The organism is Herbaspirillum sp. Her3, assembly GCF_057961275.1.
The window spans coordinates 1,538,751-1,595,033 of the sequence record NZ_CM176328.1 but is presented as its reverse complement, the minus strand read 5'-3'; the positions used below and the strand labels follow the sequence as shown (position 1 = coordinate 1,595,033).

Annotated in this window: 53 protein-coding genes (2 of these 53 running past the window's edge); 29 read left to right on the top strand and 24 right to left on the bottom strand. The window is 60.5% G+C overall.

Going from position 1 to position 56,283, the window contains the following annotated elements; translation table 11 throughout:
- Positions 1-721 carry the 5' portion of a LysR family transcriptional regulator gene (locus ACVC5H_RS07260; protein WP_489621681.1) on the bottom strand. 197 nt of this gene lie to the left of the window's left edge, so 721 of the gene's 918 nt are visible here — the first part of the coding sequence; it begins with the start codon at positions 719-721; its stop codon lies off the left edge, out of view.
- 138 nt (positions 722-859) lie between these two features.
- Here ACVC5H_RS07260 and ACVC5H_RS07255 point away from each other — a divergent pair, with 138 nt between their 5' ends.
- Together ACVC5H_RS07255 and ACVC5H_RS07250 are read left to right on the top strand one after the other, a co-directional pair.
- Positions 860-2,347 (top strand): aldehyde dehydrogenase, encoded by a 1,488-nt coding sequence (locus ACVC5H_RS07255; RefSeq protein ID WP_489621680.1) that lies wholly within the window; start codon positions 860-862, stop codon positions 2,345-2,347.
- A gap of 44 nt (positions 2,348-2,391) precedes the next feature.
- The gene (locus ACVC5H_RS07250; RefSeq protein WP_489621679.1) at positions 2,392-3,867 is read left to right on the top strand and encodes a carotenoid oxygenase family protein; all 1,476 of its coding nucleotides are present in this window, start codon (positions 2,392-2,394) and stop codon (positions 3,865-3,867) included.
- Positions 3,868-4,429: 562 nt separating this feature from the next.
- Here the strand turns inward: ACVC5H_RS07250 and ACVC5H_RS07245 are convergent.
- From ACVC5H_RS07245 to ACVC5H_RS07225, 5 genes are read right to left on the bottom strand one after another with little or no spacing between them, the layout of a single operon-like run.
- Positions 4,430-5,152 carry an immunity 52 family protein gene (locus ACVC5H_RS07245; protein ID WP_489621678.1) on the bottom strand — a complete coding sequence of 241 codons (723 nt, stop codon included), beginning with the start codon at positions 5,150-5,152 and terminating at the stop codon, positions 4,430-4,432.
- A 4-nt stretch (positions 5,153-5,156) separates the two neighbouring features.
- The gene (locus tag ACVC5H_RS07240) at positions 5,157-5,744 is read right to left on the bottom strand and encodes a restriction endonuclease fold toxin 5 domain-containing protein (protein WP_489621677.1); all 588 of its coding nucleotides are present in this window, start codon (positions 5,742-5,744) and stop codon (positions 5,157-5,159) included.
- 2 nt (positions 5,745-5,746) lie between these two features.
- On the bottom strand, positions 5,747-6,106 hold the full coding sequence (locus ACVC5H_RS07235; RefSeq protein ID WP_489621676.1) for a hypothetical protein: 360 nt from the start codon (positions 6,104-6,106) through the stop codon (positions 5,747-5,749).
- Positions 6,090-6,596 carry a DUF4123 domain-containing protein gene (locus tag ACVC5H_RS07230; RefSeq protein ID WP_489621675.1) on the bottom strand — a complete coding sequence of 169 codons (507 nt, stop codon included), beginning with the start codon at positions 6,594-6,596 and terminating at the stop codon, positions 6,090-6,092. The genes ACVC5H_RS07235 and ACVC5H_RS07230 overlap by 17 nt, the downstream gene beginning before the upstream one ends.
- The gene (locus ACVC5H_RS07225; RefSeq protein ID WP_489621674.1) at positions 6,596-7,003 is read right to left on the bottom strand and encodes a PAAR domain-containing protein; all 408 of its coding nucleotides are present in this window, start codon (positions 7,001-7,003) and stop codon (positions 6,596-6,598) included. Before ACVC5H_RS07225 ends, ACVC5H_RS07230 begins: the two co-directional genes overlap by 1 nt.
- Before the next feature lie 542 nt (positions 7,004-7,545).
- On the opposite strand from ACVC5H_RS07225, the gene ACVC5H_RS07220 reads away from it, so the two are divergent.
- From ACVC5H_RS07220 to ACVC5H_RS07190, 7 genes are all read left to right on the top strand, one after another.
- The gene (locus ACVC5H_RS07220; RefSeq protein ID WP_489621673.1) at positions 7,546-8,217 is read left to right on the top strand and encodes a GntR family transcriptional regulator; all 672 of its coding nucleotides are present in this window, start codon (positions 7,546-7,548) and stop codon (positions 8,215-8,217) included.
- Positions 8,214-9,308: a threonine aldolase family protein gene (locus ACVC5H_RS07215; RefSeq protein ID WP_489621672.1), complete on the top strand. Its 1,095-nt coding sequence runs from the start codon at positions 8,214-8,216 to the stop codon at positions 9,306-9,308. Before ACVC5H_RS07220 ends, ACVC5H_RS07215 begins: the two co-directional genes overlap by 4 nt.
- A 65-nt stretch (positions 9,309-9,373) precedes the next feature.
- Positions 9,374-10,282: an amino acid ABC transporter substrate-binding protein gene (locus ACVC5H_RS07210; RefSeq protein WP_489621671.1), complete on the top strand. Its 909-nt coding sequence runs from the start codon at positions 9,374-9,376 to the stop codon at positions 10,280-10,282.
- Between the two features lie 104 nt (positions 10,283-10,386).
- The gene (locus ACVC5H_RS07205) at positions 10,387-11,154 is read left to right on the top strand and encodes an amino acid ABC transporter permease (RefSeq protein WP_489621670.1); all 768 of its coding nucleotides are present in this window, start codon (positions 10,387-10,389) and stop codon (positions 11,152-11,154) included.
- On the top strand, positions 11,151-11,840 hold the full coding sequence (locus ACVC5H_RS07200; protein ID WP_489621669.1) for an amino acid ABC transporter permease: 690 nt from the start codon (positions 11,151-11,153) through the stop codon (positions 11,838-11,840). The genes ACVC5H_RS07205 and ACVC5H_RS07200 overlap by 4 nt, the downstream gene beginning before the upstream one ends.
- Positions 11,841-11,866: 26 nt before the next feature.
- Positions 11,867-12,634 carry an amino acid ABC transporter ATP-binding protein gene (locus tag ACVC5H_RS07195; protein WP_489621668.1) on the top strand — a complete coding sequence of 256 codons (768 nt, stop codon included), beginning with the start codon at positions 11,867-11,869 and terminating at the stop codon, positions 12,632-12,634.
- Positions 12,635-12,737: 103 nt separating this feature from the next.
- A complete protein-coding gene (locus ACVC5H_RS07190) occupies positions 12,738-14,126 on the top strand; it encodes an L-serine ammonia-lyase (RefSeq protein ID WP_489621667.1) in 1,389 nt (462 codons plus the stop codon).
- A 531-nt stretch (positions 14,127-14,657) separates the two neighbouring features.
- Here ACVC5H_RS07190 and ACVC5H_RS07185 read toward each other — a convergent pair.
- Positions 14,658-15,815, bottom strand: coding sequence for a serine hydrolase domain-containing protein (locus tag ACVC5H_RS07185; RefSeq protein ID WP_489621666.1), 1,158 nt, complete (start codon positions 15,813-15,815; stop codon positions 14,658-14,660).
- A gap of 547 nt (positions 15,816-16,362) precedes the next feature.
- On the opposite strand from ACVC5H_RS07185, the gene ACVC5H_RS07180 reads away from it, so the two are divergent.
- A complete protein-coding gene (locus ACVC5H_RS07180) occupies positions 16,363-16,593 on the top strand; it encodes a hypothetical protein (protein WP_489621665.1) in 231 nt (76 codons plus the stop codon).
- Between the two features lie 142 nt (positions 16,594-16,735).
- The gene (locus ACVC5H_RS07175; RefSeq protein WP_489621664.1) at positions 16,736-16,972 is read left to right on the top strand and encodes a hypothetical protein; all 237 of its coding nucleotides are present in this window, start codon (positions 16,736-16,738) and stop codon (positions 16,970-16,972) included.
- 413 nt (positions 16,973-17,385) lie between these two features.
- Here the strand turns inward: ACVC5H_RS07175 and ACVC5H_RS07170 are convergent, their stop codons facing one another.
- Complete coding sequence (locus ACVC5H_RS07170; protein WP_209585377.1) at positions 17,386-18,612, bottom strand: IS256 family transposase; 1,227 nt, start codon at positions 18,610-18,612, stop codon at positions 17,386-17,388.
- A gap of 541 nt (positions 18,613-19,153) precedes the next feature.
- Here ACVC5H_RS07170 and ACVC5H_RS07165 point away from each other — a divergent pair.
- Positions 19,154-20,767, top strand: a complete 1,614-nt coding sequence (locus tag ACVC5H_RS07165; RefSeq protein WP_489622663.1) for a methyl-accepting chemotaxis protein — start codon at positions 19,154-19,156, stop codon at positions 20,765-20,767.
- A 95-nt stretch (positions 20,768-20,862) separates the two neighbouring features.
- On the opposite strand, the gene ACVC5H_RS07160 is transcribed toward ACVC5H_RS07165, so the two are convergent.
- The gene (locus ACVC5H_RS07160; protein WP_489621663.1) at positions 20,863-21,795 is read right to left on the bottom strand and encodes a DNA/RNA non-specific endonuclease; all 933 of its coding nucleotides are present in this window, start codon (positions 21,793-21,795) and stop codon (positions 20,863-20,865) included.
- 140 nt (positions 21,796-21,935) lie between these two features.
- Complete coding sequence (locus tag ACVC5H_RS07155) at positions 21,936-23,045, bottom strand: alginate lyase family protein (protein ID WP_489621662.1); 1,110 nt, start codon at positions 23,043-23,045, stop codon at positions 21,936-21,938.
- Positions 23,046-23,279: 234 nt separating this feature from the next.
- On the opposite strand from ACVC5H_RS07155, the gene ACVC5H_RS07150 reads away from it, so the two are divergent.
- The 3 genes from ACVC5H_RS07150 (at position 23,280) to ACVC5H_RS07140 (ending at position 24,635) form a co-directional block, all read left to right on the top strand.
- Positions 23,280-23,516, top strand: coding sequence for a hypothetical protein (locus tag ACVC5H_RS07150; RefSeq protein WP_489621661.1), 237 nt, complete (start codon positions 23,280-23,282; stop codon positions 23,514-23,516).
- A 270-nt stretch (positions 23,517-23,786) separates the two neighbouring features.
- Positions 23,787-24,164 carry a response regulator gene (locus ACVC5H_RS07145; RefSeq protein ID WP_489621660.1) on the top strand — a complete coding sequence of 126 codons (378 nt, stop codon included), beginning with the start codon at positions 23,787-23,789 and terminating at the stop codon, positions 24,162-24,164.
- 168 nt (positions 24,165-24,332) lie between these two features.
- On the top strand, positions 24,333-24,635 hold the full coding sequence (locus tag ACVC5H_RS07140) for a hypothetical protein (RefSeq protein WP_489621659.1): 303 nt from the start codon (positions 24,333-24,335) through the stop codon (positions 24,633-24,635).
- A gap of 125 nt (positions 24,636-24,760) precedes the next feature.
- Here the strand turns inward: ACVC5H_RS07140 and ACVC5H_RS07135 are convergent, their stop codons facing one another.
- Positions 24,761-25,273, bottom strand: coding sequence for an OmpA family protein (locus ACVC5H_RS07135; protein ID WP_489621658.1), 513 nt, complete (start codon positions 25,271-25,273; stop codon positions 24,761-24,763).
- A 79-nt stretch (positions 25,274-25,352) separates the two neighbouring features.
- Positions 25,353-25,844: a FecR family protein gene (locus tag ACVC5H_RS07130; protein ID WP_489621657.1), complete on the bottom strand. Its 492-nt coding sequence runs from the start codon at positions 25,842-25,844 to the stop codon at positions 25,353-25,355.
- A 530-nt stretch (positions 25,845-26,374) separates the two neighbouring features.
- Between ACVC5H_RS07130 and ACVC5H_RS07125 the strand changes: the two genes are divergently transcribed.
- From ACVC5H_RS07125 to pntB, 4 genes are all read left to right on the top strand, one after another.
- On the top strand, positions 26,375-27,538 hold the full coding sequence (locus tag ACVC5H_RS07125; RefSeq protein WP_489622662.1) for an iron-containing alcohol dehydrogenase: 1,164 nt from the start codon (positions 26,375-26,377) through the stop codon (positions 27,536-27,538).
- A 29-nt stretch (positions 27,539-27,567) separates the two neighbouring features.
- Positions 27,568-29,049 carry an aldehyde dehydrogenase family protein gene (locus ACVC5H_RS07120; RefSeq protein ID WP_489621656.1) on the top strand — a complete coding sequence of 494 codons (1,482 nt, stop codon included), beginning with the start codon at positions 27,568-27,570 and terminating at the stop codon, positions 29,047-29,049.
- A gap of 87 nt (positions 29,050-29,136) precedes the next feature.
- Positions 29,137-30,723 carry a Re/Si-specific NAD(P)(+) transhydrogenase subunit alpha gene (locus ACVC5H_RS07115; RefSeq protein WP_489621655.1) on the top strand — a complete coding sequence of 529 codons (1,587 nt, stop codon included), beginning with the start codon at positions 29,137-29,139 and terminating at the stop codon, positions 30,721-30,723.
- Between the two features lie 2 nt (positions 30,724-30,725).
- Positions 30,726-32,135: a Re/Si-specific NAD(P)(+) transhydrogenase subunit beta gene (gene pntB, locus ACVC5H_RS07110; RefSeq protein WP_489621654.1), complete on the top strand. Its 1,410-nt coding sequence runs from the start codon at positions 30,726-30,728 to the stop codon at positions 32,133-32,135.
- Between the two features lie 88 nt (positions 32,136-32,223).
- Here the strand turns inward: pntB and ACVC5H_RS07105 are convergent, their stop codons facing one another.
- Together ACVC5H_RS07105 and ACVC5H_RS07100 are read right to left on the bottom strand one after the other, a co-directional pair.
- Positions 32,224-32,346, bottom strand: a complete 123-nt coding sequence (locus ACVC5H_RS07105; RefSeq protein WP_338716094.1) for a hypothetical protein — start codon at positions 32,344-32,346, stop codon at positions 32,224-32,226.
- Between the two features lie 138 nt (positions 32,347-32,484).
- Positions 32,485-33,864 (bottom strand): iron-containing redox enzyme family protein, encoded by a 1,380-nt coding sequence (locus tag ACVC5H_RS07100; protein ID WP_489621653.1) that lies wholly within the window; start codon positions 33,862-33,864, stop codon positions 32,485-32,487.
- A 168-nt stretch (positions 33,865-34,032) separates the two neighbouring features.
- Between ACVC5H_RS07100 and ACVC5H_RS07095 the strand changes: the two genes are divergently transcribed.
- Positions 34,033-34,281: a DUF3297 family protein gene (locus tag ACVC5H_RS07095; RefSeq protein ID WP_489621652.1), complete on the top strand. Its 249-nt coding sequence runs from the start codon at positions 34,033-34,035 to the stop codon at positions 34,279-34,281.
- Between the two features lie 104 nt (positions 34,282-34,385).
- On the opposite strand, the gene ACVC5H_RS07090 is transcribed toward ACVC5H_RS07095, so the two are convergent.
- Both ACVC5H_RS07090 and ACVC5H_RS07085 read right to left on the bottom strand, forming a co-directional pair.
- Entirely contained in the window at positions 34,386-36,260 is a 1,875-nt protein-coding gene (locus tag ACVC5H_RS07090) for a methyl-accepting chemotaxis protein (RefSeq protein ID WP_489621651.1), read from the bottom strand.
- Positions 36,261-36,700: 440 nt separating this feature from the next.
- On the bottom strand, positions 36,701-37,510 hold the full coding sequence (locus tag ACVC5H_RS07085) for a substrate-binding periplasmic protein (RefSeq protein ID WP_489621650.1): 810 nt from the start codon (positions 37,508-37,510) through the stop codon (positions 36,701-36,703).
- A gap of 403 nt (positions 37,511-37,913) precedes the next feature.
- On the opposite strand from ACVC5H_RS07085, the gene ACVC5H_RS07080 reads away from it, so the two are divergent.
- The 4 genes from ACVC5H_RS07080 (at position 37,914) to ACVC5H_RS07065 (ending at position 41,272) form a co-directional block, all read left to right on the top strand.
- Positions 37,914-38,135 (top strand): hypothetical protein, encoded by a 222-nt coding sequence (locus ACVC5H_RS07080; protein WP_489621649.1) that lies wholly within the window; start codon positions 37,914-37,916, stop codon positions 38,133-38,135.
- Positions 38,136-38,227: 92 nt separating this feature from the next.
- Positions 38,228-38,551, top strand: a complete 324-nt coding sequence (locus ACVC5H_RS07075) for a hypothetical protein (protein WP_489621648.1) — start codon at positions 38,228-38,230, stop codon at positions 38,549-38,551.
- Between the two features lie 136 nt (positions 38,552-38,687).
- The gene (gene rarD / locus ACVC5H_RS07070) at positions 38,688-39,593 is read left to right on the top strand and encodes an EamA family transporter RarD (RefSeq protein ID WP_489621647.1); all 906 of its coding nucleotides are present in this window, start codon (positions 38,688-38,690) and stop codon (positions 39,591-39,593) included.
- Between the two features lie 119 nt (positions 39,594-39,712).
- Positions 39,713-41,272 (top strand): sensor domain-containing diguanylate cyclase, encoded by a 1,560-nt coding sequence (locus ACVC5H_RS07065; protein WP_489621646.1) that lies wholly within the window; start codon positions 39,713-39,715, stop codon positions 41,270-41,272.
- A 112-nt stretch (positions 41,273-41,384) separates the two neighbouring features.
- Here ACVC5H_RS07065 and ACVC5H_RS07060 read toward each other — a convergent pair whose 3' ends face one another.
- A complete protein-coding gene (locus ACVC5H_RS07060) occupies positions 41,385-42,386 on the bottom strand; it encodes a class 1 fructose-bisphosphatase (RefSeq protein WP_489621645.1) in 1,002 nt (333 codons plus the stop codon).
- A 77-nt stretch (positions 42,387-42,463) separates the two neighbouring features.
- Positions 42,464-45,160, bottom strand: coding sequence for an aminopeptidase N (pepN, locus tag ACVC5H_RS07055; RefSeq protein ID WP_489621644.1), 2,697 nt, complete (start codon positions 45,158-45,160; stop codon positions 42,464-42,466).
- A gap of 345 nt (positions 45,161-45,505) precedes the next feature.
- On the opposite strand from pepN, the gene ACVC5H_RS07050 reads away from it, so the two are divergent.
- Entirely contained in the window at positions 45,506-46,150 is a 645-nt protein-coding gene (locus ACVC5H_RS07050) for a DUF4136 domain-containing protein (RefSeq protein WP_489621643.1), read from the top strand.
- Between the two features lie 29 nt (positions 46,151-46,179).
- Here the strand turns inward: ACVC5H_RS07050 and ACVC5H_RS07045 are convergent, their stop codons facing one another.
- The 6 genes from ACVC5H_RS07045 to ACVC5H_RS07020 form a co-directional block, all read right to left on the bottom strand.
- On the bottom strand, positions 46,180-47,115 hold the full coding sequence (locus ACVC5H_RS07045) for a DMT family transporter (protein WP_489621642.1): 936 nt from the start codon (positions 47,113-47,115) through the stop codon (positions 46,180-46,182).
- Between the two features lie 104 nt (positions 47,116-47,219).
- Complete coding sequence (locus tag ACVC5H_RS07040) at positions 47,220-48,380, bottom strand: ABC transporter substrate-binding protein (protein ID WP_489621641.1); 1,161 nt, start codon at positions 48,378-48,380, stop codon at positions 47,220-47,222.
- Between the two features lie 170 nt (positions 48,381-48,550).
- Positions 48,551-48,721: a hypothetical protein gene (locus ACVC5H_RS07035; RefSeq protein WP_489621640.1), complete on the bottom strand. Its 171-nt coding sequence runs from the start codon at positions 48,719-48,721 to the stop codon at positions 48,551-48,553.
- Positions 48,722-48,772: 51 nt separating this feature from the next.
- Complete coding sequence (locus tag ACVC5H_RS07030; RefSeq protein ID WP_489621639.1) at positions 48,773-49,747, bottom strand: quinone oxidoreductase family protein; 975 nt, start codon at positions 49,745-49,747, stop codon at positions 48,773-48,775.
- 69 nt (positions 49,748-49,816) lie between these two features.
- Entirely contained in the window at positions 49,817-50,737 is a 921-nt protein-coding gene (locus ACVC5H_RS07025) for a DMT family transporter (RefSeq protein ID WP_489621638.1), read from the bottom strand.
- Positions 50,738-50,806: 69 nt separating this feature from the next.
- Positions 50,807-52,453, bottom strand: coding sequence for a helicase HerA-like C-terminal domain-containing protein (locus ACVC5H_RS07020; protein ID WP_489621637.1), 1,647 nt, complete (start codon positions 52,451-52,453; stop codon positions 50,807-50,809).
- Positions 52,454-52,677: 224 nt separating this feature from the next.
- Here ACVC5H_RS07020 and ACVC5H_RS07015 point away from each other — a divergent pair, with 224 nt between their 5' ends.
- The 4 genes from ACVC5H_RS07015 to hemF form a co-directional block, all read left to right on the top strand.
- A complete protein-coding gene (locus tag ACVC5H_RS07015; RefSeq protein ID WP_489621636.1) occupies positions 52,678-53,403 on the top strand; it encodes a YebC/PmpR family DNA-binding transcriptional regulator in 726 nt (241 codons plus the stop codon).
- A 72-nt stretch (positions 53,404-53,475) separates the two neighbouring features.
- On the top strand, positions 53,476-54,744 hold the full coding sequence (purD, locus tag ACVC5H_RS07010; RefSeq protein WP_489621635.1) for a phosphoribosylamine--glycine ligase: 1,269 nt from the start codon (positions 53,476-53,478) through the stop codon (positions 54,742-54,744).
- A gap of 203 nt (positions 54,745-54,947) precedes the next feature.
- The gene (locus tag ACVC5H_RS07005; RefSeq protein ID WP_489621634.1) at positions 54,948-55,778 is read left to right on the top strand and encodes a mechanosensitive ion channel family protein; all 831 of its coding nucleotides are present in this window, start codon (positions 54,948-54,950) and stop codon (positions 55,776-55,778) included.
- Positions 55,779-55,857: 79 nt separating this feature from the next.
- On the top strand, positions 55,858-56,283 hold the 5' end (the start) of the coding sequence (gene hemF, locus ACVC5H_RS07000) for an oxygen-dependent coproporphyrinogen oxidase (protein ID WP_489621633.1). 549 nt of this gene lie beyond the right edge of the window; 426 of the gene's 975 nt are visible here — the first part of the coding sequence; it begins with the start codon at positions 55,858-55,860; the stop codon falls past the right edge of the window.

Below are 56,283 nucleotides of genomic sequence, written 5' to 3'. Positions count from 1 at the left end.
GAGTCCCCACGATCAGTAACGGCAATGTACTGAAATTGTCTACGCTACACTCTATGCGTCGCTGTTGACCATAGCGCGGCAAAAACCATTCCTCGAATGAAACGCTGCGCTCATCGCCAAAGCGAACGACCGCATGCCCCTGATCCATATACTGCTGCAAGGACAGGCTGTCCTTGATGGACGTGTGACCGGACCATACAACACACACATGATCATCTTCAAACAATGGCGATGACGGATGCGGCAGTCCTTCCACGTATTGGAGCGGCAGGACCAGCAGATCGACGCTTCCCCGCTCGAATGACTGCAGCACATCCTTCGGTGGCTGGCGAATATCGATGGCAATGTACGGGGCCAGGCTCGCAAGCCGCCGTATGACAGCGCCCAACAAGACCGTCGTTCCATAGTCCGACGCGCACACGACAAAGCGGCGCTCGGCGGTAGCCGGATCGAACTCCGCTTGCTGGGTCAGCACGGAGCGCACATGCAACAAGGCCTCATGGACAGGCTTGACCAGACTCTGCGCCAGGGGCGTCAGTACCATGCTACGGCCCACCGGTATCAACAGCTCGTCACCGAAATGCTCGCGCAAACGGCTCAATGCCGCACTGGCCCCTGACTGGCTGATGTGCAGCCGCTGGCTGGCACGCGTGACATTGCATTCATTGAGCAGGACATCCAACGCAACAAGAAGATTGAGATCGAATTTGTCGAAGCGCATGCGGCGGAACCCGGTTTGTTTGCTGGTATTGGCTGGTATTACGGGGATTGATGGAGGTCATCAACCGAAACTGTTTCTGACAGTGGAGTGTCATTTTTATTATATCGACTATTCAATCACAAAAATGGAGACACTCCGATGGCAATCTCCGTGACGCCCATCCCCCCTGATACCAGCGCACTCTGGATCGACGGCACGCGCCGACCCGCCGCAAATGGCGCCACCTTTGAACGCTGCAATCCGATTGACGGCAGCCTGGCGACCACCGCCGCAGCCGCCAGCACGGCTGACGCCATCGCCGCAGCGGACTGTGCCGCCCGGGCGTTTCCCGGCTGGTCCCGCATGGGTCCGCAGGAGCGCCGTGCTCTGCTCAGCCGCGCAGCCGTTGCGCTGGACAAGCGTGCGCATGAGATTGCCTCGGCGATGGCACGCGAGACCGGCGCCTCGGCATCATGGGCACAATTCAATGTCCACCTGGGCGCAAACATGCTGTTGGAGGCGGCTGCGCTGACCACCCAGATCAACGGCCAAGTGATTCCTTCCGATGTCCCTGGCAGCATTTCAATGGCTGTCCGGGCGCCCGCAGGAGTGGTTCTGGGAATCGCGCCGTGGAATGCTCCGATCATTCTGGGCGTAAGAGCCCTGGCCGCGCCGCTTGCCTGCGGAAATACGGTGGTCCTTAAGGGATCCGAAACCTGCCCTGCCACGCAGGAGTTGATCGTCGCGGCACTCCAGGAAGCAGGTCTGCCGCCGGGCGTGCTAAATTACGTCACGCATGCGCCGGCGGATGCGGCCGCAGTGGTGAGTGCCTTGATCGCACATCCTGCCGTGCGCAGAGTGAACTTTACCGGGTCAACCCATGTGGGCCGCGAGATCGCCATGCAATGCGCCCGGCATCTGAAACCGGCGGTACTGGAGCTGGGTGGCAAGGCGCCCTTCGTCGTCCTGGACGATGCCGATCTGTCGGCAGCAGTGGATGCGGCTGCATTTGGCGCATTTGCAAACTCGGGACAGATCTGCATGTCAACCGAACGCTTCGTGGTAGACCAACACGTCGCGGACGAATTCGTGGAGCGGCTTGCCCGCAAGGCAAACAGCTTGAGCGTAGGAGATCCGCGTCACCAGACGCTGCCCCCTCCGATGCTCGGTGCGGTTGCAGGACGCGCCACGGTGGAGCGTTGCAACGCGCTCATCGAAGACGCCCTCTCCAAAGGGGCCACACTGGTCTGCGGAGGTCCGTCGGCGGACCTGGTGATGCGGCCGACACTGCTGGACCACGTGAGGCCCGACATGCGTATCTACAGCGAGGAAAGCTTCGGCCCCGTCAAGCCGATCATCCGTGTTGAAGGCGTCGAAGCAGCCATCGATTGCGCCAACGATAACGACTTCGGACTGTCCGCCGCAGTCTTCGGGAAGGATATCGCGCGTGCCTGGAGCGTCGCGCAACGCATCGAGTCCGGGATATGCCATATCAATGGCCCCACCGTCCACGATGAACCGCAGATGCCCTTCGGTGGGGTGAAAGCGTCCGGATATGGACGTTTTGGTGGTCAGGCGGGTATCGACGTCTTCACCGAACTGCGCTGGATCACGCTCCAGACGCAGGACCGGCACTATCCCTTCTGATTTCGCGCAAGCGCTTCTATTCATTCATCATCACCAGGACAACCATGAGCACCCAAAGTATTCGCTTCCCTGATCTGCTGGTCTACCAGGGCTACTCGGCACCCTCGCGCATCGAGGGCGATGTGCACGACCTTGAAGTCATCGGTCAGATACCGCGCGAGCTTGACGGCGCGTTCTATCGCAACAGCGCCGATCCGTGCTATCCGCCCCTGCTGGGTACGGATATCTTCCTCAATGGCGATGGCATGGTCCATATGGTTCGCTTCGAGGATGGCCATGCCGATCTGAAAAGCCGCTATGTACGCACCACCAAGTTCCAGTTGGAACGCAAGGCCAGGCGCGCGCTGTTTGGCGCTTATCGCAATCCTTTCACCGACCTGCCGGAAGTGGAGGGCAAAGACAACAACACCGCCAATACTTCCGTGTTGTGGCATCACGGCAAGCTTTACGCATTGAAGGAGTCCGGACTGCCTTACGAACTCGATCCGGTAACGCTTGATACCTTGGGCGAGCGCAATCTGGGCGGGGTCCTGAGGAAGACCTTTACGGCACACCCGAAGCTGGACCCGGAGACCGGCGAGTGCATCGCCTTTGCCTACAACGCAGATGGCCAGCCAAGCCAGGAGATCCATCTCTATGTCATGTCGCCCACCAGCGAGATCACCCGCCAGGAGACCTTCCTCGCACCCTATAGCTCGATGGTGCATGACTTCCTGGTGTCCCGCCATTACATCGCCTTCGTGATCTGCCCGATGGTCTGCGACTGGGAGCGCGTCAAGCGCGGAGAATCCTACTGGCACTGGGACAACACCAAGCAGACGCACATCGCAGTCATCCCGCGTGACAAGGGTGTAGGTGCCATCCGCTGGTACACCAGTCCGAAACTGGCCATGCAGACGCATACCTTCAATGCCTGGGAGGAACAGACTGCGGCAGGCGTGACCCTGCACCTGGATCAGTTCGTCACAGAGTCCGGCTGGCTGAGCCAGTTCCCGGATATCCACGACCCCAACGCCAAGGAGAAGCCGCCCTTCGGTGAGCGCTGGTCCTTTGATCTTGACAGTCCCAGCGAGTCCTTCCGCATTCATCGTTTCATCGAACACATCGGTGAAATGCCTGCGATTGATCCTCGCTACGCGATGAAGCGAGCCCGGCAATTCTGGTTTGGCAGCAACAATCCTGCACTGGGTCCGATGCTGCCCTGGGGGCCGAAGGGCCCGCCGTTCACCTGCCTGGGCCACTTCGACGAGGCAAGAAACAAGCTGGACTTCTGGTATGCCGGACCGGATTCCTCCCCGGAAGAGCCGCATTTCGTTCCGCGCAGCCCGGATGCTGCCGAGGGAGACGGTTGGCTGCTGTCCATGGTGGGACGCCGCAGCGAGAACCGCACTGACCTGGTGATCCTGGATGCCATGCGCCTGTCGGATGGGCCCGTGGCCATCGTCAGGTTTCCTTACCGGGTGCATGAAGGGTTTCACGGTATCTGGGTAAGTGCTGCTGAACTGGCCAGGAGGAAATGACAATGCGCCCTAGCGTGGCCTGACTGTATCTTTGTACGAGCCTAGTGATGAGGCTTGGCAAAGGTAGAATCCTGCGATTGAACATTGAAGAGCAGGCCAACGAGCTCGTCTGGAACAGCCATGTGCATCGCTGGCCGGCAGTCCGGTATCGGGCACCACGAACACGCCGACCGGATCGTCCTCGACTGGCTCGGCGACGGCTGCCTGTTTGGCCTCGTCGAACAAGCGGTCCTTGAGCTTCCCGCTGCTGGGGGGAAGCGCTTGAGCTACGCGATAAAAAACAACTCCTCGAGTTGTTCGACGCGTCGGGCCAACTGATGGTTGCTCGCTTCCAACTGGCGGATAACGGCATTTACGCGTTTCGGTGATGGTGGCCGGCTGGCCTGCCCAGGTTTCCTGGAACAAGCTAATTTTGCATAGCTCCGATTGAATTCATGCACCTTCAGAAGGTTGCCACGCGGTCATCCTGTCTTTGGGAGACACGTCCTCGGTCATTAAACCTCGTCCTCACGAAAAGCATCAAAAAATGGAGTCGGCGCATCGTCGCGCCGGAACACGTTAGTTACAGGTTCGAAAAGCGAGGGAGCAAATCTTGATCTGCAAGGCGAATCTCAATCGCGTTTGCAACCTTGATGTGCTCCTTGTTTTTTACAGAGAATGTTTCGTTCGGAACGCTAACGATGATCGTTCCTTTTTGTTTTTTTTCACCATCCCAAACTTGAATTAGTTCTGGTGCCTCCGGCACTTGCGCGGGCGTGAGAATTTCAGAAAGGTAAAGCATCCAACCGACGCCCGGACGCTCTTCAAAGACCTTATGTCTCGTTGCATATGGGGCCGGGTGAACCTCTATGTACGACGCCGGGAAAATTTCTAGAAGACCATTAATAATGGATATGACATTATTCTTTTCTTCGAGCGAATGGATTTCTTTTCCTCGTATTTTTAAGTTCGAGTTTGATGGAGATGCGCTAGTGACCAGTGTGTGCAGAATTACTGCGCCGCCTATATCGTCCTTGCCATTCCAAACGCCTACTGATCGAAAGTCGTTCGATGGGTCAGATTTCTCTTCTTCCTGAAAAATAGAAATAGCGGCCTGGGAAGGCCCATTTTTATCGAATGCGTAATTTTTTCGGGCGTTGTCGGGAGTATCCGCCGGAGGGCACCAATCTTCGAGCGGAACTCCAGCAGTATCTAGCAAAATTGCTGCTTGCCAGAGCAGTTTCAGATGTTCTGGGACACTCGGTAGGGTGCTGATGCCAGATCGGTAGGAGAATTGAATATTCATGAAATTAGGGCATAAAAACTACGGTTATCGACAGTCCCACTTCACGGAAACGATTCTTCATATGGTTATAAACGAATTCTTCCATGAAGTACCAATTGAGTCTTGCAGGAGCCGATGCTTTGGTAACAGCATCTTGTTTTCTAGCTTGGGTTATCAGTTTTTCGTAACCCGTAAATGAAAAGAAGAATTTGGGCTCATCCAGTTCCTGGTCAAAAAATTGGGCATATCTGGCTTTGGCCTCCTGCAAGAGGCATTCAGAAGAGCGGAATCCGTCAAAATCCACACCGGAAAATGCCCATTCAGTATAGGGCGCAAAGCCGGTCACACGCGCCTGATACTTCCGAGAGATATCGGACATATTCCATCGCCGCGACACTACAGCACCGCCGTTAGGTGGACATTCCTTACATTTTTCGCTCTGCTTTGCTACGTCAACTTGAGCAAGCGGCTTGCTTTGCGCTTCTTCAGCCCTCTTGGAATTTGTATAGACCGCAGCGGCGCCACCGGCTACGGCGGCAGTGCCAGCTAGTCCCAGCCACGCTGCTACCTCAGCAGAGATGGCCGGCACGAACGGGATGGCGAGAAAACCCATGCTTATTCCTCTTCTTGTTCTGAAGTGCGAGCAAAGTAGCGCAGCACATCTCTCATATCGCTCAGCCGCTGCTCAGGCGTGGCTCCGGGCTTGCTCAGGTATTGTTGCGTCTCCGGCCGTTGGAATATTCCGGGCAGATCGGCGGACATGTACATCATGTAGATGAGCGAAGGCGTCTGTGTAAAGCCCAGGTTCAGTCCATTGTCATAAGCGGCGCGCATCCTTCCGATGATCTCGGCGCGGCCTGGGCGCGCCAGAAGATCTGGCCGGTCCGCCAGGAATTCATCGGCAACCGCGGCCACGAAATTGTCGGTATCGCGCGCCTGTATCTTCTGGAATTGTTCTTCAGTGATTCTGAGCATGACGCCTTCCAATGCGCACACGACGGCCATCCATGAAAAACAGCCATTCGGTAATCCCATCAAACAGATAGCTTCGCTGCGCCTCATCAAAATCCCGCGCGGCATTGGCCAGCGCTCGCGGGTCCCATAAACGCAGTAGGGCCTGTCGACCATCTGGCAGCACCACCCGCACGCGGGCCTGCAGCGTGGTCGCCATTTCACCCAGATCCATTGAACTGATGAGCCATGACACTGCGGGAGACCTTGCCTCCAGTCGTGTCACATCGTCGTGCAGATCGGCGGGGGCGTTTTCGGCATCCAGTAGCCACGGTCCTGATGGAGCGAGGTGCGCATCGACCGTACCGAGGAAGAGTCCGCGCACGTGCAGATCTTCCTCCAGGGTCTTTTCATAATGAGCCTGGTAGTGAAAGCCATCCACCAGGGCATATAGCTTGAGTTGTGGCATGGTGCTGCGCAGTTGCGCAAGCCGCTGTTGAATGTCGGCAGGCATCAGTCGCGCACGATCATGGTTGCGCCGGACTTTGCGGCATTCATCAGGCAACTGAGGCAGATGCCTGAATCGGCTGGGGGCAGTGTATTGGTCAGGGTGCTGGGGGCAGTGGAAGCGTTGGCGGCCGTACCTGCATCCTGCTCCATGGAGTGGGTAGTGACTGCCTGTGTGGCCATCAGGACCGCACCACATGCGGTGCGGTCTCCCTCGCGAGCAGGTGCCTTGCCGTTAGTGATCATGTCTTCGGCACCGGTGGTAATCGGGAAGGTCCCTTTGCAGCGCGGGCAGAAGGTTAGATCGCCGATGCCTGCCACGGCCTTGCCATGGATCAGAAAGGTCTGATCGCCGCTGATGACCGTGCCGCCATGGCTGGTCTTGTCTCCAATGGTGATGAATGGACGACTCATGATTTCCTCGCCAGGTTAGACATGGCGCACAAGTGCTGCGCTGTTGTGCTGGCTTTGACGAGGGGCAACAGAATTTGTTCCCAGCGCACGGGAAAGGCGCCGTGAGGGCTCCAATGCGTTTTCGGAGGCTGGTCGGAAGGGAAGATAGGCTGGAGAAGTTGCATCAAAAACAACTATTTTATCTTTTCCCACCCGGCGCGCGCGGTTGCCCCCACCCCGCGCCTGCCCGTTACATAGGTTGGATTTGACTCAAAAGTGCGTCAGACGCCAAGCCCGCCCAGCTTGGCCTGGAATTCCAGGAGACGGCCTTGGAACGTGACGCATTTTGATGCACTCAGAAGTACTTGATCTGATAGCGATAGAGAACGCGCTTATCTCTTTAACGCGCTCAAAGGCGCTCTCGCATAGCCTTTGCGACGATGGCGGAAATAAAATTTTTATATCTTTTATGGCGTTTCTCGAGATTTATCGAATAATTTTCTTGACCAAGATTATGCATAATGCATAATGCATATGTGGTCGTTACGAAAGAATTGGAGGCAATGTTGGATGAATTCAAAACGAAGAAAGAAGTCGCCCTAAGTCGCCTGAAGTATGCAATCCAATCGGGGCAGCTAAAACCCGGGGATCGCTTAAGGCAAAACGATCTGGCCAAAGAATTGGGGCTTAGCAGCACACCTATCCGCGAGGCGCTGCAAGAACTTCAGTCACTCGGCCTCGTCGTCTATGAGTCGCATCGGGGAATGCATGTAGCAGCGCTGGAGGTCGATCGGATCAAACGGGTGTATGCGGCCCGCCAAATCATCGAAAGAGAGACTGCTCGCCTGGCGTTCCCGAATATTACCGGGGGGCTGATCGATCAGCTCGATTCGCACATCCAGCAGATGGAGGTGTGCCAGTCATCTTTGGACTATGAGGGCCTATCCAAGGCGGACATGGCATTCCATATGACGATGCTTGAGTCAAGCGAGAATGAATTTCTCGTCAAGGCAGCAACAGATCTTTGGAATAGTTTTCCCAAGTATTTGATTTGGGGCTTGGACGGACGCCTGGAATCCTCCATGCGCGAACATCGTGCCATGGTCAGCGCCCTAAAGGCCGGGGACAAGGCGCAGTTTGTCCGCGAAATTGCTCACCACATCGAACATTCAGGAAAAGTTCTCGTCGCCTACGTCGACGAGCAATCTAAATCAACCGGGAGTGACAGCAAGTGAAAGAAAATATCAAGGCAATTCGCGTCGACATGAGAAGTGACAACATATCGACGCCCCCAGCAAACATGATTGATGCAATGGCCCGTGCCTGGCAAAAGCCCAGAGGCTATGGAATGCGTGAAGATCCGGATCAGCGCGAGCTGGAAGAGCTTTCGGCCGAGATGCTGGGCATGGAAGATGCCTTGTTCTTCCCCACCTGCACCATGGCCAATCAAGTCGCCCTGATGCTGCGCTGCTCTCCCGGCGTACAGGTACTGGCAGACAACGCCACCCACCTGCTCGGCTTCGAGGGGCCTGCTACTGCCGGCGTGGCAGGCGCAAACGTTGCCAGAGTGGATGGCCATCGCGGCCATCCGACACCAGAACAGGTCACCGCCTTGCTTGCCCGTCCGGTGCCTGAAACACATATGCCGATTCGCCTTATCTGGATCGAAAACACCCACAATACCGCCGGCGGCACGGTCATGCCTGCCGATGATTTCTCCAGCGTAGTCGAGATCGGGCGTCGCCACGGCGTTCCGGTCCACGTCGACGGCGCCCGACTCTGGAACGCCGCCGCATTCCATCAGAAGCCCGCATCTGAAGTCGTTCGAGGCGCCGATTCGGTGGCCTTCAGTCTCAACAAGGCTCTGGGAGCTCCGCTAGGGGCAATGCTGGTAGGACGACGCGAGTTCATTTCGGAGGCGCTCAGGTTTCGCAATATGCTGGGAGGAAGTTGGCGCCCAGCCGGCATCCTCGCGGCAACCGGCGTCGTTGCATTGAAAGAACGCGCTGGACGCATCGGTGAAGACCACCAGCGCGCGGCACGTCTGGCCGATGCGCTACTGAGCCTGAATTGGATAGAGATCGACAGAACGACGGTTCAGACCAACATCATCGTTGCGCGGCCAGTCGGGTTCAACGGGTCGCGCGATCAACTCATTTCCGCCTTGCGCGAAAAAGGAATACTGGTGACGCCGCACTTGACCAGCGGCATTCGATTGGTCACCCATGCTGACATTGACGATGCCGCGATTGATGCAGCCATCAACGCATTCATAAGCATAGGCCAAGCCTATGGCAGCGAGGCGGTTGAACGCAGGAACCAATAACTCCGGCTGCCGACAACGAAGTAGGAAACCCTTGATTTACCCACTGAATCAGAAGGAGTTACTTGATGTTCGCCCACGTTCGCTCAGCACTATCGGCCATGACGGCACTCTGCTTCATCGCCCTGCCTCTTTTGCCCGCCAAAGCCGCCGCCAGCAGCACCTTGGAAAAAATTAAATCTTCCGGGGAGTTCGTCATTGGATACAGAGAAACTTCTGTGCCTTTTTCCTACCTTGGCCCCGATCAGAAGCCGATCGGATTATCCATACAGCTTTGTTCGGACGTTGCCGACAGCGTAAAGACGGCATTGAACATGCCAGCCCTCAAAGTCCGCTATCTGGCAGTCAATGGATCGAATCGAATCCCTCTGTTGGACAATGGAACGATCGATATTGAATGCGGCAGCACCACCAATACCAACGAACGCCGCCAGCAAATGGATTTCTCGGTGCCCATCTTTGTCACGACGCCACGCTGGCTGGTACTGGCTTCGTCACCGGTCAAGGATGTCAAAGACCTCAAAGGAAAAACCGTCGTCATCACCCAAGGATCGGCTGACTTTCCGATTGCCACCAAGGTGATCGCCGACGAGGCTCTCGCCTCCCCCATCGTTCGACCGAAAGATCATGCCGAGTCAATTTTGATGCTGCGAACCCAGCGTGCCGCAGCCTGGTTCGACGATGACATCGTACTGGCGGGATTGATTGCGCTTTCCCCGGACCCCAAAGCCTACCGATTCCTTCCTGCGACGTATGACGCCGCTTACTACGGGCTGATGTTCAGAAAGGGGGATCAAGCTTTCAAAGTCATCGTCAATGGTGTCTTGAAAAAGCAGATGGCATCCGGCCAGTTTGAAACGCTTTACAAGAAATGGTTTGAAATGCCGATTCCGCCGAATGGGCAAATCTTGATGCTCCCGATGAGCCCTGCCATGAAGAAAAGCGTGCAGTCGCCTGATGATGTTGTGATTCCCTGAAGACTCTGGAGGAGAGCCGCACCGGCCAGTGATGGTGCGCGCCTCCCCTTGAGTTCCTCTGCGCCTACCTTGCACTTCTCGATCTTCAACAAGAAAGTCCCGCTATGTCGAGTGTTCTGCTACAAAATGGCTACGATGGCGCACCCTATTACAGTTATCTGCTATCGGGATTAGGCTGGACGGTTCTGCTTGCCATCCTGGGCTGGATCATCGCCATCAGTGTTGGTGTTTTCATCGGATGCGGACGCACCTCTAAGAACCGCTTCTTCGCCGTCGCCAGTACGCTGTACGTCGGGATATTCAGAAATATTCCTGTGCTGGTTCAAATGTTCCTCTGGTACTTCGTATTACCGGAAATTCTCCCTCCCGCGATTGGACAATGGATCAAGGAAATTCCTCCCCCTTGGTCTGCATTTGTCCCAGCGCTCATCTGCTTGGGGCTGTATACCGCTTCTCGTATCGCAGAGCAGGTCAGAGCCGGCATTGAAGCCTTGCCGAAAGGTCAGAGAGAGGCCGCAGTAGCACTGAACCTGAAGCCTTTCCATATTTATTCGCAAGTCATTCTGCCTCAAGCGGTGCGGCTGATTCTGCCAAGCCTGACGAGCGAAGCAATGGCCATCTACAAAAACACCTCCGTGGCGCTGACCATTGGCGTTCTGGAACTGACCGCGCAGGCCCGCCAGATCAGCGAGCAGACCTTCCATACCTTCACTGCGTTTGGCGCGGCCACGATCATTTATCTGGTCATGGCATTGTTGGTCTATGTCACCATGAACCAGCTGGACAGGAAAATGAGAATTCCCCTGCAAGCGACTACCCACACGCCGACACCTCAAGCTCAACCTATCCTTGGGCAGGAGACCTCCGCATGAACAATCTCGATTTCTCCGTCGCCCTCACGGCGTTCCCCTATCTGGCCGACGGGCTCCGGTTCTCTCTCACCTTGACCGCCGTGGGATGTATAGCCGGGATCATCCTGGGCACCGCCCTGGCCCTGATCCAGCATTTCGACCTGCCCTTCCTGGCACGCGCTGCACGCACCTATATCGCAGTGATTCGTTCGATTCCGCTGATCCTGGTACTGTTCTGGTTCTTCTTTCTGGTCCCGAGCATTCTCAGTTATTTTTCTCCGTCGGGACAATCGGTTCCGCTGGGCCCCTACTTCACGGCGTACCTGACGTTCAGCCTTTTTGAAGCGGCCTACTATTCCGAAATCATTCGCGCCGGACTTCGCACCGTCAACAAGGGGCAGTTTGAAGCCTGCGATGCCTTAGGATTATCGCCGTTTGATGCCTATGCCAGCGTCGTACTGCCACAGGTATTTCGGGCTGCCGCTCCGATCATCTTGAATCAGACCATCATCCTGTTCCAGGACACATCCTTGGTTTATGTCCTGTCTCTCAATGATCTAGTCGGGGTCGCCTCAAAAGTCGCCCAATTGAATGGACGAATGGTGGAGATGTATCTGGTGGTCGCTGTTGTCTATCTGACGATATGCGTCATCGCTTCCCAGTTCGTCTCTCTCCTCAAAAAAAGAACTTCGCCGAGATCGGTTTAACGGCAATAGAAACCAGGAACATCACAATGTCTATGTCAACACCGCAACCCTCCTCCCTTACCGACAGCGTCCTTGCCATCAAGGATCTGACGCTGGCCTACGGCGCATTTACAGCGTTGAAAGGGGTCAGTCTTCAAGTATCAAAGGGCGAGCGCATTGTTATCTGCGGCCCCTCTGGATCAGGCAAGTCCACCTTCATCAGATGCATCAATGGATTGGAGCGATTTAAATCCGGCAGCATCATTGTGGATGGAAAAAGTCTGTCCAATCAATCGCCGAATATCTCAGCAGTCAGAAGCGAAGTAGGCATGGTGTTCCAGAGCTTCAACTTGTTCCCGCATATTTCCGTGCTGGAAAATTGTATGCTGGCGCCCATCAAAGTCAGAAAGATTTCTCGGACCGAAGCACGGGAACGCGCCATGGAATACCTCAGGCAGGTCAGGATCGACAATCAGGCAAACAAGTTTCCGGGCGAACTCTCTGGCGGCCAGCAACAACGGGTCGCCATTGCGCGCGCCCTCTGCATGGAGCCCAGCATCATGCTGTTTGACGAACCCACCTCCGCTCTCGACCCCGAGATGGTCAACGAGGTGCTGGATGTAATGATCGGTCTTGCCCGAGGGGGGATGACAATGCTTTGCGTTACGCATGAGATGGGCTTTGCCAGGGAGGTCGCCGACCGAATTGTCTTTATGGATCAAGGGACTATCATCGAAGAAGGTACTGCCGCTGACTTCTTCAAGGGTGCCAAGACGGAGAGAGCCAGAGCATTCCTGCGCAAAATCAATCACTAGATGGCTGCACCGCGATTCTTCGCGGTCGCCTATGATTGAACGATGAGCACCACGCGGCACAAGACTTCTGCGATTTCAAGGCTGCGCTTTTTTAGGAGTAGTGATGGCCGTTAGTGTATTTGACCTTTTCAAGATTGGCATTGGCCCGTCGAGTTCGCATACGGTCGGGCCGATGCGTGCTGCGCTGATGTTCGTCAAGGGACTGGAACGCGATGACCTGCTGGATACCACAGCATCGGTCAAATGCGAATTGTACGGTTCACTCGGCGCAACAGGAAAAGGCCACGGCACGGATCGTGGCGTCATGCTCGGTTTGATGGGCGAAGCCCCCGATACCGTCGAGGCAGGCAAGATCGCCACGCGCCTGGAAACAGTCAAAAGTACGCAGCGACTTTCCCTGCTCGGCCACCATGAGATCACGTTCACGCAGAAAGATCACATTGTGTTCTTGCGGCAGGCACTGAGCGAACATCCGAACGGCATGAAACTCCATGCATTCGATGCAACAAGAAAACTCGTGCGAGAAACCACCTATCTGTCGGTAGGCGGCGGCTTCGTGGTGACCTCCGGCGCACCCAATGTGAAGGTGCTGACCGCTATCACAGAGTTGCCTTATCCCTTCCATTCTGGTGACGAGCTGCTTGGACTGTGCTCGAAAACGGATAAATCGATTGCGGAATTGATGTGGGAAAACGAGCGAACCTGGCGCAGCGCTGAAGCGATTCGGGATGGCTTGCTGCGCATATGGCAAGTGATGCAATCATGCGTGCAACGGGGGTGCGGCATCGATAATCCCGACGCAGATGGCACCTTGCCCGGGCCTTTTCAGGTTCGGCGGCGTGCCCCGGTGTTGTATCGTGAGCTGGTGAGCAAGCCAGAACAGGCGTTACGCGATCCTCTCTCCATGATCGACTGGATCAATCTTTACGCGATCGCTGTGAATGAAGAAAATGCGGTCGGCGGGCGAGTGGTCACCGCACCGACCAATGGCGCTGCCGGCATCATTCCCGCCGTGCTGCATTACTATGCACGATTCTTGCCAGGATCCAACGAACAAGGCGTAATCGACTTTCTGCTGACCTCCGCAGCCATCGGGATCCTGTACAAACTAAATGCATCTATATCCGGCGCCGAAGTTGGCTGCCAGGGCGAAGTCGGTGTCGCCTGTTCCATGGCTGCTGCGGGCTTGGCAGCTGCGATGGGTGGAACAGTCAAGCAGGTCGAGAACGCTGCAGAAATCGGGATGGAGCATAATCTGGGCCTGACCTGCGATCCGGTAGGCGGGATGGTGCAGATTCCGTGCATCGAGCGCAATGCAATGGGGGCAATGAAGGCCGTCAATGCCGCGCGCATGGCGCTTCGCGGTGACGGAAGCCATTATGTCTCACTCGATTCCGTCATCAAGACGATGATGCAGACGGGGGCGGATATGAAAACGAAATACAAGGAGACATCGCGGGGAGGACTGGCGGTTAACATAATCGAGTGTTGAGAACTGGTTTGAGCCGCACTACATATAACGTATTTATTTCTATTAATTTCATCGCAAACTTACAGTCAGCGAAGCAACTTCTCAATTTGGCTTGATGCGTTATTTTTGAAGAGCGAATATTGCCCAAGATTTTGAGAAAATCGTGGTTTCTTTTTGGGGGAATTTTGCCCAAACTAGGTGCGAAACTAGTGCCCCGGGTCTGATGAGGTTTTTCTGCTCGCTGCAAACCTGCACTTTTTACTCATAATCCGTGGGCACGAGCATCGCCCCCTGATCCCGATATTTATGGGTTATTCAACGACCGCAGGCCCAAAGAAATCAAGTACTTACCGGCGCCTACTAACGGTTTGAATAACCCAGCCGTCCCACCCTAACATACTGATTTATATATACTTCTCGCCACCAGCGCGTATATTCGTAATCAGATGCTCCGAAGCAAAAACGCCCGCGATACGCGGGCATTTTCCTTGGGCAGGCGAGGTCCGCTTCTGGCCGGAAGCAACTCATACCGATACATATCGGCCGCCCGTATCAACCAGAAGTCAACGCTGCCTTCAGTACATCCTCAAAAACGCTGTGTTGCACATTGAAAGCCCGTGGACTGTAGTCCTGATAATATCCCGCAGTCACTACTACCACGAGATCGAGCTCGGGAACGATGCGGATGGATTGGCCACCCCGTCCCAATGCACCGATCCAGTCGATCATTCGGGGCCGTACGCTCGCACGGCCAATCCACCAAAGATAGCCATAACGCAGGTCGTCCGTCGTCACGATCTGGGGCGAGGTCGATGCATCGATCCACTCTTTAGAAACAATTTGTCGGTCGTTCCAGCGCCCCCCGTCGAGGACGAGCTGCCCGATCCGCGCCATGTCAATCGGGCGCAGATACAGCCCGCCACCGGCGTCGGTATCGAGCCCGATTCGGCTCCAAGTCGCGTTAGAGATTCCAAGCGGCAAAAAGAGCTTGGCGCGTGCGAACTCGTCCAACGGTTGCCCAGTCGCCCTATGCAGAATCGCCGAGACCAGGGCAAGTGCTCCCGTGCTGTAAAGAAATTTCTGCCCCGGCTTGGCAACGGACGGACGATTGAGCACGTAGCGACAGACGTCCCCCGAAAGATACATGCGCGTTTCATCGTTGGCCGCCCCAGTGGCTGGCGTCGCCTCGATCCATTCGAGTCCCATCGTCATGTTGAGTGCATGGCGCAGGTGTAGTTCCTCTCGCTCGGGCGTGCGCATATCCGCCAACTCGGGAAAGAAATCCAGTATCGGTGTATCAATGCTGTGAATCAGCCCCTCGTCGATCGCTATTCCCAACACCAGCGAAACAACGCTCTTCGACACAGATTTAACGGAGTGAAGCGTGCGCGCGTCGAAACTCACCCTGGCATCGCGTGTACCCCAAAAACTGAGCGGCACCTGGTCCGTCCCAAGGAAGTACTCTTCGAACACCAAATTCCGGCGATGAACGACAAGGACTGAATGGATATTTGCCCCTGACGTCCTCAGACGATCCACCATCAAACGCAGAGCCGCTCTGTCGATGGAAGGATCCGTGCTAGCAGGCACTACGGACCAGTCATCATCGCGCAGTGGCCGGGTAGCACAACCGGACAGGCCTGCAGCAGCTCCGATAAGAGAGCCAAGTCCCGTGGCCCCAAGAATCGAGATAAAGTTGCGTCGCTTCATGACCACCTCCCCTCTTTTAATCCATCTTTTGGCCAGATGCCTTCTGTTGGCCGATAGCGGACGTGGCAAACTGTATCAGGATCGGCGATGACAGTCGCATTCAACAACGAAAAATCCGCTCCGCAATTCCAAATCGAGGCACGTCCTTATTGGCCTTGCGGACCGTTGATTTTCTGAATTGCGGAGCAAAAATTTCCCTAACCTATTGATTTTTATAATTTTCCTCACAGATTCGTAATCAGTAGGTCGACGGTTCGATTCCGCCCATCAGCACCAATGAAATCAAGCACTTAGGCCAACTCTTCGGGGTTGGCCTTTTTGCTTTCAGCTACCATGTAGGCGGTGCGTAGGTTTTCCCAAACTCCTGTCGCGCCAAGTGCCCCAGAACCATAGCGAATATCCCCGTATTCGCCGCCATCGATAGCGAGCATCAAATTACATAAAATCTCACGGCGTGATATGCTGGACTCATTGGCTAGAAAAACGAAATATTCCCTCTAAGAATCGGTCAAGTCGTCCCGACAAACCCTCTAGACCGAGGAATATCATGCCCACCTACAAAACTGCCGACAGCTCCGGCGAATTTACTTTTGAACTGGACTATTCAAAGGACAATATCGGTTTTGAGATGCGGGGGATGCGCATCCATAAAGACGGTCAGACACTCTTTGCGAAAGAGAACGTGACGGGCTTCTACCGCAACGAAGGATTGCTGCAGGCTCACGGAATTTACGCGTGCGAAGAGGTGGCTCAACACCTTCGCAAGAGAGAGCGGTAAGCCCCCGTTTTGCTCCATCGCATGCGCCTCGCGTGCGCGCGTACTGGTCTCGTAATTGTGCCAAACCAGCAAACCCCTGATAGGCTATGAACCTATAAACCTTTCTGGCGCGAGGGCGCTAGGAATGCTGACGGGGGAGCACATGAATAAAAATATGGCTATTGGCCTGTTGCTGGCTGTCATCGTCTATCTGCTGCTTTACAGGGATGACCCGAATAGCAAACCAATTTATGGCGATACGGGGCTGCCGCGAAACTGCCGGGCGTATGTTCAGATAGTGATCAACGATTACCGGGCGCGCAAATACACGGCAGACGAGTCATTCAACGGTTTGGAGCGCAATTGCGGATTGTATGGCTACAGCTGGGGGCTAAGATGAGTCACCGCCAAATCGATACAAAAGTCGGAAGTAAAGTGCAGGAGCGGGGCAGTTGCAACGCAACGCTGATCAGGTGCATGGTTTTTGTCGTCTGCGCGTTAGCGGGAGGCAGCGCAGCCGCTCAGCAGCTAAGAAAAGTTGACGATGTTAGCTCAGTGGCCCAAATAGGGCGCGACGTGGATGGCTTCACATCGTGCGGAATCCGAACTGTAGGACTTGCTGTAGGTGACACGGAAAGTTCTGCTTTCGATTTCTCCATAGTTTTCCGTGCGGACGTGGTGGGCGCGCTAGGGAAATTTGGAGGCGGCACGTTCAAAAACACGGAGTTGATAAAAAAACGTCAGATCCCAGATTTTAAGCCGCCTGCTCCAGATACTGGGCGTGTCCGATTTTTTGTGTAAACGGGATTTCGTTTAATTCATAGAGATACGTTCACCGAACTGGATAGTAAACCGAGTCAGTGCAGCTTTCCAATCTCGGATGGGCAGCGTCCACTTTTTACTGATGTTGCGCAGGGCCAGGAAGAAGAGTTTAATCAGCGCCTCATCGCTGGGGAACGAGCCCCGGTTCTTAGTCAGCTTGCGCAAACTCATGTTGACCGACTCGATGGCATTGGTCGTATAGATGACCTTTCGAATCTCTGGTGGGAAGTCGAAGAACGGAATCAGACGGGGCCAGTTGCGCCGCCAGGATTGGCCGATAGGCAGATACTCTGCATCCCATTTCTCTTCGAATTCACCGAGTCGGAGTTCGGCTTCTTCGGCGGTTGCCGACTGGTAAATCAATCGTAGGTCAGCCGCCACCTCCGGACGTCGTTTCCATGAGACGTAATTCAAGCTGTGCCGGACCATGTGGACGATACACAGCTGCACCGTGGTCTTCGGGAACACAGCTTCGATGGCATCCGGGAAGCCCTTCAAGCCGTCAACGCAAGCGATGAAGATATCTTGCACGCCGCGATTACGCAGCTCAGTGACAACCTGCAGCCAGAACTTGGCGCCTTCCGTTTGCGCTAGCCACAGTCCCAACACCTCCTTCTCACCGTCCATGGTGATGCCGATGGCTAGGTAGACGGCTTTTACTCGCACCGTTCCTTCACGCACTTTGACATGGATACAGTCGAGATAAACGATGGGATAAATTGGATTCAATGGCCTAGCTTGCCAGGCTTTGACTTCATCGACAACGGCGTCAGTGACCGATGAAATCAGGCTGGGTGACACCTCGGTTCCATACATCTCTTCCAGGTGCGCCTGAATCTCTCTTACTGTCATGCCACGGGCATACAGCGAAATAATCTTGTCGTCGAAGCCGGCCCAGCGCGTCTGATGCTTGGTTACCAGCTTCGGTTCGAAGCTGCCATGACGGTCTCGAGGAACTTCAATTGGCAACTCGCCGAATTCGCCCTTTAGCGTCTTGCGACTCTTGCCGTTTCGGGTGTTGCCCGACTCATTGGCTACGCTCCCGTGCTTCTCATGGCCCAGGTGCTCGCTCAGCTCGGCTTCCAGGGCTCGTTCCACCACCAGCTTGGTGAGATGCTTCAACAGGCCTTCTTCACCTATTAAATCTTCGGGATTCTTGTAATTGGCTAGCAATCCAGCCAGTAATTCTTCGGGTACGTCGTGTTTCTTTTTACTCATTGTGGCTCCGGACAAGGCGACAGTTTCCTGCCAATAGTCCGTTTACACAAAATTATGTACAGGCCCCCACCCCGAACACTTCCAGTACCTCGCCATCACCGAAGCGAATCAGGCGTAAATCCCGGTTCTCGGGATACAGGCAGCTCGTGGACGCCGCTGACCAGGCGCAGGCGCTTGACGACCAATTCGCCACTGACGGTCGCTACACGATGTGCGCACCGCTCACAGACCGTAGTCAGCTCAGCAATTCAATCTCCGCAGAAATCGACTGCCCGCCAGACGATCTGGTGCGTCTCACCTCACGCGCTGCTTCGGCAAAAAGCTTGAAACTCTACGCCGAAACGTTGGCAACCGTTTAATTACTCGCATTTATTTTTGCAATAACACTTCTTTTCCGGTTAGTAGGGAAAATCCCGATGGCGACGAATTCCAGGGGTAGGTAAGGTTCAGCTCAACGCAGAAGAGCCACATTCCATCCCATAAAAACAACAAAACTCGTATTCAATCCCAACAACGCAAGGGGTTTACCGTGTTTCAAAGCATGAAAATCGGAACAAAGCTGGCACTAGGCTTCGCAGCCTTGCTGGCACTGACTGTCCTCGTCGCGGGGATATCGTTGATCAGCATTCGCACGCTGACCAACTCCATCCAAGCAGGCGATGCCGTACAGGCGCAAAAGCTGACACCCCTGTACATCGCTCGCGAGGCATTGGATCAGACCGGGATCGCGGCCCGCAATGCCTATGTCTTTCGCAGCGATGCAGACGCTCAAAAAGAACTGGCCATCGTGGACGAGCAGAAACAGGTCTATCTGAAGGCCATCAAAGATCTCGAGCAGGAGTTCGCGGGGAACAAGGATTTTGACAAAGTGCGGTCCGACATGTTGAAGATGGCCGAGGAACTCAAACGTCCTCGCCTCTACCGGGAAAGCGGAAGGACTGAAGAGTATCGCGATTTCCTGGTCAATGACTGCAGCCCCTTGCGCCGCCAGATCGTTCTGGACATTGGCAAGCTGATTGCGCAGGTCGAAGCGGAAAACAAGAAGGTTCAGCACGATACGAACGATATGGCCCATACCGCCGCAATCTCGGTGGCAGTCCTGACGCTGGTAGTGGCCGCCATTTCCGTCTTGATCGCCGTGCTCATCACACGAGGACTGTTGAAACAGCTGGGCGGCGAGCCCGCTTACGCTGCGCAAATCGCTCAACAAATTGCCGATGGCGATCTGACCACCGACGTCCAAACGAAAGCGGGCGACAGTTCAAGCCTCCTGTTTGCCATCAAGAACATGCGCAACAGTCTGGTGTCCATCGTGGCGCAAGTCCGGCAAGGCACCTCCATGATCGAACAGGCCTCGTCGGAAATCGCCACGGGAAATCTTGATCTGTCCTCCCGCACCGAGCAGCAGGCCAGTTCTCTCGAGGAAACCGCCTCGGCCATGGAAGAACTGATGACCACCGTCAAACAAAATGCCGACAACGCAAAGCAGGCAAGCCAGCTGGCCAACTCCGCTTCGGAGGTGGCCAGCCAGGGCGGTGACGTTGTTGCTCAGGTCGTCACCACCATGGACGGCATCAATTCTTCTTCGCGCAAGATCGTGGACATCATCAGTGTCATTGACGGCATCGCCTTCCAGACCAACATTCTTGCGCTCAATGCCGCGGTGGAAGCGGCACGTGCAGGCGAGCAGGGACGCGGCTTTGCCGTGGTGGCTTCCGAAGTACGCAACCTGGCACAGCGCAGCGCGACCGCCGCCAAGGAAATCACTGACCTGATCAACGATTCGGTGAGCCAGATCGACCGCGGCAGCAAGCTGGTGGAACAGGCTGGCCAAACGATGGAAAACGTCGTCAGCAGCGTCAGACGCGTCACCGATGTCGTGGCCGAGATCTCCATGGCGAGCCAGGAACAGAGTCACGGCATCACCCAGGTCAATACCGCGATTACGCATATGGATGAAGCGACCCAGCAGAATTCCGCGCTTGTCGAGGAAGCCGCCGCAGCAGCAAATTCAATGAAGGAACAGGCTGGCGCTTTGTCCGGACTCGTCGCGACCTTCAAGTTGGACGGTGCCCAGACACCAGGCATGAAGACCCACATGGGCAGCAGCACACGACATGCGCTTGCCGCCGCTCCAGTAGTTTTAATGCGCTAAGCACGGTGTCGCCCTGCACGCCTGCATGGGCGACACCGGTGTCTGGCCAGCGTAGTCTTCAGCGGGCGCAAGCTTGAGGCAGAAATCTCTCCGTGTCAGCTCCGCGCCCCGCCCTGCCCCAGCAATTGGAGTCCGGTTCTGCGTACGAAGGCATCGTAGCCGACGGGCGCTCCCACCTCGGTATCAGCACGGTTGGCCTGTATATACGCCCAGGACCTGCCGTTGCTCGCGTCATAGACCAGCTTGAAAAGGCTTGCGGGCACGGCAATGTGGCCTCGCCCAATCGTGCTCGGTACAGCATCGAACAGCGGCCCCGTAAAGACGAAGACATCCCCGCGCGCCCGCATGGCGTACCTGCGCGTATCCCGTTCGATCCTGGACCATGGCCCGGCATTGTGCCGCTGATTCTGCGGGACCATATTGGCCAGCGAAAAACTCTGGGCCATCGCCTCCGGCGTGGACATGTCGCCCGCCGGCGCCATGTGCCCGCGAGCATAGCCTGATCCCCGGTAGTCCTCCAGTTCGGCGCGTTCGGCGCGGGGCAGCCGTGCCTCGGGGTAGAACCTGTCGGTACGATGCTGCTCCCGCGCATGCAAGAGTGCGGACCGGTTCAGGCGCTCCACCACCACAAAGGGTGTCTTGGTCTGTGTGTTGTAGAGCACCGCAAAAGCGCTGAAACACAATTCCCGCAAATGCGGACCCGCTGGCAATTGCGCAGGATGCGCGCCGGGGAAGAACTGCGGGCATTGTGCAAAGCGCGCAACGGTGCGTCCCGGCCCGGCGTGCCGGACAGGGGCAGGTGGGTCTTCTGCGCCTGTCCACGTGGTGCCGTAGCGGCCGAGACTGAGCGTATCGCGCAAGTCTTCGGTCAGTTGCGGATTGAGGACGCAACTGGCAATGCCGAAGACAACGATCGTCGTGCTGGTGAATGAAATCAGAAAACGACGGAACCCGTCCGATCGTTTCTGCTTGCTTTTTCTGGGGGTGGCGCGCTTGCGGGGTGCTGCCTTTTTCTGTCTTGTTACCATGCGCCCGCATGGTAACTTGCCTCGCTGATCGGTGCCAGCTCAGCAATAAAGGGCCGATCGTTTTCTCATCGGCCAAGTCGATACAGCCACGGGGTGGCAACGGATGCGGAGGCAACGGCCGCCCGCCCCCCGGTCTCCTGCTACGGCATGCCCCAGCAAGTGAGCAACAATCGTCCATCCGGATCCAATTGCCGCGCCAGCGGTGCATAACGATCATCCAGCGTGGCCGCCATCGCATACAGACGGGCTGCGCCCTTCGGCTCCCATTGTCCGGCATAGCCGGGCAAGCCGGCATCCCTGCGCCTGGCATCGAAGGGAACCCTGGAATGGACGAATTCCTCATGGGTTCTGCTACCTTCGGCATACGGCATCAGCCAGTCCAGCGCGTCAGCCAGGCTGCCGCCGCTGCTGCCCTTGAGCGTCAGCCAATGCTCTCCCCTCGCCTGCGCGGCCTGGGCTGCACGCACCAGCGGCTCCAGGTCATAGACCACATAATGCAGGGCATCGCGCTCCTCCATATCGAGGGTGCTGCCATCGTTCAGGATGTTGCGGCCGACCTGTGCGGCAAAAGCCCTGCGCACACGGACCCATAAATTCTCGTCGCCCAGCGCAGCTGCCGCCAGCACTGCCAGCTTGACGCGATGCGAGTTCCAGTTGTTCACCCAGCGCCCGTCGCGGGGCCGGAAGCCGGTCTCCATCTGCTGCAGATACCCTTCGGCCAGGGTGCGGATGAACTGGCCGGCGAGCTTGCGGCTGTCCGCATCCAGGGCATCACGGGCCATGGCATACGCATCAATGTAGGCATCCAGGCTGGTCTCGTCGATGGGATTGAAGCCAGGCTGATAGACCTCGGCCCAGGCGCTCATCAGACGCGACAATTGCCGGGCGTCTTCGGGATCATGGCGCGCCTGCCATAATTGCGCGAGCTGGCGCATCAGTGGCCAGTCGTGCTCGGCCTCGATACTGGCATCCCAGATGCCTTGATGCGGCAAGGTCCCTTCGGTATGAACGTGCGCAATCGCACGCGGCTGCGGCGCCAGGTTCTTGTCCACTGCACGGCGCAGCGCGCCCAGTTGCGCCGGCGACGGTGGGTTGCAGGACGCTTGGCCCCATCCATGGAGCGGCACCAGGGTCAGCAACGCAGCCGTGACGGTCAGGAACCAATGGCCGCGACGTCGCGGATGCCGCTGCTGGCTGGCTGCAGGAAAAGGCAGACGGGCAAGTCCCGCAGAAGGTCGTTTGACAGGCATGGCGGTGTATCAGGAAGGAGGACAGGACACTCCTAACGCCGCTATGGCAGATTGCGTGCACGCAACCCCGCACAGCACATGGACTTGTATGGATCTTGTCTGCTGGACCGACCTGCGCCGCCTTGGTTAGAATGCAGCGAACACTGTTACGGAGACAGTGGCTTACCTCTGCTACTTTCAGATTCGCAAAGCTGGCACCGGATTCTTCTCCCAGCGAATCGAATGGTCAACATCATGGATTGGGTTCCAATCGTCTTCATCATCTTCAAGGTTGCGGTGCTCGGCATCGGCATGTTCTATGCCATCAAATGGCACTACGATCAGGGCAAGAAGGGCAAGCAGGCAGAACGGCGCGCCGTGCTGCGCGCCAGCGGCAAGGTGGCGGTGCTCTTCGTGGTGTCGCTGCTGGTGCTGGGGGCGGCCACCTTTTTCATCTCCCGGATGCTGGGGCTGGAATTGAGTTTCTCCTGATGAGGCAGGCCTCACCGAAGAAAGAAAACTATATAAATAGTTTTTGAAATTCATGCACTTTCGGAACAATGCCATCGGGACAAGGGTAGCCCGGCCTCGGGCCGGCCACGCATTGACGCGCTGACGACGCGTATATTCTTACGATGCTGTCAGCGGGGCTTTCCCACGATTCAGGAATTGACTGATGCACGCATTTCCGTTTCAGTCACATAATCGTGCAGCCGTTCGTTCTGGTGTCAGGACGCAGCCCATCCACCCGGAGACCGCCTCATGAACCCGCGCCCCCGCGCTCGTACCTTGCTGATCGTCGAAGACAACAAGGATGTCAGAAGCATTTTCGCGGAAGTCTTTCAGGGCGTGGGCTATCAGGTGCTGGAAGCAGGTAACGGCGAAGATGCCTTGGCCAAGATGGCCAGTGTGCATGAGTTGGTCGACGTGGTGCTGACCGATCTGCGCATGCCCGTCATGGATGGCCTGGAACTGGCGACCCGGATCAAGGGCGATGCGCGCCTCTGCGCCATCCCGGTGGTCCTGCTCAGTGCCACCCCCATGGTCAACTCCTGGCAGGCTCTCGAGGTGTTCGCTGCACTGCTCACCAAACCCTGTTCCTTCGATCAACTGCTCTCCACCATCGAAGCCGTACAGTAAGCTGAAAGCCCCGTCCAAGCCCGGCAGCAGGAGGTAACGGAGAAGCTACCCGTCCGACAGCCGACACTGACACCATCAAGGGAGCTTCACCGATCCCTGTCCAGCGCAGCCGGCGCGATGATGCAAGGACTGCGCATGAGCGCAGGGCATCCATCAAGGAGTGAAATCATGTCGAACCAGAATCAAGGCGGTACCCGCGGCGGTTCCCACGAGCAGCACGTTCAGGCCGGACAGCAAAGCCACAAGAATGACCAGCAGAACCAGAGCAGCAGCTCTTCCGGTCAACAGCAAGGTGGCGGCACGCGCGGTGGATCGCACGAACAGCACGTGCAAGCCGGGCAGCAAAGCCACAAGAATGACCAGCAGAACCAGAGCAGCAGCGGCTCTGGCCAGCAGCAAGGTGACTCCACCCGCGGCGGCACGCACGAACAGCATGTGAAGGCCGGCCAGCAAAGCCACAAGAACAGCTGATATCGCTGGTTCACCTGCCTTCGCGGCAGGCGCGCGCGCCGGCTTCTCCGATCAGGGGCGGCGCGCCTTCTCTCCTCTTCCTCCCCGCAGCTTCATCACACCTGCCCAAGCCAGCATCGGCTCCATTACCGGATCTTGATCTCGACGAAGCGATTGCGTGGTTCGGCCACGCCGCGTTTCTGCGGTACCCGCGGCTCGCGCGAGCCCTTGCCAATGACCTCGATGCTCAAGGCCTTCACTTCCGCACGTTGCAGTTCGCGCTCGATGAGGCGTGCCCGCCGCAGCGACAAGGCATCATTGAGGGCATCGCTGCCGATGCTGTCCGCATGGCCCGTGAGGATGAATTCGCCGGCCGGAAATTCCTTGATCTCGGCCATGGCCTTCTTCAACAGTTCTTGCGAAGCCGGTGTCAGGCGATCCGTGCCCAGTTCGAACAGCAGCTCATAGCTGCGCGGACGTGCGGGCAGGCTGCGCATGACCTCGACATAGCGGCGGTCCACCTCGGCAGCAGAGATGGTCTGGGTCGGCTCGGCCTTGCCTCCGCGCGTCTCGACCGCTGCGTAGGGCGAGTTCAGGGTCGTTTCGCCGCCGGCGGTCTTGACCACGATGCTGCTGGCCGAACCATCGGGCTGGGGCAACAGAACGAAACGTTCCCTGGGACCAGCGCATCCCGCCGTCAGGAGGACCAGTGCCATCATTGCACAAAGCGTCAGATGCTTATTCACTGCCCACCTCCACGATGAAGTCGGTTCCGCGGATGCCGATGGTGGCCGTCGGGGTGGACAGCGACTGGCTCTCCGGTGCCCGCTTGCCGATCAGTCCGGACACGTAGCGCAGCGTGCCCTTGGCCAAGCGCGCGGCAATGCCGCCCTCATCGGTCTTGTCGTTGTAGGCGTAGCGTTCCAGCAGGAAGTCGCTGTTGGGTCCCAGCGAAATGAGCGTGTCGTCGCGCAAGGTAAAGCCGACCTCGCTGGCGGCTGCCGTCACCACTCGGTCACCCGCATAGAGCCGCTCACCGACGGCCAGCGCCCGGCTATTGCCGTTGCGCTCGGCACGCACATCACCTTGCAAGACCTTGATGATGCCGGCCTGGCTGGCCGTGCTCTCCTGCGCCCATGCGCTGGTTTGGGTCCACAGCACAGCGGCTGCCAGCCCCCAGCCGGCGGCCCGCAACGCGATGCGCGCGCGCCCTGCCCTTGTGATTCTCATGCGTGATTCCTTTGCTGTTGTGATGCTGCAGTCGCTGACGGCGGCGAGAAGAACTGCCGATGCGAGACGCTCATCGTCTTTTCTTGTCATGAGGCTGTCGTCCATTTCGCTCCGGAGGACGATGCCGCAACGCAATTTCGCAGAAAACCGTCCAGGGCGTCAACATTTCTTTACACCTGAACACAGAGATGAGACTCGCCGAGTATTGCGCAACATCTTGTATGGCTGTTCCACGCACAGGCAATGATGAGGAGATGGCGTCGTTTCTCCGGCTGCCTTGTGAAAGCGATTCGCCAGGCTCAACAGGCGTTTTGCCCGCACCCTCGGCAAAAACGAGAGCTTATTTTTTTGCATGAATAGTGCCGAATCAATCTCAGCTCAACAATAAAAAAGCTTACGACTCTTTGCATTTTGCTTTTGCGATAGGTCAATGTGGCAACCATCCGGAAGCCTAGTATTTCCTCACGCGAACAGACACGGACCGTCTCGGCCCGGAGCCGTTGTTTTGCAATCAGGAGAACACTATGGCAATGGCAAATCAGACCTTTGGCTTCTACATGCCAAACGTATCGCTGATGGGTGTGGGTTGCGCCGAGGAAGTCGGCTTGCAGGCCAAGGCATTGGGCGCACGGCGCGTGTTCCTGTGTACCGACGTCGGCATGGTCAAGCTCGGCACGGCAGACAAGATCAAGGCCATCCTCGAGAGAGCGGCCCTGGCCGTCACCATCTATGACGGCTCCGATCCGAATCCGACCGACAAGAACGTGGAACGGGGCGTGCAGCTGTACCGCGCATCGGACTGCGACGCGATCGTATCTCTCGGCGGCGGCAGCGCCCACGACTGCGCCAAGGGCATCGGCATGGTAGTCAGCAACGGTGGCAACATCCGTGACTACGAAGGCTTGAACAAGACCAGCAAGCCCATGCCGCCCTTCCTGGCCATCAACACCACAGCCGGCACGGCCAGCGAGATGACCCGGTTCTGCATCATCACCAATACCGACAACCACGTGAAGATGGCCCTGGTGGACTGGCGCTGTACGCCCAACGTGGCCATCAACGATCCGCTGCTGATGAAGGACATGCCGGCCTCCCTCACCGCCGCCACCGGCATGGATGCGCTCACCCACGCCATCGAAGCCTACGTCTCCACGGCCGCCACGCCCATCACCGATGCGTGCGCCCTGCAGGCGATCCGGCTGATTGCGCAATGGCTGCGTCCGGCCGTGGCCAACGCCCAGCAGATGCAAGCGCGCGACAAGATGGCCTATGCCGAATACCTGGCCGGCATGGCATTCAACAATGCTTCGCTCGGCTACGTCCACGCGATGGCGCACCAGCTGGGTGGTTTCTACAATCTGCCCCATGGCGTGTGCAACGCCATCCTGCTGCCCGAGGTGTGCAGCTTCAACCTCATCGCCTGCCCGCAACGCTACGCCGATATCGCCGAGGCCCTGGGTGAACAGGTCGCCAACCTGTCGGTGATGGAGGCGGCCAACCAGGCCATCAAGGCGATCCGGCAACTGGCCCGCGACGTGGCCATCCCACCGAATCTGGCTGTGCTGGGCGTCAAGGAGAGCGACTTCGAACTGATGGCCGCCAATGCCAAGAAGGACGCCTGCCAGCTCACCAATCCACGCACGGCCACGCTGGAGCAGGTGGTCGCCATCTTCCGCCAGGCCCATCAGGGCTGAGCCCGTTTGCTTTCCGAAAGGTCATCATCATGAACCCCTTGCATTCCGAACATATCGACAAGCAGTACAAGTTGCTCATCAACGGCGAGTGGGTCCCCTCCCGTTCCGGCAATGAATTCACGTCCATCAACCCGGCCTCGGGCGAGCTGCTGGCGCACTGCGCCAATGCCGATCGCGAAGACGTCGATGCTGCCGTGCAGGCCGCATGGTCGGCCTACAAGACCTGGAAGGACACCAGCCCTGCCCAACGCGCCGCCTTGCTGAACCGCATCGCCGATGCCATCGAGGCCAAGGCGCAGCATTTCGCCATGGTCGAAACGCTGGACAACGGCAAGCCCATCCGCGAAACGCTGGCCGTGGACATCCCCTCGGGCATCGATCACTTCCGTTACTTCGCCGCCGCGATCCGTACCGATGAAGGCAGCGCTACCCGCCTGGACAAGAACACCCTGAGCCTGATCCTGCGCGAGCCCATCGGCGTGGTCGGCCAGATCATTCCCTGGAACTTCCCCTTCCTGATGGCCGCCTGGAAGCTGGCCCCCGCGCTGGCCGCCGGGAACTGCGTGGTGATCAAGCCGTCTTCGGATACGTCATTGAGCCTGCTGGAACTGGGCAAGGTGCTCAAGGACATCCTGCCCAAGGGCGTGGTCAACATCGTCACCGGCAAGGGTTCGACCACCGGCAACTACATGCTGGAGCACGAAGGCTTCCGCAAGCTGGCCTTCACCGGCTCGACCGATATCGGCTATACGGTTGCCGAAGCCGCCGCCAAGAAACTCATCCCCTCCACCCTGGAGTTGGGTGGCAAGTCGGCCAACATCATCTTCCCCGATGCACCGTGGGAAAAGATGATCGAAGGCGTGCAGCTGGGCATCCTCTTCAACCAGGGCCAGGTCTGCTGCGCGGGCTCCCGCATCTTCGTGCACAAGAGCATCTACAACCGCTTTGTCGAGGAAGCCGGCAAGGCCTTCTCGCAGGTCAACGTCAACCTGCCCTGGCTGGCCACTACCCAGATGGGCCCGCTGGTCAACGCGCACCAGTTGAAGACGGTGCTGGGTTATGTGGATATCGGCCGCAAGGAAGGTGAAGTCCTGGTCGGTGGCCATCGCATGGGCCGCACTGAACTGCAGGACGGCAATTTCATGGAACCCACGCTGATTGCGACTACCAACACCTCACGCGTGGCGCGAGAAGAAATCTTTGGTCCGGTCGGCGCCGTCATCCCCTTCGAAGAGGAAGAGGAAGTCATCGCCATGGCCAATGACAGCGATTTCGGCCTGGGTGGCGCGGTGTGGACCAAGACCCTCAATACCGCGCTGCGGGTGGCTTCAGGCGTGGAGACTGGTCGCATGTGGGTCAACACCTACAACCAGTTGCCCGCGCATGCGCCGTTTGGCGGCTACAAGAAGTCCGGCATCGGCCGCGAAAACCACAAGATGATGCTGGAGCACTATTCGCAGTGCAAGAACATCTTCATCAGCATGGATGAGGCCAAGCTCGGTCTGTACTAAGCAGTATGAATCTCAGCAGTACGCATCGCCCTCGCAAGAGCCGCCTGCCCCAGGCGCTCTTGCGCAAGTCTCACAAAGGAAATGAACATGACCCTCACGGTTGGAATACCCAAAGAGATATTTCCTGAAGAAAAACGCGTGGCGGCATCGCCCGAGATGGTCGCCAAACTGATTGCCCTGGGTTTCCCGGTGCTGATCGAAACCCAGGCGGGTGCCCCGTCCAGCATGCCGGATGAAGCTTTCCACGCAGCCGGCGCAAGCATCGCCGCTTCCCCCCGACAGGTCTGGCAAGAAGCCGATCTCATTTTCAAAGTACGCGCTCCTTCCCTGGCAGAAGTCGCCTTGATGAAGGAAGGCGCCACGCTCATCAGTTTCATCTGGCCAGCGCAAAACGCCGATCTGATGGCCGCCCTGGCGGCCAGGCGGGCGACGGTGCTGGCCATGGATTGCATCCCCCGCATTTCGCGCGCGCAGAAGTGCGATGCCCTCTCCTCCATGGCCAACATCGCCGGCTACCGCGCCGTGATCGAAGCGGCCAATCATTTCGGCCGGTTCTTCACCGGCCAGATCACGGCGGCGGGCAAGGTGCCGCCGGCCAAGGTGTTCGTCATCGGTGCCGGCGTGGCGGGCTTGGCTGCGCTGGGAACATCGGTCTCGCTGGGCGCCGTGGTGCGCGCCAACGATACCCGCCAGGAGGTGGCCGATCAGATCAAGTCCATGGGAGCCGAGTTCATCGGTGTCAACTATGAGGAGGAAGGCTCCGGTGGCGGTGGCTATGCCAAGGTGATGAGCGAGGGCTACCAGCAAGCCCAGCGCCAGGTCTTTGCCGAGCAGGCCAAGGACGTCGACATCATCATCACCACTGCCCTGGTCCCGGGCAAACCCGCGCCCAGGCTGATTACCGCCGAGATGGTGCGGAGCATGCGTCCCGGCAGCGTGATCGTCGACCTGGCCGCCGAACAGGGCGGCAATTGCGAACTGACGGTGCCGGGCGAGGTCGTGGTGCGCCACGACGTCACGATCATCGGCTATACCGATCTGCCCTCGCGCCTGGCCAAGCAATCCAGCACGCTCTACGCGACCAACCTGCTGCGCCTGACCGAGGAACTCTGCAAGACCAAGGATGGCACCCTGCTGGTCAACATGGACGACGACATGATCCGTGGCGCCACCGTGCTCAAGGACGGTACGGTGACCTGGCCGCCGCCAGCGATCAAGCCGGCGGCAGCCCCGGCCACGCCCGCCGCCAGCGCTCCCGCAGCCGCCCCGCAAGCCAAGCCGGCTCCGGTCAAGAAACCCGCCTCACGCTGGGGCCCGGTGATCTTCGGCGGCATCGCTGCCGTCCTGCTGTGGCTGGTGGGCAGCTATGCGCCGACCGAGTTCCTGGAACACTTCACCGTCTTCATCCTGGCCTGCTTTGTCGGCTACATGGTGGTGTGGAACGTGACCGCTTCCCTGCATACCCCATTGATGAGCGTGACCAATGCGATCTCCAGCATCATCGCCATCGGCGCCATGACCCAGGTGAGCCCGGCACCGGGATCGTCAGGAACGCTCGCGTCCCATCTGATGTTCGTCCTGGCAATTGCCGGCATCGTGCTGACGGCGGTGAACATGTTCGGTGGCTTCGCCGTGACGGGCCGCATGCTGGCGATGTTCCGCAAACAAGGATAATCATGAACCCCTCTTCTCTTGTGACCACCAGCTACATCGGTGCCATCGTCCTGTTCATCATGAGCCTGGGCGGCCTGTCCAACCCGGAAACGGCACGGCGCGGCAACGTCTACGGCATCATCGGCATGGCCGTGGCCATCCTGGCGACAATCTTCGGTCCGCATGTGACGATGAGCGGCCTGCCCTACCTGATCTGCGCCATCCTGGTCGGCGGCACCATCGGACTGATCGCCGCCCGGCGCATCAAGATGACCCAGATGCCCGAGCTGGTGGCATTGATGCACAGCCTGGTGGGCCTGGCGGCCAGCCTGATCGGTTTCGTGTCCTACTTCAGCCACGCCGAATCTGCCATGGGTGTCGGCAGCACCATCCTGAAACTGGAAATTTATATCGGCGTGCTGATCGGCGCGGTTACCTTCTCCGGCTCCCTGATCGCCTTCGGCAAGCTGGCCGGCAAGATCGGCGGCAAACCCCTGATGCTGCCCGCACGTCACTGGCTCAACCTGGCCTGCCTGCTGCTGATGATCTGGCTGGCGGTCGAATTCGTGGGTGCCGCCAGTACCGCGCAAGGACTGGTTCCCTTGCTCATCATGACCGGCCTGGCCCTGCTCTTCGGCATCCACATGGTGATGGCCATCGGGGGGGCCGACATGCCGGTAGTGGTGTCGATGCTCAACTCCTATTCCGGCTGGGCCGCCACGGCCACCGGCTTCATCCTCTCCAATGACCTGCTCATCGTCACCGGCGCACTGGTGGGGTCGTCCGGGGCCATCCTCTCTTCCATCATGTGCAAGGCCATGAACCGCAACTTCCTGAGCGTCATTGCTGGCGGCTTCGGAACGGGTGGAACGGCGGTCAAGGGCGCTCAGGCGACCATCGCTGGCGAGGTCACGGCCATCAGCGCCCAGGACACGGCGGCCCTGCTCAAAGAAGCCAAGAGCGTCATCATCGTGCCGGGCTACGGCATGGCGGTGGCCCAGGCTCAGCACACCGTGTGGGAAATCACGGCGTTCCTGCGCGAGCGGGGCGTCAAGGTGCGCTTCGGCATCCACCCAGTCGCCGGCCGCATGCCTGGCCATATGAACGTGCTGTTGGCCGAGGCCAAGGTACCCTATGACATCGTGATGGAAATGGATGAGATCAACCACGACTTCCCGGAGACCGACGTGGCCATCGTGATCGGCGCCAACGATATCGTCAACCCGGCCGCCGAAGACGATCCCGCCAGCCCCATCGCCGGCATGCCGGTGCTGCAGGTCTGGAAAGCCAAATGCGCCATCGTCATGAAGCGCTCGATGGCTTCAGGCTATGCCGGAGTGGACAATCCGCTGTTCTACCGGGACAACACCAGGATGCTGTTTGGCGATGCCAAGAAGATGCTCGATGAGGTGCTGCTTGCGCTGAAGGGATGAATCCAGGGCCTGCCTTGCAGCAATGTCCACAAAAAAACCGACCTGCAAGGGTCGGTTTTTCAATGACGGCGTGCTGCCCAAGGTGGCCTCAGGCAGCCTGCTTGGCTTCCAGCATCGATTCTTCCAGCGCGATCAGGGATTCGATGGCGGCGATCAGCATGCCGATGCGGTGACGGCGATAAATCAGGCGTTTTCTTGCACGATTGTTCATGTTTTCTCCAGCAACCGGCGCAGGGCCGGCGAGTTGACGGGTTGAGCCGCCGTCCACGCGCCTGAAGCTTCATATGGCCTCCAAGCGGGCATCCAGCGGCCGAGGCCCGACATTATAGCCGACCCGCGTGCCACGACCTCACGCCACGCAAGCCCGCCGATACCGTTCGCTGTAGAGCCGGGTCGCCTCCAGGCCCGGCACGACGTGGTGTCGGGCCGGTGCCAGCTCGGCCACCAGGGCATCTAGGTCCACCTCACGCAAGGCCACGGCTGGCACGGCCGGGGCTTCGGCGGCGGCGTTTTCAAGACCCCGGGCCAACGCCCGGAAAGTCGGCTGGCGACGACCATCGGTCCAGCCATCTTCGATCCACTCGCGGATGACCTGCTTTTCGTAGCCATCGAAGACCCCGAACATCTGGCCTCCGGCCGCATCGATCAGGCGCCAGAAGCGGCTCTGGCTGGCCTCCTCGCCGCGCGTGATCCAGCTGGCCTTTTCCATCTCTTCCAGAAAGCGCGCCATGCCCTCGGGCTGTTCCAGCCACTGGTTGACGGTCTTGTCGCCGATGCGGCAATAGTCCGAGTGCATCATGCGGCCAAACGGGGCCTTCCCGGCCAGCACCTGCACCACCTCATCCTGCAGCACGAAGGACCGGATCACGCCCAGCGTGCTGGCGCCCAGCTCATTGAGCAGATAGCCGCGCCTGACACCCTGCATGAAGGCTTGTGTATCAGGAGCTTGCGCAGCAGCCTGCGCGACCGCATCGGCGGCCTTGCGGGCGTGGCCGCTGGCGGCGTTGTCGATGGTCACGTGCAGCGTGAAGTAATAGGGATCGATACCCAGTTCATTGAGTTCGTAGGCGGTGATGAGCAGATGCAGCGGCAACTGTTCGTAGCCCAGGTTGAAGCCGAACACCTCGGCCTCAAACTGATCGCCATGATGCGCCAGGCCCAGCTGGATGGCGCCCTGGACATAATGCTCGTCAGACAGCGCTGGGCCATGCTCGCAGCCATGGGCGGCCAGCAGGCTGCGGTAGAGGGTCACGTGATTCATGGCCGCATCGCCATCGCCCAGCTCTTCCAGATAAGTCAGGATCAGGGGGCGGTAGAGCGGGTCGCGCCAGCGCTTGACCGCACTGTAAAGCCAGGCGCCATCGACCATCTTGGTAGGGGCTACGCGGCGCAGGAAATTGAGGGCATGGGCCTTGCCGCTGAAGTAGCGACGTGGCGCGCCTTGCTGGCGCTCTTTCAGGTAGCTTTCATAAGCGCGGGCGACCTCGGCGGCACGGGCCTCCATCCATCCTGCCAGTGCATCGGGATGGTCGGGCAGATCGCAGGGCAAGCCGGCCGCCTGTTCCATCTGTTGCCGCAGGTAATCCTGCCCCATGGCCAGTGCGCCCTCGTCGGGCCACGGCACGAACAGCTGTGCATACACGTGGGCAGCCTGCAGGGCACCGGGCTGGTGGCGGTAGGCTTGGGCGGCCGAGCGGGCGGCCTGCATTTCCTCGACGGTAGATCGCATACGTCCTCGCGCATAGTCAGATGCTCGCAGCATGCAATGCGCAGCACGGCAGCGCTATCAGCGGGCGGCCAGCCTTGCTGTCGGAGAATGCCCGCCGCGCGGTAGGACGTTGCGACACGGCGGGCCCAGCCATTGTCTTGGCGGTTTTTATGTCCGATAATCGCGGCCATGAACGATACCGCACAACGCCCCGCCCTCCCCGATCGCCTCAGCATCGATCCCCGCAGCCCGCATTACGATGCGGCCATTTTCGAGTACGACATCGGCATCAAGCTCAACGACAAGGAATTCAACAACGTCAGCGAGTATTGCATCAGCGAAGGCTGGATCAAGATCCCCGCCGGCCGCGCGCTGGACCGCAAGGGGCAGCCCATGCTGACCAAGCTGAAGGGGCGGGTTGAGCCTTTCTATCGTTGATTGGCTGCAGCGGTTACTGCCCCATTTCCTTTCCCGCATACAAGAAGGCCCGCAACAATGCTGCGGGCCTTTTGCTTTTTGCTTGATGATGCAGCAACGCCGGTTTAGACCACCAGCGCCACCCGCCCCACCCGGAACACGGCCACCGCCTGCACCAGTTCGCGTGCCTGTCCCGACAGGCTGATGGCCGCGGCTGCGCTTTCTTCCACCAGCGCCGCATTCTGCTGCGTGGTGGTATCCATCTGCGCCACTGCCTGTCCGACCTGGGCGATGCCGGTATTCTGCTCGGCCGTGGCAGCGTTGATACCGACCATGATGTCGCTGACGCGGCGAATCGAAGTCACGATCTCTTCCATGGTCTTGCCGGCCTGGTCCGCCAGTTGCGTGCCCTGCCCCACCTGATCGACGCTGGCGGTAATCAGCTCCTTGATCTCGCGTGCGGCCGTGGCCGAACGCTGGGCCAGGCTGCGCACCTCGGTGGCCACCACCGCAAAACCGCGGCCCTGCTCGCCGGCACGGGCCGCTTCCACCGCCGCATTGAGCGCCAGGATATTGGTCTGGAAGGCGATGCCATCGATCACGCCGATGATGTCGCTGATGCGGTCCGAGCTGGCGTGGATGCCTTGCATGGTCTGCACCACCTGCTGCACCACCGCGCCCCCCTGGCTGGCCACCTCGGCGGCATCGCGCGCCAGCTGTCCGGCCTGGCGTGCGCCCTCGGCATTCTGCTGCACGGTCGAGCCCAGTTCTTCCATCGACGCGGCGGTCTGCTGCAAGGCGCTGGCCTGCTCTTCGGTGCGCTTGCTCAGGTCCGCATTGCCTTGGGCGATCTGGGCGCTGGCCGTGGCCACGCTCTCGGAATTGCTGCGCACGCTGCCGACCACCTTGCTCAGCTGCGCCGTCATGGCCTGCATGGCCAGCAGCAGGCGTGCCACTTCATCGCTGCCCTTGACCTCGACGTGCCGGGTCAGGTCGCCGGCAGAAATGGCTTCAGTCAGGCGCACTGCCTCGCCGATGGCGCCGGTGGTGGCGCGAGTGATGGCCACCATCACCCACAGCGCGGCCAGTGCCAGCGCTGCCAGCGACACGCACAACAGGATCAGTTCATTGCGCAGGCGCGGGATCTTGGCTTGCAGCTCGCCACGCATCATGTCAAAGGAAGCGTGGACCAGCACGAATTGCGTATCGATGATGCGCGTCATGGTGGCGACCCATTGCGAGGCCGGCATGGTGAGCTGGTCGGCACGCACGATGGCGCTGTCGGCCAGTTTGAAGGCTTCGTCAGCCGCCGCCACGGCAGCCGCACGCGCACTCTCCACGTCAGCCGGCAGGGGACGACGGCCGGCTGCCAGCGTCAGCGAACGGCGGGCGCTTTCATAGCTGCGGCGGGCACGGTCGGAGAGATTCTCCATGCGGGCACGTTCTTCGGCATCGGCCTGTCCGCGTCCCAGCATCACGGCACCGCGCGCACGGGCCTGGCCCAATGCCTCGGTCAGTTGCGGCAGTTCGGTCATGACGGCGCGCTGGACGTAGAACAGTGCCGCTTCCGCTTCCAGCGCCAGGCCGGAACTGTTGGCGAGGTCATCAATGAGGTCCAGTTCGCGCTTGATCAGTTCGACGTGCCGCAGATTGCTCTGGGCACCGCTGATGGACTTGGCGGCGATGCTCTGCGTGAGCGTGCGCCAGTCGGCGGCCAGGCTGTCCAGCGTGTCATTGAGGGCCTTGTCTTCCAGCGGCAGCAAGCCGGTGCGTACGCGCTCAAGCGTGGCATCGACGTCCTTCTGGCGCTCGATGCGGGTGGCGGCAGCGCCGTCGCCATCGGCCAGATACAGAGCCGACAGGCCGCGGTGCTGTTGCATCTGTTTGAGCAGCAACAGCAATTCACGGGCGGGCTCGATGGCCAGGCCTTCGCGCTGCGCAGTAACGAGTTCTTCGAGATTGGCGCGCACCAGCAGCGTAGTGGGCACGATGAACAGCATGAAAGCGAGTGTTCCGATGAGGACGAATTTGCGTGAGTAATTGAGATGATTGATCCAGGCGCGCATGATGTTATTGGTGTTGATGTGGAGGATAGGGCCGTCGTTGGCCGCGTGCGCTGCCGCGCGAGACGCTCCGTTGCGCCGAAAAGCCCCGGTTTCCGGGACTTTTGCAGTAGGGAAATCTTGATGAACTTAGCCTTTTCCCCGTATTGAATTCTGTTGGCGAAGTGAGTTTTCGTTGTTGAATGCCAACTTTCTCATCTTGTGCCGCAGCTCGTCATAAATACGAGCCAGGTCTAGACCAAGGCTGATCTTGCGGAGTTCCTCAAGGAAAGAAATAAGAGCCCGCGACAGGTCAAGTCTCACTGGAACTCATGCTCTCTCACCAAACATCAGGGCCTCTTCGGGAAGAAGAAAGCCAACAATGAGAATGCCCGGCGCTATTTGGCGCGGCCGCTTTCGTCCGGGCCTGCGGCATCGATGCGCAAATCGGTTTCGAAACTTTGCAGCACCGCGCGCAATTCGCCGCGCTTTTGCATCGCCTCCAGTTGCGCATTGATACGCGGCAGCAGCTTCACGCAGGGATTGGCGCGGCTCATGGCGATGTAGTTGTCGGTCTCGGTGACGAAGGGACGCAGCGGGACGAAGCGATCGGCCTGGCCCGACTGGTTCAGGTAGATCACGCCGTTGTAGTAACCGGTAATGAGGTAATCGATACGGCCCGAATCGAGCTTGCTGAAATTCATGTAAAACTTTTGCGCCGTCTCGATGGTGAGATGGTCGCGCATGAATTCATCGAAGCCGCCACCGAACTGGTTGCCCAGCGTAATGGCACCGCGCTTGCCGATCAGGTCCTTCCACTCGGCATAGGCAAAGCGCCGGTCGCGCGCCACGAAGACCGCAATCGGATTGGGAAACAAGGGCACCGAGGCAAAGGCCAGGTATTGCTGGCGCTCAGGCGTTTTCTTGAGCGAGGACACCATGGCCACTTCACCGGTCTCGGCTTCCTTGAGCACACGGCTGAACGGGCCGACGTAGCGCAACTCATAGGGGATGTTGAGGGCGCTCAACGCGCGCGTGGCGATCTCGATGCTGGCCCCCGTGAGGCGCTTGCCATCGTACCAGTGCAGGGGTGCGTAATCGGAATCGGCCGAGATGACGACCTTGCTGCAATCGGCCGCCACCACGCTCAGCGGCGCGATCATTAGCGCCAGCGCGGCGAGCCTGGCGGCGCAGGATGTGATGTGCATGGTTCCCCCCTTTTCTCTGGATTCGTCAGCCATCCTGTGCAGGCAGCTGCGAGCAGATCATGTCGGCTTGAGCATAACCCGGAGATGGCGGATACCCAAATGCATTTCGCACCCTCCGGGACAGATGCACATTTTTTTGCTACAGCCATTGTCGACAAACCTGTCACAGATCAAGGCTCGCCGTCGTGCTCGTAGCGCTCCATGAGTACAGCCATATGCGCGGGTGACTGCGGGCATGGCGTATCGCTGCGCCATGATGGAGCAACGATACGTCTTGTAACGAAATGGGGCAGGCGTGTCAGCTTCCGCACTGACATCGCCTCCACCCTTCACAGGCTTTTCCACTCGCAGGCGGGCCGCGCCTGACGCCTTCTTTCATGCGGCACCCGCATGGATGAGTTCGATGGAACTCGATTCCGTAGCGCTGCAAGAAGCGGCTGGAGGACCGGCGCACGCAATGGCGCGGCTGTCAGACACGCGCGAAAAATCCGACAAGAACATGCTGGCCTTTCCGACTGCCGCGGGGCTGCCCGCTTTCTATGATGAAGCCAAGTTTTCAAGCAATGCAGGCATCCCGGCTGAACCTTGCCCCGCCTGCTTGCCGAAAACGAGGCAAGCCTGCTGAGGTGCGCAAACGCGATTGCCGCCGAAGCCACTGAAGTCCCGACTGCATTCACGCTGTATCGAATGCGCAACCAAGGATAAAGGAGAACAGCCATGACCAAGACCTTCCTCACCGCCGCCGTGCTGGCCGCCGCCACCTTCGCCACCGGTGCCTATGCCCAGTCGTATGACCAGGGCGGCGGTTCCATGCAGGGCACCCCGCAGCAGCAATATGATGCTGCGCCGTCGCCTTCATCCTCGTCTTCGCAGTACTACAACTATCAGGGCGGTCAGACCAGCTCGCCGGCTGCCGTACAGGAAAGCGGCCAGAACGGCCAGTACACCGATGCCAAGAGCTATGACGTCCCCAACGGGCGTCCCAACAACTATGCGCGTGAACAGAAGGACGGCCCGCTGGGCACTTCTCCGGGCGCATAACTCCCTCCGCGCCGACCTCAGCGCCCCGGCCCCGGCCGGGGCGTTTTGTTTGCACGCGCACCCGCTGGCCCGGCTTGCCGTAGAATCGCGCTTTTGCCGGCGCCTCTTCCTTGCGCCGGATGTACCTGGTCCTGCGATGAATCCTCAACTTGTCGGCCGCGGCATCGGCTTGTCCGTGCTGGCCTCTTCCCTGTTTGCCTTTCTTTCCGGATACACCCGTCTGCTGGCGCCACTGAATGGCACGGACATCTTTTCCTGGCGCATCCTCATCACGCTGCTCTGCGTGCTGGGCCTGCTGGCCTGGCGTAGAGAGCTGCCGCGCCTGCGCGCGGCCATGGCCGAACTGCTGGCCAGCCCGGCACGCGTGCTGCTGCTGGTGCTGATGTCGGCCTTGCTGGGCTTGCAGCAGTGGATCTTCCTGTGGGGATCGGTCAATGGCCGGGCGCTGGAGATCTCGCTCGGCTACTTCATGTTGCCCTTGTCGATGGTGCTGGTCGGGCGCTTCTACTATGGCGAGAAGATGGACCTGCTGCAGCGCCTGGCCGTGCTGTGTGCCTGCATCGGCGTGGTGCACGAGCTGTGGATGACGCGCGCCTTTTCCTGGCCGACGCTGGCGGTGGCGCTGGGCTATCCGCCTTACTTCATCCTGCGCCGGCGTATCCACCTTGATTCCATGCTCATCTTCGCGGTGGAATTGATGGTACTGTCGCTGCCCTCGCTGGCGGCCCTGACGCTCAGTCCGGCAACGGCCCCCACCTTGCACACGCCGGCCATGTGGCTGCTGCTGCCGGGCCTGGGGGTACTCAGCATGATCGCCCTGACCAGCTACCTGCGCGCCGGCAAGCTGCTGCCCATGGGTCTGTTCGGCATCCTGGGCTATGTGGAACCGGTGCTGCTGGTGCTGGTGGCCATGGCGGTGCTGGGCGAGAGCCTGCACCTGGCGCAGTTGCGCACCTACGTGCCGATCTGGCTGTCGGTGCTGCTGACGGCCCTGCACAGCGTGAAGCTGATGCGCCGGCCTGCACTTGAGCCCTTGAATTGAGGGCTTTTTCGCGGACTGATCGCAGCCAGCTGAGCTGCAGCTTCTCCTTATACTGATGCAAACGGTCAACCCTGGGGAGGGATCAGGCCGGCAGGAGGGGGAGAAATCATATGCGGCCAATGCTGGCAAAGGCAGGGCGGGTTGCGCGCCATTCGGTAGCGCGGCGGGCCCGTCTGTTCGTCGTGCTGATCTGCGCGGCCATCGCTGCAGGCCACCTGTGGCAGAGTCTGGCGGCACGGGCGGTGCAGCTGGAAAATACCCGCACCTATTCCGGCAACATCGCACGCGCCCTGGCGCGCCATGCCTATGACGTGTTCCAGGCGACCCACGGCACACTGATCAATATCAGCGACCGCATCGACGAAGGCGGTGCGGGCGGTGCACAGATCCATGCGATGAGCCCGATCCTGCGCCGGCTGGCCAGCGAGATGCCGCAACTGGACGGGCTCTACATCTACGACGCCCAGGGCAAGCGCGTAGCCAGTTCGTCGCCGCCACGACCGACCGACGCCAACAATGCCGACCGCGCCTATTTCATCTACCACCGCGACCACGACGATCCCGAGCCGCGCATCCATGGGAGCCTGGTCAGCCGCGGCACCGGCCAGTGGGTCATCCCCATGTCGCGCCGCCTGAATCATCCCGATGGCCGCTTTGCCGGCGTGCTGCTGGCGACCTTGCGGCTGGATCACTTCAATGCGCTGTATCAGACGGTGGACATCGGTCGCAACAGTTCCATCCTCCTCATCCTGCGCCCCGGCATCGTGCTCACCCGCCAGCCCTTCGAGCCAGCCTACATCAGCCGCGACCTGAACCAGGAGCAGGGCATGCGGGCGGTGCTGGCCAGCCAGCAGAGCGGTCATGCGGAAATCGTTTCACCGCTGGACCGCATCGACCGCTACATCGCCTATCAACCTGTGACCGGCTTCCCGCTGCTGGTGACCGTGACCGTCTCCAAGGATGAAGCCCTGGCCCCCTGGCGTCAGCAGACCATCGTCTATGGAGCCGGGGTACTGCTGTTGCTGATCATCATCGGCCTGTTCGGCTGGCGCCTGATCGGCCAGATCGAGCTGCGCCTGGTCGCAGAGGACCGCGCGCTGCAGGTCATGGGCGAACTGCACCAGGCCAACCAGCGCCTGGAATTGCTGGCGCACCAGGATGGTCTGACGGGCCTGGCCAACCGGCGCCATCTCGATACCGTCATGCAGGCCGAGTTCCGCCGTGCCTTGCGTAGCGGCTCAGCGCTGTCGCTGATCATGATCGACGTGGATTTCTTCAAGCAGTACAACGATCTCTATGGCCATCAGGCCGGCGACGAATGCCTGCGCCGCATCGCCGCCGTGTTGAAGGAACGCCAGCGCCGTCCCGGCGACCTGGCCGCGCGCTATGGCGGCGAGGAAATGCTGATGCTGCTGCCCGAGACCGACGCCGCCGGTGCCATGCAGGTGGCCGAGAAGATCCGGGCCGGCATCCAGGCGCTGGACCTGCCCCATCGCGGCAATCCGCGCGGTGTGGTGACGGCCAGCGCCGGCGTATGCGCGATGGAACTGCTGCCCCCGGGCGAGCGCTCGGTGGAAGACTTGCTGGGCCGCGCCGATGCCGCGCTCTACGAAGCCAAGCACGGCGGCCGCAACCAGGTGCGGCTGGCGCAAGCCGCCATGCCGACCGCGCCGCACTAAGCAAGCGTCCCTCCTCTACGCAAACAAAATGCCGCCCGGTGCGAACCAGGCGGCATTTTTTTCGCAGATGCTGAACGGCAGCCTTCGTCCTGGACGAAGGCTGCGTGGCCGCTTACTCCTTGTGGTAGGACGTCACGCGGTCCACTTCATTCTTCGATCCCAGGAACACGGCCACGCGCTGGTGCAGCTTTTCGGGCTGGATGTCCAGGATGCGCTGGTGGCCATCGGTGGCGGCGCCACCGGCCTGTTCGACGATGAAGGCCATGGGGTTGGCTTCATACATCAGGCGCAGCTTGCCGGGTTTGCCGGGTTCGCGGGCGTCGGCGGGATACATGAAGACGCCGCCACGGTTCAGGATGCGATGCACGTCGGCCACCATGGAAGCGATCCAGCGCATGTTGAAATCCTTGCCGCGCGGACCGGTCACGCCGGCCAGCATTTCATCGACGTAGCGCTTGACCGGCGGGAACCAGTGGCGCTGGTTGGAGGCGTTGATGGCGAATTCCTTGGTGTCCTCGGGAATCTGAATGTCCTTCTGGGTCAGCACCCAGGCGCCCATTTCGCGGTCCAGCGTGAAGCAGTGCACGCCGTCGCCAGTGGTCAGCACCAGCACCGTCTGCGGACCATACACCGCATAGCCGGCGGCGACCTGCCTGGTGCCGGGCTGCATGAAGTCCTGCTCGCTGGGTTCGGTCATGCCTTCGGGGGCCTTGAGCACCGAGAAGATGGTACCAATGGAGACGTTCACGTCGATGTTGGAAGAGCCATCCAGCGGATCGAACATCAGCAGGTATTCACCCTTGGGATAGCGGTTGGGAATGCGGTGGATGGTTTCCATTTCTTCCGAGGCCATTGCCGCCAGGTGGCCGCCCCACTCATTGGCTTCCAGCAGGATCTCGTTGGAGATCACGTCCAGTTTCTTCTGCACTTCGCCCTGCACGTTCTCGCTGCCGGCACTGCCCAGCACTTCGCCCAGGGCGCCCTTGCCGACGGCATGCGAGATCGACTTGCAGGCACGGCCGACGACTTCGATCAGCAGGCGCAGTTCGGACGGGATCTTGTTGTGCAGGCGTTGCTGCTCGATCAGGTGTTGCGTGAGGCTGATGCGTTTCATGGTGGTCTTCCTTGCAGTGGTTTTTATGATGAATGAATCGAATGGATAAGCGGCGCTTCTATCTGTTTTTTGAATGATCAGTTGGCCAGCGCCTTGGTGACCACTTCGGCCACGTCGCGTGACAGGTTGGGCGTGGCCGCGACCTGTTGCAACGCCAGGCGCATCTTTTCCTGCAGTGCCGGGGTGTACTTGCGCCAGCGGTCCAGGCTGCGCGCCAGGCGTGCGGCCACTTGCGGATTGCTGCCGTTCAAGGCGATCACCTGTTCGGCCCAGAAGGCATAGCCATTGCCATCGAGCGCATGGAAGGCCGAGGGATTGCCGTTGCAGAAGCTGAAGATCAGGCTGCGCGCGCGATTCGGGTTCTTCAACGTGAAGGCCGGATGCTCGGTCAGGGTGCGCACGGTGTTCACGTCGGCATTGCGGGCCGTGGCCTGCAGGGTGAACCACTTGTCGATGACCAGGGCTTCGTCTTCGAACTCGGCATAGAAGCGCTGCAGGGCTTCGCTCTTGCCGGGCGCGGCACTGTTGAGGATCGCCGACAGCGCGGCCAGGCGGTCGGTCATGTTGTTGGCGTCCTGGTCCTGCTGCTGGGCCAGGGCCATGGCTTCTTCGTCATCCAGTTCGGCCAGGTAGGACAGGGCTACGTTCTTCAGGGCGCGGTGGCCGGCCGAAGCGGCGTCGGGGCTGTAGGCGCCCGGCGTCTGGTGGGCGCGATAGACCGCCAGCAGGTCATCACGCAGTGCGCGCGCCAGCGAGCGGCGCAGGAACTGGCGCGCCACGTGGATGGCGTGCGGATCGATGACTTCCATCTGTTCGGCGATCATGGTTTCCGAGGGCAGGGTCAGCACCAGCTCGCGGAAGGCCGGGTCCAGCGACTCGTCCTTGAGCGTGGCGCGCAGCGCCTCGGCCAGGGCGCCGTCGTGCTCGATGTTGTTGAGCACGGTATCGACCGCCACCACATGGCCGGACTGGCGTGCGGCCTGCACCGCCACGGTGAGCGTGAGCAGGCGGCGCGTGGCCAGGCGCTGGCCGGCTTCCCAGCGGTTGAAGGCATCGCTGTCATGGGCCATCAGGAAGGCCAGCTCGGCATCGCTGTAGTCGAACTGCAGCACCACCGGCGCGGAGAAACCGCGCAAGAGCGAGGGCACCGGTTTTTCCTCGACGTTGATGAAGGTGAAGCTCTGCTTTGCCTTGGTCAGTTCCAGCACGCGGGTGGTGGCGCCGGCCTTCTTCTCGCCTTGCAGCGTGAGCGCCAGGTCGCGGCCCTGCGCATCCAGCAGGCCCACGGCCACCGGGATGTGGAAGGGCTGTTTCTTCTTCTGGCCGGGGGTGGCCGGGCAGCTTTGTTCCAGCGTCAGGGTCAGGGTCTTGCGCTTGGCATCGTAGTCGGCGCTGGCCTGCACCAGGGGCGTGCCAGCCTGGCTGTACCAGCGTTCGAATTGCGACAGGTCGCGGCCATTGGCATCGGCCATGGCGGCGCGGAAATCGTCGCAGGTCACGGCCTGGCCATCGTGGCGCTTGAAGTAGAGATCCATGCCCTTGCGGAAGCCCTCACGGCCCAGCAGGGTCTGGTACATGCGCACCACTTCCGCCCCTTTTTCATAGACGGTGACGGTGTAGAAATTGTTGATCTCGACGTAGGAGTCGGGACGCACCGGATGCGCCATCGGGCCGGCATCTTCCGGGAACTGCGCCTGGCGCAGCACGCGCACGTCGTCGATGCGCTTGACGGCGCGGCCACTGTCGCTGCCGATCATGTCGGCCGAGAATTCCTGGTCGCGAAAGACGGTCAGGCCTTCCTTCAGGGACAGCTGGAACCAGTCGCGGCAGGTCACGCGGTTGCCGGTCCAGTTGTGGAAATATTCGTGGCCGACGACGGCTTCGATGTTGGCGAAATCCACATCGGTAGCGATGCGCGGATTGGCCAGAACGTATTTGGTGTTGAAGATGTTCAAGCCCTTGTTTTCCATGGCGCCCATGTTGAAGTCGCCCACGGCGACGATCATGAAGCGGTCCAGGTCGAGGTCCAGGCCGAAGCGTTCGACGTCCCAGGTGATACTGTTCTTCAGCGAATCCATGGCGTGCTGGGTCTTGTCGAGGTTGCCCTCTTCCACCCACACCTGCAGCAGCGCATCGCGGCCCGACTGCAGGCGCACGGTTTCTTCCTGGCAGACCAGGTTGCCGGCCACCAGGGCGAACAGGTAGGAGGGTTTCTTGAACGGATCTTCCCACTTGGCATAGTGGCGGCCATCGGGCAGATCGCCTTCTTCGATCAGGTTGCCGTTGGACAGCAGTACCGGATAGCGCGACTTGTCGGCGCGCAGCATGACGGTGAATTTTGCCATCACATCCGGACGGTCCGGGAAGTAGGTGATCTTGCGGAAGCCCTCGGCTTCACACTGGGTGAAGAAGTTGCCGTTGGACACGTACAGGCCCATGAGCGAAGTATTGCGGTCCGGATGCACCAGGGTCTCGATCTCCAGCACCACCTTGGCCGGTGCGGCCGGGATGGTGAGCACGCCGCCGGCGATACGGAAGTCGCCCTTGGCCTGCGAGAGCGCCTTGCCGTTCAGGCGCAGGGCCACCAACTCCAACTCTTCGCCGAAGAGCACCAGGTCACGCCCTTTGGCGGCCGGGTTGCGGGTCAGGGTGATGCGGGTGGCGACGTGGGTGTTGGCCGGGTCGAGGTCGAAACCCATCTCGACGGTATCGGCCAGGTAGTTGGGAGCGGCGTAGTCTTTACGGTAGATCGTCTGGGGCGTATCGGTGCGCATGGAGGCCTGTCCGGGAAGGGAAAGTGGAGGTAAAAAAGTGAAACCAAACGTGAAGGCTAAAGCTGAAGACTAATTCGGTCAAAAGCCGGTTCAAGTGCAGCAAAAACCCGATTTTACCAATCATCCCGCATGGCGCGAACGGAATCGGCCGGAAATGCGCTCGTACTGCCCCTCACGGACCACTGGCGGACGGCATGGTTCATCGCAGGACCGGGCGCGCCATCTCGCACTACAATGGCGGACCCGGCACCTGCCCCGGCATGGGGCAGTCTGCCGATGCGCCCTGATCCCCTCGTCAGCCCAGCCTTACGCCCGGCGCCTGGCTTTTTTCAATGGAGTCTGTTCATGAAACGCTGGCTTTATCTTTTCCTTGCAGCGGCCAGCCTGCTGCTGTCCGGTTGCGCCTCGGTGATCGAGAGCAACGTCACGTCCTTCCATGCCTGGTCACCCGACTACAACCAGAAGGCCTATGCCTTCGCGCCGGCCAAGGAGCAGGAAAACGACCTGCAGTACCAGAACTACGCAGGGCTGATCCGCCAGGAGCTGCAGTTCCTGGGCTTTACTGAAGCACCCGACCTGAAGACGGCGCAATTGCAGGTCAGCTTCAGCTACGGCATGAATACCGGTCAGGTAGTGGTCACCCAGCCGGCCTACGATCCCTTCTTCTACGGGCCCGGCTGGGGCCGTTTCGGGCCGCGCCCGTTCGGCTACTACGGCCCCTATGGACCGTTCTATGATCCGTTCTGGTATGGCGGACCGATGCAGACGACCAGCTATCCGGTCTTCCTGCGGCGGCTGCAGATCGGCATCAGCCAGGCCGACGGCAAGAAACTGTTCGACGTGGTGGTGGACAGTGAGGGCCAGAGCGCCGGTCTGACGGCGGCCATGCCGGCCATGGTGCGCGCGGCCTTCGACGACTTCCCTGGCCCCAGCGGGGTGACCCGGCATATCCGCATCAAGGTGGACAAGAACGGCCAGCCGGTGGAGTAACGCTGTACGTAGCGGCAGTTCCGTGCACCTCAGCCATGCGGCGAGCGGGACAGCCGCTTGCCCAGCCCCCAGATACTGAGCAACAGCAGCGCGCCACCCAGCCATTGGGTGGCGCTCAGGTATTGGCCCAGCAACAAGGCCGCCAACAGCACGGCGGTCAGCGGTTCAATCAGGGTGGCAACCGTCAGCGCCGTGGGCGTCAGGCGCGCTGCGCCCCAGCTGAACACCAGCAGCGCCAGCGCCGCCGTGACCACGCCCAGGTAAAGGAACCAGGCCTGCGGCGGCAAGCCGCTGGGCCAGTGCAGCGGACGCACCAGGCTGGCCAGGCCCATCACCAGCGCCGCTACCACGGTCAGGCAGGTGGCCGACTGCCCGGCCCCCAAGGCCGACGAGAGCCGGCCACTGACCAGCGTGAATCCGGTATAGAGCAAGGCCGATGCCACCGAACAGGCCAGGCCGATGAAGAGGTCCATCTGGTCTGCTGCCGCAGTGCTGCCTTCCTGATGCCGCGCCACGATCAGCACGGTACCGCCCAGGGCGGCGGCCAGCACCATGGCCAGCGTCCAGTCCAGCCTTTCCTGCCCGCGCAGCAGCGCGATCATGGTGGAAAAGACTGGCGGCAGGCACAGCGCGATGAGGGTGGGAATGGCCGCCCCGATGCGCTCGATGCCCAAGAACCAGAACAGCACGTAACCCGCCATGGTGGTCCCGGCCAGCACGACCGGCAGCAGTAGCGTGCGCAGGGTCGGCCAGTGGATGCGGCGGCCGAACACCAGGCACAGGAACAGCGCGCCGACCATGAAACGCCAGAAGGAGATGTCACCCGGCGCAAACCCGTACTGCGCAATCAGGATGTTGACCACCAGCGCTCCGGTGCCCCAGAGGAAGCCGGCGCTGCAGGCGGCGATCAGCGCCACGCCAGAATAATGGGGCGTGGCCGGCGAAGAGGAACGGGAAACGGACACGGCGAATCCTTGCAATGAGGGTGGCAGAGGCGTCCAACTGGGCGCCGGCGCAGCGCCACAGTGTAGCCCATCGCCCTGCCCGCCTGCCGGCGGCCCCGCTTGCCTCAATTGATGAAGCGGCCACCGGCCCCGATGGCGGTGAGGTCGACGAAATCCGAACCGCTGTGGTCGGTGCTGCTGAAGTGCAGGCTGAAGCCGCCGCCATCGTAGTTGGCGGGGGTGATGCTTTCCAGCGCCCGGATCAGGCCGGTGCGGGTAAGCTGCGGGCCGGCGCGGCGCAGGCCCTCGACCAGCACGCGGGCGGCGATGTAGCCTTCCAGCCCGATGAAGTTGACGCCGGTGCCCGAGCTGCCTTGCATGGCTTTCTGGTACTCGTAGACGATGGGCAGCCGGGCCTTGTTGGGGAACGGGACGACCTGGGTGATCTCGGTGCCGATGCCCGCCTGCTTCAGGCGCGCGGCCAGCGACTGGCTGCCGACGAAGGAATAGTTGGAAAAGCCGCCCAGATAGCCGGTCGCACGCATGCGCATGATGAGCGCCGCTGCTGGCTGGTAGGAAACTGCCTGGATCACCACATCCGGTCGCATCTGCATGAACTGTTCGGCAGCAGTCGCGACGGCATCGCTGTTGCGCTCAATGGGAACGCTGCCCACCAGGGTCAGCCCATAGACGGCCGCGCGCCGGCGCAGATTGTCCAGCAGGCCCTTGCCCAGTTCATCGTTCTGGTAGAACACCGCCACGCGCAGCCGTCCGGTGCCCTGCAACTGGCGCAGCAGGAAATCGGTTTCCTGCTCGTAGCCGGCGCGCACGTGGAAGATCAGGCGGTTGAAGGGTTCGCGCAGCACCGCCGCCCCCGTATGCGGGGCGATCAGCGGGATGCCGGCCTCGCGGATGGCCGGCAGCGCCGCCAGTACGGTGGGCGTGCCGGAAAAGCCGAACAGCGCAAATACCTTGTCGCGCCAGATCAGTTGCTGGGTGTTGGCCAGGGTACGTTCGGGTTCGTAGCGGTCATCCAGGCTCAGCAGCCGCACACGGCGGCCATGCACGCCACCCTTGGCATTGACCTGGGCGAAATAGCTGCGCGCCCCCTCCTGGAAATCGCGCCCGATCTCGGCAGCCGGGCCGGTAAAGGGCGCGGACTGGCCCAGTACGATCTCCTGGGACGTCACGCCATTCTCGGCCGCCACGGCCAGCTTCAGTCCCCCTGCCAACGACCATGCCAGGCAGCCGCACCACAAGGCGGCTACGTGCCAGCTCCATCCCATCTCCCTCTCCCGCCAACAATGTTATCCCTGGATGCGTCGGGGTGAAGGAAAACACCCAAACGCCAAAGGCTGCATTTGACGATCAAGACGGAAAAAAATGCGTTATCCACGCATAGTTGAGGGCAAATACCGATATCTTGCGAGATTTGTACCGAAGAATTTCGATATCACTACGAAAAGTAGGCTTCGCTGGCAAAGGTGATGACAACGATCAACAACACCGCGCAGATCAGCACCGCCAACAGCCGCCCGAACTTGGGCGAGCCGTCGGCGCCGCTCGCCTGCTCGGGGGGATGGCCCATGGGATTGTCGAGGCCGCTCTCGCGCGGGGGCTGTTCCATGATGGTTCCTCTTCTGGCAGGCAATCAGGCGATCATTGAGTCAGGCAGCCATCACGGGATCAGGATGGTCGAACCGGTGGTCTTGCGGCCTTCCAGGTCGGCATGGGCCTGGCCGACGTCCTTGAGGGCATAGCGCTGGTTGATCTCGATAGTGATCTTGCCGCTCTGCACCATGTCGAACAGGTCGCCAGCGGTGGCATCGAGTTCGGCGCGGGTGGCGATGTAATTGCCCAGGGATGGACGGGTCAGGAACAGCGAGCCGCGCGAGGCCAGCTCGGACACGCCGAACGGCGCCACCGGACCGGAGGCATTGCCGAAGCTGACCATCATGCCACGCGGACGCAGGCAGTCCAGCGAGCCAATGAAGGTGTCCTTGCCGATGGAGTCATAGACCACCGGCACACCACGGCCAGCGGTGATTTCCTTGACGCGCTCGACGAAGTTCTCGGTCTTGTAATTGATCACGTGGGCCGCGCCGTGCTGCTTGGCCAGGGCGGCCTTCTCGTCGCTGCTGACGGTGCCGATCAGGTTCACGCCCAGCGCACGCGCCCACTGGCAGGCAATCAACCCGATACCGCCTGCCGCCGCGTGGAACAGGATGGTCTCGCCGGGCTGCACGACATAGGTCTGGCGCAGCAGGTATTGCACGGTCATGCCCTGCAGCATCATGGCGGCGGCCGTATCGAAGCTGATGGCATCGGGCAACTTGACCAGGATATCGGCCGGCATCACGCGGGCTTCGGCATAGGCGCCATTGGGACGGCCGGCATAGGCCACGCGGTCGCCAACCTGGACATGGGTGACGCCAGGACCAACCGCCTCGATGGTGCCGGCGCCTTCCTGTCCCAGGCCAGCGGGCAGCGGCTGCGGATACAGGCCCGCACGGAAATAGCAATCGATGAAGTTCAGACCGACGGCAGCGTGGCGGATGCGCACTTCGCCGGGACCGGGCTCGCCTACTTCCACGTCCACGTATTCCATCACCTCGGGGCCGCCGGTCTTGCTCATGCGGATTGCTTTTGCCATCTGGGTCTCCTTGTTGGTGCTCGGTTTCAAGCCTGAAAATTCACTTCTGGTGAGCCAGTATAGAACGCCTCAGCGCTTCTTGCGCGACAGCAGCCACATGCCCGCCAGCACCAGGGCGGTCCCGGCCAGCTGGATGCCGGTGATGGGCTCATCCAGCAGCACGGCGCCCATGAAGAGCGTCGACACCGGCCCCACCAGGCCGGCCTGGGCCGCCGTGGGTGCGCCGATGCGGGCCACCGCCACCATGGTCAGGAACACCGGCAACACCGTGCAAAACACCGCATTGAAGAGCGAGAGCTGATACACCGGCGCCACCTGCGTGACCAGATCGGCAGGCGCGCGCAGCACGAAGAACTGGATCACGCAAGCCACGCTGGAGACGCACATGGCATACGCTACCAGCCGCACCGCGCCCACCCGGCGCACCAGCTCGCCGGACGAAATCAGGTAGATCGAATAGCTCAAGGCCGAGGCCAGCACCAGGGCACTGCCGAGGATGACGTTGCTGCCACCGCTGTGCAGATCATGTTGCAGCACCAGCACGGTGCCGAAGTAGGACACCAGCAGCGCCGCCCATTCAATCCACCCGACCTTGCGCTTGAAGAAGAAAAAGGCGATCAGCATCACGAAGGAAGGCGTCAGGAACAGGATCAGCCGTTCCAGCCCGGCCGAGATGTATTGCAGCCCGAGGAAATCGAGAAAGCTCGACAGGTAATAGCCCATCAGCCCCAGGACCAGGATGCGCAGATAATCCGTCCGCGCCAGCGGCGGCTGGGTGCGTGCCTTCCAGAGCGCCACGGCGGCGAACATGGGGAAGGAGAACACCATGCGCAGCGTGATCACCATGACCGCATCGACCTGGTAGCGATACATCAGCTTGGCCACGATGGCCTTGGCGGAAAAGAAGATGGCGCCGACGATGGCGAGCAGCAGCCCGCCCAGGAAGGCCTGGCGCGGGGTGGCATGAAGGGGGGAGTGAGCGGCAGTCATGGCCGCGATTGTAAACCCTGGGCTGCCCACGCGCCGCCCGGATCCCGGGGGCGCGTGGGCGATGGCGCCTCAGCGCTTCTTCATCAGCGAGCCGAGCACGCCACGGATCAGTTCGCGTCCGACCTGCGAGCCGATGCTGCGCGCGGCGGACTTGACCATGGCCTGCAACGGCGAATCGCTGCGGCGGTTGCCGCCACCGCTGCCGAAGATGCCGCCAGCGGCATCCTTCAGGAGATCGCCCAGGCCGCCGCCCTCGCTTTGTTGCGGCCCAGAGGGTTGCGGTTGAGGCTGCGGGATGCGGGTGCCGCCGCCGGGGCGCGAAGTGCTGGCCGGGGCCGGCGTACTGCGGCCGGCTGAGGCGCCCCAGGCGTTGTCATCCACGGGCACGGGGGCAGTTTGCGGGGCTGGAGCCGGTGCCGGTGCAGCCTGCGGCTGCTGCACGGCGCGGCCTTTCAGGCGTTCATAGGCCGATTCGCGGTCGATGGCCTGTTCATAGACCCCGGCCACCAGCGAGGAAGCGATCAGGGTGCGCCGCTCCTCTTCGCTGAGCGGACCGATCTGCGACGCCGGGGTCAGCACGTAGCCGCGTTCGACCATGTTGGGCCGGCCCTTCTCATCGAGGAAGGACACCAGCGCCTCGCCCACGCCCAGCTCGGTGATGGCCTGGGCGGTATTGACCATGGGATTGGGGCGGAAGGTCTCGGCGGCGGCCTGCACCGCCTTCTGGTCGCGTGGGGTGTAGGCGCGCAGGGCGTGCTGCACGCGGTTGCCCAACTGGCCCAGCACGGTGTCGGGGATGTCCAGCGGATTTTGCGTGACGAAGTAGATGCCCACGCCCTTGGAGCGGATCAGGCGCACCACCTGCTCGATCTTCTGCAAGAGCGGCTTGGGCGCTTCATCGAAGAGCAGGTGCGCCTCGTCGAAGAAGAAGGCCATCTTGGGCTTGTCCAGGTCGCCCACCTCGGGCAGGTGCTCGAAGAGTTCCGAGAGCATCCACAGCAGGAAGGTGGAATACAGGCGCGGCGCATTCATGAGCTTGTCGGCGGCGAGGATGTTGATGACGCCGCGGCCTTGCGCATCGGTCTGCATCCAGTCCTCGATATTCAACATGGGTTCGCCGAAGAAGCGGTCGCCGCCCTGTTCATCGATGCCGATCAGGCCACGCTGGATGGCGCCCACGCTGGCGGCCGAGATATTGCCGTATTCGGTCTTGAACTGGGCCGCGTTCTCGCCCACGTGCTGCAGCATGGCGCGCAGGTCCTTGGTATCGAGCAGCAGCAGGCCGTGATCGTCGGCGATCTTGAAGACCAGTTGCAGCACGCCTTGCTGGGTGTCGTTCAGGTTCAGCATGCGGGCCAGCATCAGCGGCCCCATGTCGGAAATGGTGGCGCGCACCGGATGGCCCTGCTCGCCGTAGACGTCCCAGAAAGCAACGGGCGCAGCGGCCCAGGCCGGTTCGGGCAGGCCCAGCTGGGCCAGGTGCGCGCTGGTCTTGGGCGAGGCGCTGCCGGCCTTGCCCAGGCCGGACAGGTCGCCCTTGACGTCAGCCATGAAGACCGGCACGCCAATGTCGGACAGTGCCTGGGCCAGCACCTGGAGGGTGACGGTCTTGCCGGTACCGGTGGCACCGGTAATGCAGCCGTGGCGGTTGGCCAGTTGCGGCAGCAGGCACAGTGGCCCGCCGGAATGGGTGGCGATCGGAAGGGGATGAATCATGTCAAGTCAGCCTTGAAGGCAAAAATCACGGGGTGGCGGTATGGTAAAATGCCCGCCCGATTATAGTCAGAACATGGCGGCAGGAAATGCATTATCGGTCCTGCCTGAGCCTGGTCCCCTTCTGCAGCGATGCCTTGCCTGCGCCCGCCGGTCTTGCCGAGGCACAACATGGCTGACGCAGACCGGGCGGTTCTGGCCTCACCATCTCGCAGGAAAGATTCAACATGGCTGGACACAGCAAATGGGCCAATATTCAGCACCGTAAAGGCCGTCAGGATGAAAAGCGTGGTCGCGTCTGGACCCGCCTCATCAAGGAAATCACCGTCGCCGCCCGCATGGGCGGGGGCGATCCGGACACCAACCCGCGCCTGCGCCTGGCGGTGGACCGCGCCTCCGACGCCAACATGCCCAAGGACAACGTCACCCGCGCCATCCAGCGCGGCACCGGTGCCCTCGACGGCGTGAATTATGAAGAAGTGCGCTATGAAGGCTACGGCATCAACGGCGCGGCCATCATCGTCGATTGCATGACCGACAACCGCGTCCGCACGGTGGCCGAAGTGCGCCACGCCTTCTCCAAGTTCGGCGGCAACATGGGTACCGAAGGTTCGGTGGCCTTCATGTTCAAGCACTGTGGCCAATTGATGTACGCGCCGGGCACCGATGAAAATGCCGTCATGGAAGCCGCCCTGGAAGCCGGCGCCGAAGACGTCATCACCGACGACGAAGGCGGCATCGAAGTGCTGACCGGCCCGAACGACTTCGCCTCCGTGAAATCGGCCATGGAAGCCGCCGGCTTCAAGGCCGAGGTCGCCGAGATCACCATGAAGCCCTCCACCGAGACCGTGTTCACGGGCGAGGATGGCGTCAAGATGCAGAAGCTGCTGGATGCGCTGGAGAACCTGGACGATACCCAGGAGCTCTATACCAATGCCGTGATCGAAGAATGATTCACATGCATTGAACCGATTCGGACAACACGACACTTTCCGCCCCATTCGCCACTTTTATCTTCCTATCCCATGAAAATCCTAGTTGTTGGCTCCGGTGGCCGTGAACATGCGCTGGCCTGGGCCATTGCCAAGTCGCCGCGCATCCAGACGGTCTATGTTGCTCCCGGCAATGGCGGCACCGCGCTCGACGAGCGCCTGCAGAACATCGCCATCACCGATCCCGTGGCCCTGGCCGATTTCGTCGAGCAGGAGCACGTGGCGCTGACCGTGGTCGGCCCCGAAGGCCCGCTGGCCGCCGGCATCGTCAACATCTTCCGCGCCCGCGGCCTGAAGATCTTTGGCCCCACGAAAGAAGCGGCGCAGCTGGAAAGCTCCAAGGACTTCGCCAAGGCCTTCATGCATCGCCATGCAATCCCCACCGCCGAGTACCAGACCTTCTCGGACGTGGCTGCCGCGCATGACTACATCGCCCAGAAGGGCGCACCCATCGTCATCAAGGCCGACGGCCTGGCAGCCGGCAAGGGCGTGGTGGTGGCCATGACGCTGGAAGAAGCCCATTCGGCCGTGGACATGATGCTCTCCGACAACAAGCTGGGCGACGCCGGTGCGCGCGTGGTGATCGAGGAATTCCTGGCCGGTGAAGAAGCTTCCTTCATCGTCATGGTCGACGGCAAGAACATCCTGCCGCTGGCGACCAGCCAGGACCACAAGCGCCTGCAAGACCACGACCAGGGCCCCAATACCGGTGGCATGGGCGCCTATTCGCCCGCTCCCATCGTGACCCCGGCGCTGCATGCGCGCGTGATGCGCGAAATCATCATCCCGACCGTGCAGGGCATGGCCAAGGATGGCATCCCCTTCTCCGGCTTCCTGTATGCCGGCCTGATGATCGATGCCGAGGGCAATCCCAAGACGCTGGAATTCAACTGCCGCATGGGCGATCCGGAAACCCAGCCGATCATGGCGCGCCTGAAGACCGATCTGCTGACCGTGTTCGAACACGCCGTCACCGGCACGCTGGACAAGGTGGAACTGGAATGGGACCGCCGCACCGCGCTGGGCGTGGTGATGGCCGCCCATGGCTATCCGGAAGAACCGCGCCGTGGAGACCTGATCACCGACATCCCGGCCGAGACCGCCGACTGCGTGACCTTCCATGCCGGCACCGTCCTCAACGGCGAGAAACTGACCACCAACGGCGGCCGCGTGCTGTGCGTGGTGGGCCTGGGCGACAGCGTGAAAGTGGCGCAGAAGCACGCCTATGACGCCGCCGACCTGATCCACTTCGCCGGCTCGCAGATGCGCCGCGACATCGGCTGGCGCGCGCTCAAGCGCTAACAGCGTCAAGCCTGGCTGATGCCCTGGCAGCACCCTTTCCCCCGCAACGCCGCGCGCGTTGCGGGGGATTTCATTTTGGACGGCCGTGGGCAGATGGCGCCGTCCTGCAACAAAATGGCACCTGCGTAGCCTAAGCTCGACGGGTGTTTCAGGGCAGCATGCCCCCGCCAGGACCCGCATTCCCAGAAAAAAAGGACATATCGATGCCAACCCACCTGCTCAATTTTGAAACTTTGATCAATCTCTACCTGGTCCCCTTCGGACTGAAGGTCATCGCCGCCATCGCCATCTGGATCGTCGGCGGCATGTTCATCAACACCTTGTCCAAGGTCGTGCGCCGGGTGCTGACCGCGCGCCAGTTCGAGACCACCCTGGTCAACTACGCCAGCTCGGCCATTCACGTGATCCTGCGCGTGCTGCTGGTGATGGGCATCCTGGAAGTGTGCGGCATCCCGACCACCTCCTTTGCCGCCATGATCGGTGCGGTCGGCGTGGCGCTGGGTGTGGCCTGGTCGGGGCTGCTGTCGAACTTCGCGGCCGGCATCTTCCTGGTGGTGCTGCGGCCCTTCAAGGTGGGCGACTACATCACCGCCGCCGGCCAGACCGGCACGGTCTCCGACATCGGCCTGGTGACCACCATCATCACCACCGACAACAACCTGCGCGTGATCATCGGCAACAACAAGCTGTTCTCGGAAAACATCATCAACTACAACGTCAACGCCACCCGCCGTACCGACCTGCGTTGCCAGATTGCCTACAGCGTCGATCCGCAGCAGGCCATCGCCAAGCTCAGCGAGCGCATCAATGCCATCCCCAACGTCTTGCAGACGCCGGCGCCGGGCATCGTGATCCAGGAATTCAATGCCACCGGCACCCTGATCGCCCTGCGCGTGCACGCGCCCACGCCCAATTTCGGCCAGGTCTACAACGACGTGCAGAACGCCATCGCCGAAGTCTGCCTCAAGGAAGGCTGGCCGGCACCGGCGACCTATCAGGTGGCCGTGCCGCTGGCCCAGCCGCCGCAACACTGAGGCCAATGCCCCACAAGGCCGGTCCGGCACAGCCATCAGACCGGCTTTTGACGCCCCAGGGCGGGGCGCTCAAGGTACAATGGCGGGTTGGAACGCATTTCCGTCCAGTAACCGTGCATCAGAGCGACCCGCCGTGACCATCCATTCCAACGCTTCCACCAACACCGCTGCCGTCAAGGCTTATCTGCAGGACCTGCAACAGCGCATCGTCGCGGCTTTGGAAGCCGCCGATGGCAAATCCTTCCTGTCGGACTCCTGGGAACGCCCCGAAGGCGGTGGCGGCACTTCGCGCCTGCTGGAAGAAGGAAACCTGCTGGAACGCGGCGGCGTGGGCTTCTCCCACGTGATGGGCAAGAACCTGCCGCCCTCGGCGGCGGCCAATCGCCCGCACCTGGCCGGGCGTGCGTGGGAAGCGATGGGCGTGTCGCTGGTGCTGCATCCGCGCAATCCCTACGTGCCAACGGTGCACATGAACGTGCGCTTTTTCACCACCCATGCAGAGGGC

Bases quoted from the DNA above. Each gene is read 5' to 3' on its own strand.
- ACVC5H_RS07195 (WP_489621668.1), top strand. From the start codon at position 11,867: ATGTCTATGTCAACACCGCAACCCTCCTCCCTTACCGACAGCGTCCTT.
- ACVC5H_RS07060 (WP_489621645.1), bottom strand. From the start codon at position 42,386: ATGAAACGCATCAGCCTCACGCAACACCTGATCGAGCAGCAACGCCTG.
- pntB (WP_489621654.1), top strand. From the start codon at position 30,726: ATGAACCCCTCTTCTCTTGTGACCACCAGCTACATCGGTGCCATCGTC.
- ACVC5H_RS07030 (WP_489621639.1), bottom strand. From the start codon at position 49,747: ATGGCAAAAGCAATCCGCATGAGCAAGACCGGCGGCCCCGAGGTGATG.
- ACVC5H_RS07125 (WP_489622662.1), top strand. From the start codon at position 26,375: ATGGCAAATCAGACCTTTGGCTTCTACATGCCAAACGTATCGCTGATG.
- ACVC5H_RS07130 (WP_489621657.1), bottom strand. From the start codon at position 25,844: ATGAGAATCACAAGGGCAGGGCGCGCGCGCATCGCGTTGCGGGCCGCC.
- ACVC5H_RS07105 (WP_338716094.1), bottom strand. From the start codon at position 32,346: ATGAACAATCGTGCAAGAAAACGCCTGATTTATCGCCGTCACCGCATC.
- ACVC5H_RS07080 (WP_489621649.1), top strand. From the start codon at position 37,914: ATGGAACTCGATTCCGTAGCGCTGCAAGAAGCGGCTGGAGGACCGGCG.
- ACVC5H_RS07140 (WP_489621659.1), top strand. From the start codon at position 24,333: ATGTCGAACCAGAATCAAGGCGGTACCCGCGGCGGTTCCCACGAGCAG.
- ACVC5H_RS07230 (WP_489621675.1), bottom strand. From the start codon at position 6,596: ATGCCTGCCGACATTCAACAGCGGCTTGCGCAACTGCGCAGCACCATG.
- ACVC5H_RS07160 (WP_489621663.1), bottom strand. From the start codon at position 21,795: ATGGTAACAAGACAGAAAAAGGCAGCACCCCGCAAGCGCGCCACCCCC.
- ACVC5H_RS07065 (WP_489621646.1), top strand. From the start codon at position 39,713: ATGCTGGCAAAGGCAGGGCGGGTTGCGCGCCATTCGGTAGCGCGGCGG.
- ACVC5H_RS07145 (WP_489621660.1), top strand. From the start codon at position 23,787: ATGAACCCGCGCCCCCGCGCTCGTACCTTGCTGATCGTCGAAGACAAC.
- ACVC5H_RS07025 (WP_489621638.1), bottom strand. From the start codon at position 50,737: ATGACTGCCGCTCACTCCCCCCTTCATGCCACCCCGCGCCAGGCCTTC.
- ACVC5H_RS07180 (WP_489621665.1), top strand. From the start codon at position 16,363: ATGCCCACCTACAAAACTGCCGACAGCTCCGGCGAATTTACTTTTGAA.
- ACVC5H_RS07075 (WP_489621648.1), top strand. From the start codon at position 38,228: ATGACCAAGACCTTCCTCACCGCCGCCGTGCTGGCCGCCGCCACCTTC.
- rarD (WP_489621647.1), top strand. From the start codon at position 38,688: ATGAATCCTCAACTTGTCGGCCGCGGCATCGGCTTGTCCGTGCTGGCC.
- ACVC5H_RS07190 (WP_489621667.1), top strand. From the start codon at position 12,738: ATGGCCGTTAGTGTATTTGACCTTTTCAAGATTGGCATTGGCCCGTCG.
- purD (WP_489621635.1), top strand. From the start codon at position 53,476: ATGAAAATCCTAGTTGTTGGCTCCGGTGGCCGTGAACATGCGCTGGCC.
- ACVC5H_RS07100 (WP_489621653.1), bottom strand. From the start codon at position 33,864: ATGCGATCTACCGTCGAGGAAATGCAGGCCGCCCGCTCGGCCGCCCAA.
- ACVC5H_RS07085 (WP_489621650.1), bottom strand. From the start codon at position 37,510: ATGCACATCACATCCTGCGCCGCCAGGCTCGCCGCGCTGGCGCTAATG.
- ACVC5H_RS07245 (WP_489621678.1), bottom strand. From the start codon at position 5,152: ATGAATATTCAATTCTCCTACCGATCTGGCATCAGCACCCTACCGAGT.
- ACVC5H_RS07220 (WP_489621673.1), top strand. From the start codon at position 7,546: ATGTTGGATGAATTCAAAACGAAGAAAGAAGTCGCCCTAAGTCGCCTG.
- ACVC5H_RS07250 (WP_489621679.1), top strand. From the start codon at position 2,392: ATGAGCACCCAAAGTATTCGCTTCCCTGATCTGCTGGTCTACCAGGGC.
- ACVC5H_RS07240 (WP_489621677.1), bottom strand. From the start codon at position 5,744: ATGGGTTTTCTCGCCATCCCGTTCGTGCCGGCCATCTCTGCTGAGGTA.
- ACVC5H_RS07005 (WP_489621634.1), top strand. From the start codon at position 54,948: ATGCCAACCCACCTGCTCAATTTTGAAACTTTGATCAATCTCTACCTG.
- ACVC5H_RS07185 (WP_489621666.1), bottom strand. From the start codon at position 15,815: ATGAAGCGACGCAACTTTATCTCGATTCTTGGGGCCACGGGACTTGGC.
- ACVC5H_RS07095 (WP_489621652.1), top strand. From the start codon at position 34,033: ATGAACGATACCGCACAACGCCCCGCCCTCCCCGATCGCCTCAGCATC.
- ACVC5H_RS07225 (WP_489621674.1), bottom strand. From the start codon at position 7,003: ATGAGTCGTCCATTCATCACCATTGGAGACAAGACCAGCCATGGCGGC.
- ACVC5H_RS07205 (WP_489621670.1), top strand. From the start codon at position 10,387: ATGTCGAGTGTTCTGCTACAAAATGGCTACGATGGCGCACCCTATTAC.
- ACVC5H_RS07150 (WP_489621661.1), top strand. From the start codon at position 23,280: ATGGATTGGGTTCCAATCGTCTTCATCATCTTCAAGGTTGCGGTGCTC.
- ACVC5H_RS07210 (WP_489621671.1), top strand. From the start codon at position 9,374: ATGTTCGCCCACGTTCGCTCAGCACTATCGGCCATGACGGCACTCTGC.
- ACVC5H_RS07090 (WP_489621651.1), bottom strand. From the start codon at position 36,260: ATGCTGTTCATCGTGCCCACTACGCTGCTGGTGCGCGCCAATCTCGAA.
- ACVC5H_RS07155 (WP_489621662.1), bottom strand. From the start codon at position 23,045: ATGCCTGTCAAACGACCTTCTGCGGGACTTGCCCGTCTGCCTTTTCCT.
- ACVC5H_RS07035 (WP_489621640.1), bottom strand. From the start codon at position 48,721: ATGGAACAGCCCCCGCGCGAGAGCGGCCTCGACAATCCCATGGGCCAT.
- ACVC5H_RS07175 (WP_489621664.1), top strand. From the start codon at position 16,736: ATGAATAAAAATATGGCTATTGGCCTGTTGCTGGCTGTCATCGTCTAT.
- ACVC5H_RS07050 (WP_489621643.1), top strand. From the start codon at position 45,506: ATGAAACGCTGGCTTTATCTTTTCCTTGCAGCGGCCAGCCTGCTGCTG.
- ACVC5H_RS07015 (WP_489621636.1), top strand. From the start codon at position 52,678: ATGGCTGGACACAGCAAATGGGCCAATATTCAGCACCGTAAAGGCCGT.
- pepN (WP_489621644.1), bottom strand. From the start codon at position 45,160: ATGCGCACCGATACGCCCCAGACGATCTACCGTAAAGACTACGCCGCT.
- ACVC5H_RS07120 (WP_489621656.1), top strand. From the start codon at position 27,568: ATGAACCCCTTGCATTCCGAACATATCGACAAGCAGTACAAGTTGCTC.
- ACVC5H_RS07165 (WP_489622663.1), top strand. From the start codon at position 19,154: ATGAAAATCGGAACAAAGCTGGCACTAGGCTTCGCAGCCTTGCTGGCA.
- ACVC5H_RS07020 (WP_489621637.1), bottom strand. From the start codon at position 52,453: ATGATTCATCCCCTTCCGATCGCCACCCATTCCGGCGGGCCACTGTGC.
- ACVC5H_RS07235 (WP_489621676.1), bottom strand. From the start codon at position 6,106: ATGCTCAGAATCACTGAAGAACAATTCCAGAAGATACAGGCGCGCGAT.
- ACVC5H_RS07040 (WP_489621641.1), bottom strand. From the start codon at position 48,380: ATGGGATGGAGCTGGCACGTAGCCGCCTTGTGGTGCGGCTGCCTGGCA.
- ACVC5H_RS07170 (WP_209585377.1), bottom strand. From the start codon at position 18,612: ATGAGTAAAAAGAAACACGACGTACCCGAAGAATTACTGGCTGGATTG.
- ACVC5H_RS07255 (WP_489621680.1), top strand. From the start codon at position 860: ATGGCAATCTCCGTGACGCCCATCCCCCCTGATACCAGCGCACTCTGG.
- ACVC5H_RS07115 (WP_489621655.1), top strand. From the start codon at position 29,137: ATGACCCTCACGGTTGGAATACCCAAAGAGATATTTCCTGAAGAAAAA.
- ACVC5H_RS07200 (WP_489621669.1), top strand. From the start codon at position 11,151: ATGAACAATCTCGATTTCTCCGTCGCCCTCACGGCGTTCCCCTATCTG.